This is a genomic window from Pollutimonas subterranea, from assembly GCF_002849655.1.
Lineage (GTDB): Bacteria > Pseudomonadota > Gammaproteobacteria > Burkholderiales > Burkholderiaceae_B > Pollutimonas > Pollutimonas subterranea.
This window is the reverse complement of record NZ_PDNW01000001.1, coordinates 57,283-114,953: the sequence shown is the minus strand read 5'-3', so window position 1 is coordinate 114,953 and position 57,671 is coordinate 57,283. Positions and strand designations below refer to the sequence as shown.

The 57,671-nt window shown below is 57.0% G+C and carries 51 protein-coding genes and 2 tRNA genes (2 of these 53 only partly in view); 29 read left to right on the top strand and 24 right to left on the bottom strand.

The genetic code is table 11. The features are described 5' to 3' along the window. The 3 genes from CR159_RS00530 to CR159_RS00520 form a co-directional block, all read left to right on the top strand. Positions 1-337: the 3' portion of a GNAT family N-acetyltransferase gene (locus CR159_RS00530; protein ID WP_199173189.1), read on the top strand. 284 nt of this gene lie to the left of the window's left edge; only the last 337 of its 621 coding nucleotides appear in the window; its start codon lies off the left edge, out of view; its stop codon occupies positions 335-337. Further along, entirely contained in the window at positions 327-1,499 is a 1,173-nt protein-coding gene (locus tag CR159_RS00525) for a vWA domain-containing protein (protein ID WP_102072049.1), read from the top strand. The genes CR159_RS00530 and CR159_RS00525 overlap by 11 nt, the downstream gene beginning before the upstream one ends. A gap of 83 nt (positions 1,500-1,582) precedes the next feature. Further along, positions 1,583-4,333 (top strand): M16 family metallopeptidase, encoded by a 2,751-nt coding sequence (locus tag CR159_RS00520; RefSeq protein ID WP_439650482.1) that lies wholly within the window; start codon positions 1,583-1,585, stop codon positions 4,331-4,333. Between the two features lie 28 nt (positions 4,334-4,361). Here the strand turns inward: CR159_RS00520 and dnaJ are convergent, their stop codons facing one another. From dnaJ to hrcA, 5 genes are all read right to left on the bottom strand, one after another. Then, positions 4,362-5,480 (bottom strand): molecular chaperone DnaJ, encoded by a 1,119-nt coding sequence (gene dnaJ, locus CR159_RS00515; protein ID WP_102072047.1) that lies wholly within the window; start codon positions 5,478-5,480, stop codon positions 4,362-4,364. Positions 5,481-5,584: 104 nt separating this feature from the next. Continuing rightward, positions 5,585-7,507, bottom strand: coding sequence for a molecular chaperone DnaK (dnaK, locus tag CR159_RS00510; protein WP_102072046.1), 1,923 nt, complete (start codon positions 7,505-7,507; stop codon positions 5,585-5,587). A 100-nt stretch (positions 7,508-7,607) separates the two neighbouring features. Then, complete coding sequence (gene grpE, locus CR159_RS00505) at positions 7,608-8,198, bottom strand: nucleotide exchange factor GrpE (protein ID WP_102072045.1); 591 nt, start codon at positions 8,196-8,198, stop codon at positions 7,608-7,610. 133 nt (positions 8,199-8,331) lie between these two features. Beyond that, complete coding sequence (hemH, locus tag CR159_RS00500) at positions 8,332-9,396, bottom strand: ferrochelatase (RefSeq protein ID WP_102072044.1); 1,065 nt, start codon at positions 9,394-9,396, stop codon at positions 8,332-8,334. Positions 9,397-9,461: 65 nt separating this feature from the next. Further along, complete coding sequence (gene hrcA / locus CR159_RS00495) at positions 9,462-10,472, bottom strand: heat-inducible transcriptional repressor HrcA (protein ID WP_102072043.1); 1,011 nt, start codon at positions 10,470-10,472, stop codon at positions 9,462-9,464. 116 nt (positions 10,473-10,588) lie between these two features. Between hrcA and CR159_RS00490 the strand changes: the two genes are divergently transcribed. Next, positions 10,589-11,488: an NAD kinase gene (locus CR159_RS00490; protein WP_102072042.1), complete on the top strand. Its 900-nt coding sequence runs from the start codon at positions 10,589-10,591 to the stop codon at positions 11,486-11,488. Positions 11,489-11,491: 3 nt separating this feature from the next. Beyond that, the gene (gene recN, locus CR159_RS00485) at positions 11,492-13,138 is read left to right on the top strand and encodes a DNA repair protein RecN (RefSeq protein ID WP_102072041.1); all 1,647 of its coding nucleotides are present in this window, start codon (positions 11,492-11,494) and stop codon (positions 13,136-13,138) included. A 67-nt stretch (positions 13,139-13,205) separates the two neighbouring features. On the opposite strand, the gene fur is transcribed toward recN, so the two are convergent. Continuing rightward, positions 13,206-13,631: a ferric iron uptake transcriptional regulator gene (gene fur / locus CR159_RS00480; protein ID WP_102072040.1), complete on the bottom strand. Its 426-nt coding sequence runs from the start codon at positions 13,629-13,631 to the stop codon at positions 13,206-13,208. A 210-nt stretch (positions 13,632-13,841) separates the two neighbouring features. On the opposite strand from fur, the gene CR159_RS00475 reads away from it, so the two are divergent. Both CR159_RS00475 and dapB read left to right on the top strand, forming a co-directional pair. Next, the gene (locus CR159_RS00475) at positions 13,842-14,279 is read left to right on the top strand and encodes an outer membrane protein assembly factor BamE (RefSeq protein ID WP_102072039.1); all 438 of its coding nucleotides are present in this window, start codon (positions 13,842-13,844) and stop codon (positions 14,277-14,279) included. An 8-nt stretch (positions 14,280-14,287) separates the two neighbouring features. After that, on the top strand, positions 14,288-15,079 hold the full coding sequence (dapB, locus tag CR159_RS00470; RefSeq protein ID WP_102072038.1) for a 4-hydroxy-tetrahydrodipicolinate reductase: 792 nt from the start codon (positions 14,288-14,290) through the stop codon (positions 15,077-15,079). Here the strand turns inward: dapB and murB are convergent. Continuing rightward, positions 15,072-16,094 (bottom strand): UDP-N-acetylmuramate dehydrogenase, encoded by a 1,023-nt coding sequence (gene murB / locus CR159_RS00465; protein WP_439650481.1) that lies wholly within the window; start codon positions 16,092-16,094, stop codon positions 15,072-15,074. The genes dapB and murB overlap by 8 nt on opposite strands. 263 nt (positions 16,095-16,357) lie before the next feature. Here murB and CR159_RS00460 point away from each other — a divergent pair. Both CR159_RS00460 and CR159_RS00455 read left to right on the top strand, forming a co-directional pair. Then, a tRNA-Gly gene (locus tag CR159_RS00460) sits at positions 16,358-16,433 on the top strand. Between the two features lie 81 nt (positions 16,434-16,514). Further along, entirely contained in the window at positions 16,515-17,147 is a 633-nt protein-coding gene (locus tag CR159_RS00455; RefSeq protein WP_102072037.1) for a hypothetical protein, read from the top strand. A gap of 121 nt (positions 17,148-17,268) precedes the next feature. On the opposite strand, the gene CR159_RS00450 is transcribed toward CR159_RS00455, so the two are convergent. Beyond that, positions 17,269-18,165 carry a LysR family transcriptional regulator gene (locus tag CR159_RS00450; protein WP_102072036.1) on the bottom strand — a complete coding sequence of 299 codons (897 nt, stop codon included), beginning with the start codon at positions 18,163-18,165 and terminating at the stop codon, positions 17,269-17,271. Between the two features lie 107 nt (positions 18,166-18,272). On the opposite strand from CR159_RS00450, the gene CR159_RS00445 reads away from it, so the two are divergent. Then, on the top strand, positions 18,273-19,433 hold the full coding sequence (locus CR159_RS00445; protein WP_102072035.1) for an acyl-CoA dehydrogenase family protein: 1,161 nt from the start codon (positions 18,273-18,275) through the stop codon (positions 19,431-19,433). 21 nt (positions 19,434-19,454) lie between these two features. Here CR159_RS00445 and CR159_RS00440 read toward each other — a convergent pair whose 3' ends face one another. The 6 genes from CR159_RS00440 to CR159_RS00415 all read right to left on the bottom strand — a co-directional run bounded on the left by CR159_RS00440 (position 19,455) and on the right by CR159_RS00415 (position 26,511). Beyond that, positions 19,455-20,267: an IclR family transcriptional regulator gene (locus CR159_RS00440; protein ID WP_158238476.1), complete on the bottom strand. Its 813-nt coding sequence runs from the start codon at positions 20,265-20,267 to the stop codon at positions 19,455-19,457. A 1-nt stretch (position 20,268) separates the two neighbouring features. Continuing rightward, the gene (locus CR159_RS00435; protein ID WP_102072033.1) at positions 20,269-21,072 is read right to left on the bottom strand and encodes an IclR family transcriptional regulator; all 804 of its coding nucleotides are present in this window, start codon (positions 21,070-21,072) and stop codon (positions 20,269-20,271) included. A gap of 142 nt (positions 21,073-21,214) precedes the next feature. Next, positions 21,215-23,203, bottom strand: coding sequence for an acetyl-CoA carboxylase biotin carboxylase subunit (locus tag CR159_RS00430; protein WP_102072032.1), 1,989 nt, complete (start codon positions 23,201-23,203; stop codon positions 21,215-21,217). 1 nt (position 23,204) lies between these two features. Next, complete coding sequence (locus CR159_RS00425; RefSeq protein ID WP_102072031.1) at positions 23,205-24,809, bottom strand: carboxyl transferase domain-containing protein; 1,605 nt, start codon at positions 24,807-24,809, stop codon at positions 23,205-23,207. 1 nt (position 24,810) lies between these two features. Further along, complete coding sequence (locus CR159_RS00420) at positions 24,811-25,122, bottom strand: AtuA-related protein (RefSeq protein WP_102072030.1); 312 nt, start codon at positions 25,120-25,122, stop codon at positions 24,811-24,813. A 12-nt stretch (positions 25,123-25,134) separates the two neighbouring features. After that, positions 25,135-26,511 carry an acyclic terpene utilization AtuA family protein gene (locus tag CR159_RS00415; RefSeq protein WP_102072029.1) on the bottom strand — a complete coding sequence of 459 codons (1,377 nt, stop codon included), beginning with the start codon at positions 26,509-26,511 and terminating at the stop codon, positions 25,135-25,137. A 240-nt stretch (positions 26,512-26,751) separates the two neighbouring features. Between CR159_RS00415 and CR159_RS00410 the strand changes: the two genes are divergently transcribed. Then, positions 26,752-27,564, top strand: a complete 813-nt coding sequence (locus CR159_RS00410; RefSeq protein WP_102072028.1) for an SDR family oxidoreductase — start codon at positions 26,752-26,754, stop codon at positions 27,562-27,564. 5 nt (positions 27,565-27,569) lie between these two features. On the opposite strand, the gene CR159_RS00405 is transcribed toward CR159_RS00410, so the two are convergent. From CR159_RS00405 to CR159_RS00375, 7 genes are all read right to left on the bottom strand, one after another. Continuing rightward, complete coding sequence (locus CR159_RS00405; RefSeq protein WP_102072027.1) at positions 27,570-28,736, bottom strand: acyl-CoA dehydrogenase family protein; 1,167 nt, start codon at positions 28,734-28,736, stop codon at positions 27,570-27,572. Between the two features lie 75 nt (positions 28,737-28,811). Continuing rightward, a complete protein-coding gene (locus CR159_RS00400; RefSeq protein ID WP_102072026.1) occupies positions 28,812-29,612 on the bottom strand; it encodes an enoyl-CoA hydratase/isomerase family protein in 801 nt (266 codons plus the stop codon). Beyond that, positions 29,609-30,526: an alpha/beta fold hydrolase gene (locus CR159_RS00395; protein WP_158238475.1), complete on the bottom strand. Its 918-nt coding sequence runs from the start codon at positions 30,524-30,526 to the stop codon at positions 29,609-29,611. The genes CR159_RS00400 and CR159_RS00395 overlap by 4 nt, the downstream gene beginning before the upstream one ends. Before the next feature lie 21 nt (positions 30,527-30,547). After that, positions 30,548-31,537 carry a Bug family tripartite tricarboxylate transporter substrate binding protein gene (locus CR159_RS00390; protein ID WP_102072024.1) on the bottom strand — a complete coding sequence of 330 codons (990 nt, stop codon included), beginning with the start codon at positions 31,535-31,537 and terminating at the stop codon, positions 30,548-30,550. Between the two features lie 67 nt (positions 31,538-31,604). Next, positions 31,605-33,014, bottom strand: coding sequence for an MmgE/PrpD family protein (locus tag CR159_RS00385; RefSeq protein WP_102072023.1), 1,410 nt, complete (start codon positions 33,012-33,014; stop codon positions 31,605-31,607). A 45-nt stretch (positions 33,015-33,059) separates the two neighbouring features. Beyond that, a complete protein-coding gene (locus CR159_RS00380) occupies positions 33,060-34,199 on the bottom strand; it encodes an acyl-CoA dehydrogenase family protein (protein WP_102072022.1) in 1,140 nt (379 codons plus the stop codon). 16 nt (positions 34,200-34,215) lie between these two features. Beyond that, entirely contained in the window at positions 34,216-34,710 is a 495-nt protein-coding gene (locus tag CR159_RS00375) for a MaoC/PaaZ C-terminal domain-containing protein (protein WP_102072021.1), read from the bottom strand. Positions 34,711-35,305: 595 nt separating this feature from the next. Between CR159_RS00375 and CR159_RS00370 the strand changes: the two genes are divergently transcribed. From CR159_RS00370 to CR159_RS00355, 4 genes are read left to right on the top strand one after another with little or no spacing between them, the layout of a single operon-like run. Then, the gene (locus tag CR159_RS00370; RefSeq protein ID WP_102072020.1) at positions 35,306-36,526 is read left to right on the top strand and encodes a CaiB/BaiF CoA transferase family protein; all 1,221 of its coding nucleotides are present in this window, start codon (positions 35,306-35,308) and stop codon (positions 36,524-36,526) included. A 43-nt stretch (positions 36,527-36,569) separates the two neighbouring features. Then, positions 36,570-37,070 carry an FAS1-like dehydratase domain-containing protein gene (locus CR159_RS00365; protein WP_102072019.1) on the top strand — a complete coding sequence of 167 codons (501 nt, stop codon included), beginning with the start codon at positions 36,570-36,572 and terminating at the stop codon, positions 37,068-37,070. A gap of 42 nt (positions 37,071-37,112) precedes the next feature. Continuing rightward, complete coding sequence (locus CR159_RS00360) at positions 37,113-37,898, top strand: enoyl-CoA hydratase/isomerase family protein (protein WP_102072018.1); 786 nt, start codon at positions 37,113-37,115, stop codon at positions 37,896-37,898. Then, a complete protein-coding gene (locus tag CR159_RS00355; protein ID WP_233208115.1) occupies positions 37,895-38,701 on the top strand; it encodes an enoyl-CoA hydratase-related protein in 807 nt (268 codons plus the stop codon). The genes CR159_RS00360 and CR159_RS00355 overlap by 4 nt, the downstream gene beginning before the upstream one ends. A gap of 23 nt (positions 38,702-38,724) precedes the next feature. Here the strand turns inward: CR159_RS00355 and CR159_RS00350 are convergent, their stop codons facing one another. Then, positions 38,725-39,888 carry a CaiB/BaiF CoA transferase family protein gene (locus CR159_RS00350; RefSeq protein WP_102072411.1) on the bottom strand — a complete coding sequence of 388 codons (1,164 nt, stop codon included), beginning with the start codon at positions 39,886-39,888 and terminating at the stop codon, positions 38,725-38,727. Positions 39,889-39,910: 22 nt separating this feature from the next. Further along, entirely contained in the window at positions 39,911-40,876 is a 966-nt protein-coding gene (locus tag CR159_RS00345) for a Bug family tripartite tricarboxylate transporter substrate binding protein (protein WP_158238474.1), read from the bottom strand. A 441-nt stretch (positions 40,877-41,317) separates the two neighbouring features. On the opposite strand from CR159_RS00345, the gene CR159_RS00340 reads away from it, so the two are divergent. Then, positions 41,318-42,259, top strand: a complete 942-nt coding sequence (locus CR159_RS00340) for an aldo/keto reductase (protein ID WP_102072015.1) — start codon at positions 41,318-41,320, stop codon at positions 42,257-42,259. Positions 42,260-42,535: 276 nt separating this feature from the next. Beyond that, positions 42,536-42,609: transfer RNA gene (locus CR159_RS00335), tRNA-Cys, on the top strand. A gap of 84 nt (positions 42,610-42,693) precedes the next feature. On the opposite strand, the gene CR159_RS21495 is transcribed toward CR159_RS00335, so the two are convergent. Beyond that, positions 42,694-42,867 carry a hypothetical protein gene (locus tag CR159_RS21495; RefSeq protein WP_158238473.1) on the bottom strand — a complete coding sequence of 58 codons (174 nt, stop codon included), beginning with the start codon at positions 42,865-42,867 and terminating at the stop codon, positions 42,694-42,696. 712 nt (positions 42,868-43,579) lie between these two features. Here CR159_RS21495 and nusG point away from each other — a divergent pair. The 12 genes from nusG to CR159_RS00270 all read left to right on the top strand — a co-directional run. After that, positions 43,580-44,218 (top strand): transcription termination/antitermination protein NusG, encoded by a 639-nt coding sequence (nusG, locus tag CR159_RS00325; RefSeq protein WP_102072013.1) that lies wholly within the window; start codon positions 43,580-43,582, stop codon positions 44,216-44,218. A gap of 240 nt (positions 44,219-44,458) precedes the next feature. Beyond that, a complete protein-coding gene (locus tag CR159_RS00320) occupies positions 44,459-45,631 on the top strand; it encodes a polysaccharide biosynthesis/export family protein (RefSeq protein WP_233208113.1) in 1,173 nt (390 codons plus the stop codon). Between the two features lie 10 nt (positions 45,632-45,641). Continuing rightward, entirely contained in the window at positions 45,642-46,085 is a 444-nt protein-coding gene (locus CR159_RS00315; RefSeq protein ID WP_102072012.1) for a low molecular weight protein-tyrosine-phosphatase, read from the top strand. Positions 46,086-46,095: 10 nt separating this feature from the next. Then, positions 46,096-48,333, top strand: coding sequence for a polysaccharide biosynthesis tyrosine autokinase (locus CR159_RS00310; RefSeq protein WP_102072011.1), 2,238 nt, complete (start codon positions 46,096-46,098; stop codon positions 48,331-48,333). Beyond that, positions 48,330-49,805 (top strand): lipopolysaccharide biosynthesis protein, encoded by a 1,476-nt coding sequence (locus tag CR159_RS00305; protein WP_102072010.1) that lies wholly within the window; start codon positions 48,330-48,332, stop codon positions 49,803-49,805. Before CR159_RS00310 ends, CR159_RS00305 begins: the two co-directional genes overlap by 4 nt. Before the next feature lie 144 nt (positions 49,806-49,949). After that, on the top strand, positions 49,950-51,059 hold the full coding sequence (locus CR159_RS00300; RefSeq protein ID WP_102072009.1) for a glycosyltransferase: 1,110 nt from the start codon (positions 49,950-49,952) through the stop codon (positions 51,057-51,059). A gap of 99 nt (positions 51,060-51,158) precedes the next feature. Next, entirely contained in the window at positions 51,159-52,355 is a 1,197-nt protein-coding gene (locus CR159_RS00295) for a hypothetical protein (protein WP_199173187.1), read from the top strand. Then, entirely contained in the window at positions 52,352-53,488 is a 1,137-nt protein-coding gene (locus tag CR159_RS00290) for a glycosyltransferase family 4 protein (protein ID WP_102072008.1), read from the top strand. The genes CR159_RS00295 and CR159_RS00290 overlap by 4 nt, the downstream gene beginning before the upstream one ends. Before the next feature lie 16 nt (positions 53,489-53,504). Continuing rightward, entirely contained in the window at positions 53,505-54,137 is a 633-nt protein-coding gene (locus CR159_RS00285; RefSeq protein ID WP_102072007.1) for a sugar transferase, read from the top strand. Then, entirely contained in the window at positions 54,134-54,793 is a 660-nt protein-coding gene (locus CR159_RS00280; protein WP_102072006.1) for an acetyltransferase, read from the top strand. Before CR159_RS00285 ends, CR159_RS00280 begins: the two co-directional genes overlap by 4 nt. 4 nt (positions 54,794-54,797) lie before the next feature. After that, positions 54,798-55,994 (top strand): DegT/DnrJ/EryC1/StrS family aminotransferase, encoded by a 1,197-nt coding sequence (locus tag CR159_RS00275; protein WP_102072005.1) that lies wholly within the window; start codon positions 54,798-54,800, stop codon positions 55,992-55,994. Further along, on the top strand, positions 55,984-57,671 hold the 5' portion of the coding sequence (locus CR159_RS00270; RefSeq protein ID WP_102072004.1) for a polysaccharide biosynthesis protein. 352 nt of this gene lie beyond the right edge of the window; the window shows 1,688 of its 2,040 coding nt (coding positions 1-1,688); the start codon lies at positions 55,984-55,986; its stop codon lies off the right edge, out of view. Before CR159_RS00275 ends, CR159_RS00270 begins: the two co-directional genes overlap by 11 nt.

Sequence of the window (57,671 nt, the reverse complement as noted above, 5' to 3'; positions counted from 1 at the left end):
CGTCCCCGCTGTGGCACGGCTGGAGATTGGCTACACCTGGTATGCCAAACGCTGGCAGCGCACCCACGTCAATACGGCCTGCAAATTGTTGTTGCTGCGCCATGCGTTCGACCATCTGGGTGCCATGATCACCGGCTGGCGCACCGACAACTACAATTTTGCGTCGCAGCGCGCCATCGAACGATTGGGGGCACGCAGAGACGGCGTCCTGCGGCATCATGCCTTGCGTCGCGACGGCACCGTGCGCGACACGGTCATGTACAGCCTTCTGGCCGGCGAATGGCCGGAAGTCGAGAAACACCTGGAATATCAACTGAGCCGGCGCCATGCTGATTGACTTCTTCTATCACTTGCGGGCACGCAAGCTTCCGGTATCGGTGCAGGAATACCTGACCTTGCTCAGCGCCTTGCAAACCAACTTGATGCCGCCCAGCATCGACGATTTCTACCACCTGGCCCGCATGACGCTGGTTAAAGATGAAACCTTGTTCGATCGTTACGACCAGGCCTTTGGCGAGTTCTACCACAGGCTGCAGGCAGCGATACCGGCCGACAAGGAAATTCCGCTGGACTGGCTGATCAAGGAGCTTCAGAAAAACCTCAGTCCTGAAGAAAAAGCGGCCATCGAAAAACACGGTTGGGACAAGCTCATGGAGCTCTTCAAGGAGAGACTGGAAGAGCAAAAAGAGCGCCATGCCGGTGGCAACAAATGGATAGGCACTGGTGGGTCGTCAGCGTTCGGACACGGCGGCTATCATCCGGAAGGCATAAGGGTGGGCGGCCCGTCGGCGGGAAACCGGACCGCCATCAAGGTATGGGAAAAGCGCGAGTATCGCGATTACGACGATCAGCAGGAGTTGGGCACGCGCAACTTCAAGATGGCACTACGGCGCCTGCGCCGCTTTGCGCGGGAAGGCGCCGATCTGGAACTGGATCTGGACCATACGATTGCCAGCACGGCAAAGAATGCCGGCTTTCTCGACCTGCAAATGGTGCCCGAGCGGCACAACACCGTCAAAGTGGTGATGCTGCTGGACGTGGGTGGCAGCATGGATGACCATATTGCGCGTGTCGAAGAACTGTTTTCAGCTGCCCGTAGCGAATTCCGCCACCTGGATGTGTACTACTTTCACAATTGTCCGTACGAATCCCTTTGGCAGAACAATCGGCGCCGTACCGCGGAGCGCTTCGATACCTGGGATATCCTGCGCAAGTACAACGATGACTGGAGGCTTATCATTGTGGGCGATGCAACCATGAGCCCTTACGAGATCCTACAGCCCGGTGGTTCCGTCGAGCACTACAACAAAGAAACCGGCGCGGCCTGGCTGCAGCGGCTGCTCGAGAACTGGCCCAAGTCGGTGTGGCTGAATCCCGAACCCGAAGCCTATTGGCAGTATCGGCAATCCATCGCTATCATTAAGAACATCATGCACGAGCGCATGTATGGGGTAACCGTAAGTGGCCTGGAAAAAGCCATGCGCGCGCTCTCGAAATAGTACGCAGGAAAACGCCCCCGCCGAAGTCTGTTAAAAAGACCACGGTACCTTTGCCCTCTCTACTCGGATATTTGCGCATGCTACTGTCGCTTTCGGAAATCAAAGCCCGTTTGCTAGCCTTGCTGGTGTTGGCCTTCATGGCATCGCCCGCAACGGCCCTGGACCTTCCATCGGGCATGACGCAAGTCACATCCATCGAAGGCGTCACGGAATACAAGCTGGACAATGGCCTGCGGGTGCTGTTGGTACCGGAAGGATCCAAGCCCACCACCACCGTCAACATGACCTACCTGGTCGGGGCACGGCATGAAAACTATGGCCAGACCGGCATGGCGCATTTGCTCGAACACATGCTGTTCCGTGGCACGCCCACCATGCGCAATGCATTGGCCGAATTTTCCAAACGAGGACTGCAGGCCAACGGCTCGACCACCAGCGACCGCACGAATTACTACGCCAGCTTTGCTTCCAGTCCGGAAACCCTGGAGTGGTATTTGCGCTGGCAAGCCGATGCCATGGTCAACTCTCTTATTGCGAAAGAGGACTTGGACTCTGAAATGACTGTCGTGCGCAACGAAATGGAACGGGGCGAAAATAGTCCCTTCCAGGTCTTGATGCAGCAAATGCAAGCGACCTCGTTTCGCTGGCACAACTATGGCCACAGCACCATAGGCGCGCGTTCCGACGTTGAGAACGTCGACATCGGCCAATTGCAGGCCTTCTACCGAACCTACTACCAGCCGGATAATGCCGTGCTGATTGTGTCGGGTGGATTCGACCCGGCCGAAACACTGCAAACCATTGCCGAGGCATTCGGAAAAATCCCTCGTCCCGAGCGCAAGCTGCCACCCGAATACACGGTGGAACCCGTCCAGGATGGAGAGCGGCAAGTCACACTACGCCGCCAGGGCGGCAGCCCACTGGTCGCCGCCATGTACCACGGGCCTGCGGCATCCAGTCCTGACTATACGGCGCTGGACCTAGGCGTAGGCATACTCGCCGATACGCCTTCGGGCCGCCTGTACCACGCACTCGTCGGGAATAACCTCAGCACCGACATTTTCGGCTTCACCGCCGGGCTGAACCAGCCGGGCTACGTTTTCTTCGGCGCCCAACTGCAACAAGGCATGGATCAGACCAAGGCGCTGCGCACACTCGAGGATACCCTTGATTCGGTGGCGTCCAAACCTTTCGCCGATTCGGACCTGGACCGCATACGTAATAAGTGGCTGACAGATTGGGCGCAGACTTACGCGAATCCGGCGGACATGGCGTCAGCCTTATCCGAAACCGCCGCTGACGGCGACTGGCGTCTCTTTTTCCTGCAGCGCGACCAGGTAAAAAACGCGCAGCTCTCCGAGGTGCAGCGCGTTACGGCTGCCTACCTGGTTCCCAGCAACCGTACCAATGGCTTGTATATTCCCACTGAACAACCCGCTCGCGCGCCGCAAGCCGTAAAAATCGACCTCGAAGCCCTGCTGAAGGACTACAAGGGCGAAGGAACCGGCGAAGCCATTGCCGCGTTCGATCCCAGTCCCGCCAATATCGATGCAATGACCCAACGCGCGCCGCTGGTGCTGCCCAACGGTGAGGTAAAGCTGGCTCTCTTGCCTAAGCCCACGCGCGGCGACCGCGTCGAAGCCAATTTGTTGCTTCAGTTCGGCACCGCCGACGCCCTTAAAGGCAAGCGCGCGATTTCCGGCGCCACGGCCTCCCTGCTCGAACATGGCACACGCAGCATGTCGCGACAGGAAATCCAAGACAAATTCGATGCCCTGCACGCCAATGTCAGCTTCGGCGGCGAAGCCGGTGTCGTAGCGGTGGACATGTCGACGACAAAAGAACATTTGCCGGCCCTTACCGAACTGGTGTTGCATATACTTCGCGAAGCCAGCTTTCCTGAAAGCGAACTCATTGAATACCAGCGCCAGGCAAGTACCGCCATCAAGAATGCCATGTCGGAACCCAGCGCTCTTGCGTCGCGCAAGCTCGCCCGCCACGACAACCCATGGCCGCGGGACGACGTACGTTACACACCGAGCTTCGACGAAGCACAAAGTGACATTGCGGCCATTACGCAAAAAGACCTTGTCGACTTCCACTCGCATTTCTATGGCGCCGGCACCATCGAATTCGCCGCGGTAGGTGCCTTCGACCCGAAGGCCGTCAAGGCTGCCCTGGGCAAGGGCCTGGAGGGATGGACCAAGGCTCCTGCCTACGAGCGCGTGGCACACCCCTACAACCCCGTAGCGCCCGCACAATTCGATATCAACACGCCGGACAAGGCGAATGCGTTTTACCTCAGCAAAATGCCCTTGAAGCTGCAGGACACTGATCCGAGCTACCCAGCCCTGTATTTGGCCAACTATCTGTTGGGGGGTTCCGAAACATCCCGCCTGTGGACACGGGTACGGGTTCAGGAAGGCCTGTCTTACGACGTGCGCAGCGGTCTGGATGCGTCGTCCTTCGAACCGTCGGGTGGATGGACGATCTATGCCATTCATGCACCCGAGAATAGCGGCCGGCTCGAGAACGCACTGGCCGAAGAACTTCAGCGTGCACTCAAAGACGGTTTCACGCAGGAAGAAGTCCAGGAAGGGATTAACGCGCTACTCAATTACCGCAAGCTTGCCCGCACACGAGACGGCGTACTGGCCTCGGCGTGGATCAATTACATGCAACTGGACCGCAGTTTCGAATGGTCGGAAAGAATAGATAAAGCGCTTGCCGCTTTGACCGTGGAAGATGTAAATGCCGCGCTACGCGCATCGCTTGATCCTGCCGGCTTCAGCACTGCCGTGGCAGCCGACGAGAAAAAGCAGAAACCGGAATAGCGCCGCAGCGCTACTCCGGCATCCTGGATCAGGAAAAGAAACTTTTCACCCGATCGGTCCAGGATTCGCTTTTGGGCGAATGCTTTTCACCGCCCTGCGTCAATGAGGTTTCGAACTGGCGCAGGATCTTCTTTTGCTCTTCGCTCAGGCGTACCGGCGTCTCTACCGATATGTGGCAATACAAATCGCCGGGATAACTGGCTCGCAGACCCCGTATGCCCTTGCCACGCAGCCGGAAGGTCTTCCCTGTCTGGGTTCCCTCAGGTATGGTAATGGCGCCTCGTCCCGATAAGGTGGGAACTTCGAGCTCACCGCCCAGCGCAGCCGTCGTAAACGGAATAGTCAACTCGCAGTGCAGGTCCTCGCCGTCGCGCTGGAAGATTCCGTGCGGCTTCAAGTGGATTTCAACATAGAGGTCACCCGGAGGGCCTCCATTCACGCCTGGTTCGCCGTTGCCCGACGACCTGATACGCATGCCGTCGTCGATACCCGCCGGGATCTTGACCTGCAAGGTCTTATTCTTGCGCGTCCGGCCGACTCCGTCACAGGCCACGCAAGGCTCAGTAATTTCCTTGCCCCGGCCATGGCAGGTCGGGCAGGTTTGCTGCACACTGAAAAAGCCTTGCTGCATGCGCACGGTGCCACTGCCATCGCAGGTATGGCACGTCTTGGCATGAGTGCCGGGCTTTGCGCCTGAACCATGACAGACATCGCAGCTTTCCCAGCTGGGAACGCGGATTTCCGTATCGAAACCGTTGGCGGCTTGCTCCAGGCTGATGTCCAGTGTGTACTTGAGGTCCGCACCGCGATACACCTGTGCGCCGCCGCCACGACGGCCCGCACCACCGAAAATTTCGCCGAAGATATCGCCGAAGGCATCGGCAAAACCAGCCCCGCCCATGCCGCCCGCCCCCGCATTGGGATCGACGCCGGCGTGGCCGAACCGGTCGTAGGCGCCCCGCTTCTGTTCGTCGGACAGCATCTCGTAAGCCTCTTTGGCTTCCTTGAATTTTTCTTCCGACTCTTTACTATCCGGATTGCGATCCGGATGGTATTTCATAGCCAGCTTGCGATAAGCTTTTTTCAGTTCTTCGTCGGAGGCATTTTTTGCCACCCCAAGGACTTCGTAATAGTCGCGTTTTGCCATTTGAATTGCTTGCGTCTGAGACGTCTATTCGTTGTGCATGAACAAGAACGCCCGATTTCCGGCATTACACCAGAAACCGGGCTTGAAACCACTACAACCAGACTTTACTGATCGCGCTTGACTTCTTTGAAGTCGGCATCGACCACGTTGTCGTCCGCAGGTTGTGCGGCTTCTTCCGAACCTTGTGACGCAGCGGCTTGTGCCTGCATGTCAGCATACATTTTCTCGCCCAGTTTCTGCGAAACAGTGGAAAGCGCTTCCACCTTGGCATCGATAGCGGCCTTGTCGCCATCTTTCAACGTGTCCTCGAGGTCTTTGATTGCAGACTCGATGGATTCCTTTTCGGAGGCTTCAAGCTTGTCGCCGTATTCTTCCAGCGATTTACGGGTGGAGTGCACCAGTGAATCGGCCTGGTTGCGAGCCAATGCAAGCTCGGCGATACGGTGATCTTCTTCGGCGTTGGCCTCGGCATCTTTCACCATGCGTTCGATTTCCTGGTCGGTAAGACCCGAATTAGCCTTGATGGTGATCTTGTTTTCCTTGCCCGTGCCTTTGTCTTTGGCCGACACATGCAAGATACCATTCGCATCGATATCGAAAGTCACCTCGATTTGCGGCGTGCCACGGGTTGACGGCGGTATGCCTTCGAGGTTGAACTCGCCCAGGCCCTTGTTGCCGGCCGCGATCTCGCGTTCACCCTGGAATACCTTGATGGTAACGGCAGGCTGGTTGTCGTCCGCCGTGGAGAACACTTGCGAGAACCGGGTAGGAATCGTGGTGTTCTTCTGGATCATCTTGGTCATGACCCCGCCCAACGTTTCGATACCCAGCGACAACGGCGTCACGTCGAGCAGCAAAACGTCTTTGCGGTCGCCCGACAACACGGAGCCCTGGATAGCAGCGCCAGCCGCGACAGCTTCGTCGGGGTTGACGTCTTTGCGTGGTTCCTTGCCGAAAAATTCTTTCACCTTCTCCTGGACCTTGGGCATGCGCGTCATGCCGCCCACCAGAATCACGTCATCGATGTCCGACGCTTTGATACCGGCATCCTTGATGGCGGTGCGGCACGGGGCGATGGTGCGCTCGATGAGTTCCTCGACGAGTGCTTCAAGCTTGGAGCGCGTGATCTTCAGGCTGAGGTGCTTGGGACCGGAGGCATCTGCCGTGATATAGGGCAGGTTGATTTCGGTCTGTTGCGCCGAGGAAAGTTCGATCTTGGCCTTTTCAGCCGCTTCTTTCAGGCGCTGCAAAGCCAGCATGTCTTTCGCAAGATCGACTCCGCTTTCTTTCTTGAACTCGCTGATGATGTATTCGATGATGCGCTGGTCGAAGTCTTCGCCGCCCAGGAACGTATCGCCATTGGTCGACAGTACTTCGAATTGCTTCTCGCCATCGATATCGTTGATGTCGATGATGGAGATATCGAACGTACCGCCACCCAGGTCATAGACCGCGATCTTGCGGTCGCCCTTTTCCGTCTTGTCCATGCCGAATGCAAGGGCCGCAGCGGTGGGCTCGTTGATGATGCGCTTGACGTCCAGACCCGCGATACGGCCGGCATCTTTGGTGGCCTGGCGCTGGCTGTCGTTGAAATAGGCGGGAACCGTAATGACAGCCTCGGTGACTTCTTCACCAAGGTAGTCTTCCGCGGTCTTCTTCATTTTGCGCAGCACATCGGCCGATACTTGTGGCGGCGCGAGCTTCTTGCCCTGGGCTTCGACCCATGCGTCGCCATTGTCGGCCTTGACGATGTGATACGGCATGAGGTCGATGTCTTTCTGTACCGCCTTTTCTTCGAACTTGCGGCCGATGAGGCGTTTGACCGCATAGAGCGTGTTCTTCGGGTTGGTGACCGCCTGACGCTTGGCCGGCGCTCCCACCAGGATTTCCCCGTCTTGCAAGTAGGCGACAACTGAAGGCGTAGTGCGCGTGCCTTCCGCGTTTTCAATGATTTTGACCGTGCTGCCGTCCAATACAGCGACGCAGCTGTTGGTCGTGCCCAAGTCAATACCGATAATCTTGCCCATAATTTATCATCCTGCTAAAGAAATTTTTAATTTGGAAAACTGCTTGAATAGGTCACAAATGGGGATACGGCGGATAATTTCAAGCCATATCGTCCATTTTTTACGATTCTTGCGACGTTTTGCCTGCTGACACCATTACAAGGGCGGGACGCAGGACACGGTCGGCGATCGTATAGCCCTTTTGCAGCAATTGCGCGACCGTGCCTTCAGGCAGGTCGGACGGTACAGTGGAAATAGCCTGATGCTGATGAGGATCGAAGGTGGCGCCGGCATCGGGTGCCACTTCCCTGAGCAGGTTGCGTTCGAAGGCGGCGTTCAACTGGCGCAGCGTGACTTCGACGCCATCTTTCCAGGATTCCGCGGTTTGCCCGGTTTGTAACAATGCAGCCTCGAGGCTGTCGCGTACCGGTATCAAGCTCTCGGCAAATGATTCCGTACCAAATTTTCGCGCCTTGGCAACGTCGTCGGCGGCGCGTCGGCGGATGTTCTCGACATCGGCCTTGGCGCGCAGCAATTCGTCGTGATACTGAGCCACTTTCTCCTGCGCCTCGGACAATAACGTTGCCCAGTCTTCCTGAGCCTGTACTTCGGTTTCCTGGACCTGGTCCTGGCCGTTGTCGCCCTCGAGCTGTTCTGAGGTATCAACAGACGGATTGTTCTTCGGATCGAGGGACTCGTTGGGTGCCGACATAAAAAATCTCCACATACTAAATATTCAATTCAACAAAAATGGGGGCAACCGCCCCCGTTTCAAGCCCTGTAATCACGGCGTGCAGCCGGCGGGAATACCTTGATGCAGATAGCCACCTGCGGATCGACGAAAATCAAGCGATCCAGCCGCCCAGGTTGGCGCGAACCAGGTCAGCCAGGCTGGAAATCCACAGTGGGTCGTCGTTCAGGCACGATATATAGCGAAACTGTTGTCCACCCTCGCCCAGAAATGCGTCGCGGCATTGCATCTGGATTTCTTCCCGGGTCTCAAGACAATCAGCCAAAAAGCCCGGGCACATGACGTCCACATGGGTAACGCCTTGCCTGGCCCATTCGCGCAACAAGGGTTCAGTATAAGGCTCAAGCCACTTCTCGGCGCCAAACCGGCTCTGGAATGAAACATGGACCAGGCCCGCATCCGGGCCCAACCGGCGTTTGAGCAACAGCACGGTTTCCATGCAATCGCGGTGATAGGGGTCGCCCTGCTGTATCGTGCGGCGTGGAAGTCCATGGAAACTGAGCAACAAGCGTTGCGGCTTTCCGTGCAAGGCCCAATATTCCGTGGCCTGCTGGGCGAGCGCATCGATGTAACCCGGATTGTCGTAATAGCGTTTCACAAATCGCAATTCGGGCTGGTTGCGCAGCGTTGCTGCATAAGCAGCGACCGCATCGACCGCGGTCGCCGTGGTGCTTGCGGCATACTGCGGATACATGGGAACGACCAGAATGCGTTCGCAGCCCTTGGCCCGCAACGTGTTCATGGCGCTGGCGATCGACGGGTTTCCATAGCGCATGCCGAGTTCCACATGGGCGTCAACGCCCCCTTCGGACAGATGCCGTTGCACGCCCTGGGCCTGGGCCTGGCTCCAGACCAGCAATGGCGAGCCCTGCTCAAGCCAGATTTCCTTGTAGCGGGGCGCCAGCGCCTGGGGACGCCGGGTAAGAATAAAACCGCGCAGGATAATCTGCCATATCCAGGAAGGAATTTCGATGACACGGGGGTCGGAAAGGAACTCGGCAAGATAACGGCGTATGGATTTTGCCGTGGGCTCGTCGGGGGTGCCAAGGTTGATGAGAAGTATGCCTACCGGCCCTGCCTGGCGCAGTGGCGGCTCGCCATCAAGGGCATGCGGGTCGGCGGGTTCGGGCAAATAGCGCGGAGGAAACAGCTGGGTCATTATCTATAACTCGTTCGAGCGCAACAGGAAGAAAACAGAGACCGCCAGGAACTGCCGGCAAGCCTTCAGGACTGATTGTGGCTAAGCGCATTCGACAACATGCGCGCGGTAATGTCCACGATGGGTATGACGCGTTCGTATGCCATGCGCGACGGGCCTATGACGCCCAGGGTGCCCACGATCTTGCCGTCGACGCCATAAGGCGCAGTAATGACCGAGACATCATCCACCGGCATCAATTGCGAATCGCCGCCGATATAGATCTGCACACCTTGCGCCCGGCTGGACACGTCAAGCAGCTGCAAAAGATCCGTTTTCTTTTCAAACAATGAAAACATGCGTCGCAGGCGGTCCATATCGGTGGCAATCTCGGATATATCCAGCAGCTTGCTTTCGCCGGAGATGACCAGGCTTTCATCATCATCCGTGCTTGCGGTACCGGCTTCGACCGCGGCTTGCATCAGCCGCGAGATATCGGCCTGCAGCGACGACAGCTCATCGGCAATAGATAGCCGGACCTGGTCGAAAGACATGCCGGCAAAGTGTTGATTGAAGAAGTTGCTGGCTTCGAGCAGCTCCTGTTCCAGGTAATCGCGCGCCACGAACAGGATTCGGTTCTGAACGTCGCCATCGGGCGTGACAATAATAAGCAAAACCCGCTTTTCGGAAAGACGTATGAATTCGATCTGGCGGAAGACCTGGGCCCGTTTGGGCGCAAGCACCACGCCGGCAAATTGCGACAGGTTCGATAGCAAGGCCGCGGCCGCTGTGACCGCTCGGCCCGGCTCGGCCATAGGCAGAATCTGGCGGATATGGCTTGCGGGCAGCACGTCGAAACGCTGCACCGCAAGCAGGCGATCAACAAACAACCGATAGCCCTTGGGCGTGGGTATGCGGCCGGCGGAAGTATGAGGGCTATGGATAAGTCCCAGATCTTCGAGGTCGGCCATGACGTTGCGGATGGTCGCCGGCGATAAATCGAACATCTTTGACAAGGTACGGGAACCCACCGGCTGTCCGTCCGCAATATAGCGTTCTATCAGCGCTTTCAAGAGCGCGTTGGCTCGATCATCCATGACTATATTTCGGTAACGTTGTAAAAAGTGGTTTTTCTACCTACAGCCATGTAGCCGCAGGGACCATATAATCAATTAATCCCTATTATTCCATCAATCATCAAGGTGTTTACCTTATGCACTTTAAAACCGTTGCGCTCATCGGCAGATATCAAGACAGCGGGCTTGATGCGCCTTTGCGCAAACTTGCCGACACGCTGCATGCGGCCGGCTGCAAAGTGCTCATCGAAGCCGATACCGCCACAAACACCGGCATTACCGAACATACCGTCGCCGATTACCAAGCCATAGGGCAGCAAGCCGATCTGGCCGTGGTCATGGGCGGGGACGGAACCATGCTGGGCGCGGCCCGCCAATTGGCGGTCACTCAGGTGCCGCTAATCGGCATAAACCACGGCCGCCTGGGTTTTATCACCGATATTCCGTTGCACAGCGCCAACGATGCACTGGCCAGCGTCCTGAAGGGTAACTTCGAAATCGAAGAACGCATGCTTCTCGAAAGCCGTGTCGTGCGCGACGACGAAATCATGTTTTCGGGCGTGGCCGTGAATGACGTCGTGCTCAACCGTGCGGGCCGCGGCGGCATGATAGACGTTCGCGTCGAACTCGACGGTGTTTTCATGTACAGCCAGCGTGCCGACGGCCTGATCGTGGCAACGCCCACCGGCTCCACAGCTTATTCGCTGTCTGCCAATGGCCCTATCGTGCACCCGCAGCTCAATGCCATCCTTCTGGTACCGGTTGCGCCGCAAACGCTTTCGAATCGCCCTATCGTCCTGCCCGATACCGGAACGCTAAGCCTTACCATCAACGCCTTGGGCAGGGTTGAATCCGGGGCCAGTGTCCACTTCGATATGCAAACCTGGTCCGATTGCCAGCCCGGCGACCGCATCGACGTACGCCGGGCCCAACATACGGTCCGTTTCGTCCATCCTACCGGATACAGCATTTTCTCGACACTGCGTCGGAAACTGTACTGGAACCACATGCCCCAACCCTCAGACGAGGTCGAATAATACATGCTGCGTACCTTGCATATACGCGATTTTGTCATTGTGGACCAGGCCGAGATTCAGTTCGAATCCGGTTTCACCGTTTTTTCCGGTGAAACCGGTGCAGGCAAGTCCATTCTTATCGACGCCCTTTCACTGGCACTGGGTGCGCGCAGCGACATCAGTGTACTGCGCGAAGGCGCCAGCCGAACCGATATTTCGGCCGTCTTCGATCCGCCCGATTCGCTGCACGCCTGGCTGCAGGAACATGAATTCGATACCGACGATGCGTTAGTCATGCGCCGGGTCCTGGACAATCAAGGGCGCAGCCGAGCCTTCATCAACGGCTTGCCTGTCACGCTGGGGCAGCTGCGCCAACTCGGCGAACAATTGGTGGACATCCACGGCCAGCATGCCCATCAAAGCCTCTTGAGAACATCCAGTCAGCGCGACCTGCTTGATGCTCAAGGTGGCCACCTGCCTTTGTTGCGGGAAGTCCAGCAAGCCTGGCAACAATGGCAGCAAGCGCAAAAAGCGTTGACCGCGGCACAACAAAACGCCGCGGTACTCCAGGAAGAACGCGAGCGGCTCGAATGGCAATTGTCCGAGCTTGACCGCCTGGCCCTCAAGAAGGGCGAATGGGACATCATCACGAATGACCATAATCGGCTGGCCCATGGGCAAGCGCTGCTCGATGGCGCCACGCAGGCCCTTGCCGCCCTCAGCGAAGAAGACGGCTCGGCGCAGCACGCGCTCAACACCGCGTCTACCCAACTCCGACAATTACTGCGCCACGACAACCAACTGCAAGGCGTATACGACTCAATAGAATCGGCCCGTATCGCAAGCGCCGAAGCGGTCTCCGACCTGAACAGCTACCTGGACAAGCTGGAACTCGACCCGGCCGGTCTTGCGCACGCCGAGCAACGGCTGTCCGCAATCTTCGACATGGCCCGCAAATTCAAAGTCGAACCGGAAGAACTGCCTGCGCTGCAGTCAGCCTGGCAGGCCCAACTTGCCGATAGCCGCAATGCCAGCGACATCGAAGCACTGGAAAAGCAGACAGACGAATGGCGCGAACACTACGCGTCCCTGGCGGCACGACTCAGCAAGGCCCGCCACGAGACCAGCAAAATGCTCACGAAGCACGTCACCGACGCCATGCAGACCCTGGCCATGAAAGGCGGCGTGTTCGAGGTCAAGCTTACGACCTCTGAACCATCTTCACATGGTGATGAGTCTGTTGAATTTCTCGTAGCCGGCCATGCCGGCACACGGCCAAAACCTCTGGCCAAAGTGGCTTCCGGCGGCGAACTGGCACGCATCTCGCTGGCTCTCTCGGTCATCGCGAGCCAGGCGGCACGCGTGCCCACGCTTATCTTCGATGAAGTCGACACCGGAGTAGGAGGAGCCGTCGCGGATGTTGTCGGAAGGCTGCTACGAGAATTGGGCGAACGCCATCAGGTGCTTTGCGTCACCCACCTTCCGCAAGTTGCGGCACGGGGCATGCACCACTACGAAGTCAGGAAATCCACATCAGGTTCCAGCACGGTGTCGCTGATTCAAGCCCTGGACCAACCTGGCAGGGTCAACGAAGTGGCCCGGATGCTGGGTGGTTTGAAAATCACCGAAACCACGCGCAAGCACGCCAAGGAAATGCTGCTGGCCGAATAAACCGAACAGCATGGCCCCTACGGCGCGCATGCGCGGAATGTTGCCCCGGCATTAAGCGTGTTTGGCTCTATTTCGCGGGGCGAGGCGAACATTCAGGGCAAATACCGTACAGCAGCATTGTGTGGCTTTCAAGATGGAAGCCTTGGTCCTTGGCCACTTTATGCTGGCGCTTCTCGATTTCATGGTCGGTAAATTCAACCACCTTTCCGCAATTGGTGCAGATCAAGTGATCGTGATGATCGCCATCGTTGAGTTCGAACACCGCCTTGCCGCCATCGAACTGACTGCGCACCAAAATGCCTGCCTGTTCGAACTGCGTAAGAACGCGGTAGACCGTGGCAAGTCCAATATCGACATCTTCGGCGATCAAGGCGCGATAGACGTCTTCGGCACTTTGATGCCGCAGGTCGGCACGCCTGAAAATATCGAGAATCTTGAGACGCGGAAACGTCGCCTTCAAGCCCATATTCTTCAATTCACTTTGGTCATTCATAGCTAAAATGTCTCTGGCGGTAATGGTGTTGTCCGGGCGCGGGCAGGTTGCCGTACGCCCAACGCTGACTAACGCTAATATGCGTTTATTCTTAAACCTTTATGATAACGGTTTTATTCGATCCGAATATAACAGGGGCGCTTCGTGGTAACGACTGCAAAACCAATATTTTCAAAAATTCGCACCGGCGTGGCGGTAAGTGTACTGGCCATGGCTCTTTCGGCCTGCGGAACGACGAACTGGGGCTTTCCATATCGCCCCGATGTTCAGCAAGGCAACTGGATCACTTCCGAACAAGTCGCGCAGCTCCAGCAGGGCATGACTCGGGAACAGGTGCGTTTCATCCTTGGAACACCCACTTTGCAGGATATTTTCCGTAGCGACCGCTGGGACTATCCTTACTTCCTCAAGCCCGGTTACGGCGAACAAGAGGAACGCAAGTTCACCGTCTGGTTCGAAGGCGACGGCCTCGTGCGCTGGGAAGGCGACGAACAACCCGACAGACAACCGTTCCAGAAGGCCGACACGGGTCGTGACAACATCGGCGCTGAATCGGAAGGCGACGATAACGAAGCAGCCGCCAATACCGAGCCGGAGGCCGAACCCGCCCCCATTCCGGGCGCCAACAGCGTCGAACCGCTGCGCTAGGGGACACAATGCGTATTGCTATTGCAGGGGCCGACGGTCGTATGGGCCGCATGCTTATCGAGGCCATCGTCGAATGCCCCGATCTGGAATTGACCGTTGCGCTCGATCGAGCCGGTTCATCGTCCATCGGCCAGGATGCGGGTGCATTCCTGGGCCGCGACACGGGCGTGCCAATTTGCTCCGACCTCGACGCCTTGGCGCGGGCCGATTGCCTGATCGACTTCACTCGTCCCGAAGGGACACTGCTGCATTTGCAGGCCTGCGTAAAGCACGGCGTGAAATGCGTCATCGGAACCACCGGCTTCACGGACGAAGGCAAGCAGGCCATCCAGGCGGCAAGCCAAAAGATAGCGGTCGTATTCGCACCCAACATGAGCGTAGGCGTCAATGCCACGCTTAAGCTGCTCGACATGGCAGCCCGCTTGCTCAACAGCGGCTATGACGTCGAAGTGTTCGAAGCACATCATCGCAACAAGGTCGACGCGCCATCCGGAACAGCCCTGGCCATGGGCGAGACCGTAGCGTCGGCATGGGGGAAAAAACTCGACGACGTCGCCGACTGGGCGCGTCACGGCGAAACCGGCGCACGCGAAACCGGGCACATCGGCTTTTCGGTGCTGCGTGGAGGCGATATCGTAGGAGACCATACTGTGTATTTCTGCGGCGCCGGCGAACGTATTGAAATCACGCACCGGTCCAGCAGCCGTTCCACCTATGCGCAAGGCAGCCTGCGTGCGGCACGCTATCTGGCCCGCAAGCAGTTCGGACTGTTCGACATGCAGGACGTCCTGGCTAACTGACTGGCACCGGCTCCTGCTCAAGGAGCACGCCAAACCGGTTCATGACATCGGCCCGTATCGATTCAGCGAGTCGTTTGATATCGTGGGCCGTCGCTCCACCATAATTGACCAGCACCAGGGCTTGGCGTTCGTGTACCCCGACGGCGCCGACACGCCGCCCTTTCCACCCCGCGCGATCAATCAGCCATCCGGCAGCCAGCTTGTACAGCCCGCCGTCCTGAGGATAGGCGACCATCTCAGGGGCGGTGGCCTTGATGGACTCATACTGCGCCAGCGTAACAATAGGATTCTTGAAAAAGCTGCCTGCATTGCCCAGAACAGCAGGATCGGGCAGCTTCTGCCGCCGAATCTCGCACACCGCATCGAAAACCTGTCGCGGCGTGACCGAGGAAGCGGCCCTTTGTAGTGCGGGATGCCGCCGTAAATCCGGATAGTCCAGCGAAGGATGCCACTGCTTCGGCAATTGAAAACGCACTTTCAAAATCAGCCACCTGCCCGGTGCGGCTTGCTTGAAAAAGCTATTGCGATACGAGAACCGGCAATCGGCAGCGTCCATGTCGACCATCCGGGCTTCATGCATATCCCACGCTACCAAGCTGTGAAAACGTTGATCCAGTTCGACGCCATAGGCGCCGATATTCTGCACGGGCGCCGCCCCCACCGTGCCCGGTATCAGCGCAAGGTTTTCAAGCCCGTTCCAGCCGCGGTCCACACAGCCGGATACGAAGGCATGCCAGCTCTCGCCGGCATGTGCCTCGACGATTATTTCGGCGTCGGTTTCGCTATGGACGCCTACCCCCGTCGATTCGACCTTGATCACTAAGCTCTCCAGGAGAGACTCCAGGACCACATTGCTACCACCGCCCAATACGAATACTGCGGGGTACCCGCGGCATATGTCTGAAAGCTCCGGCAACTGACTTGCCGTGCGATAACGAGTCATTGCTTTCGCGCAGGACCGCAGCCCCAGCGTATTGAGGGAAACAAGGTCGATAGTAGAAATTTCCAGCAAAATTCAGCCTGAAGTAATTTGCGATTTGACAGGGCCCCATGCACCTGTGCTATTATTTTGTTCTTCGCTAAATATTACTAGATTTTTAACGAGCTTTTTGGCCTTACGCAATGAGCCCAGCCAATACCGTTTTATACGGGTGGCAAATTGCAAAAGCCAGCGAATCAAAGCGATTTGCGCAACGTAAAAAAAACGGTTAATATGCGGGACTTCTTTCAGAGCGGTTCTAAACAAACCCCGATGAAAGCAGTAAATGCAGTACCCAAGCGGGAATAGCTCAGTTGGTAGAGCGCAACCTTGCCAAGGTTGAGGTCGCGAGTTCGAGCCTCGTTTCCCGCTCCAAATTCTAAAAAGGCCCAAACTTCGGTTTGGGCCTTTTTGTGCGCGCCGACGTTTCGGTGGGACGATGTAGGAATACAAGCAATGGAAACCGCATTAATCCTATTGTTGGCCCTCGCGGCATGGCAGGTGTTGCGCGTACTTTACCAGCGCGCGCATATTGCCTTGCTGGGGCGTCATTTAGCCAGTTTGCAGCTTGAACGTCATATGGAAACACTGACGCAAGGCTACACGCGCGCCATCCAGGAAGAGGATGAAACGCGCCAAGTCCAGGTACTGAAAAGCTTCGATTTGACCGAACGCGCAGTGGCGGCACAGGTACAGTCACTGGCCGACGCCATGCAGAAAGAAAGCACACTGGCCGCCGGCATGGGTGCGCTCCCGTTTTGCGTGCCTTATGCCGAGCGTTTTCTTCCTGCGGCGTCGCGGGATTTTCGCGAGCTGCTGCAAATCCATGCAGCCGGCTTGCGCCATGCGGTGGATAACGAAGGCCGCTGGGATGCAAAACAACGCGCCTACCACCTCTCGGCAGAACTGTATCTGTTCCAGCATAGTTGCCACTGGTTCTGCAAATCGCGCGTTGTAGCCAATGCGCGATTGCTGATGCGGCATCAAGTCGATCATCAGAAAGTGCTGGATTCGGTGTCTGCCGTGACCCGCTCGTCTTATCTGCAATGGTTGCGGGGCACCGATGCGCATCAACGCGACAGCATTTGATCTCATGGCCAGTGCCATCCTGGGCCTCGTCGGGTATTTCCTGCGTAATACGGAAATGCCTATGGCGCCTTTAAAAACAAGATTGCGAATGTAAAACGCTATGGCTTCGGCATGGCCTTGATCACTTGGACCAGGCTCTGGCCCTCTTGACCATGAAGTCGATTAAAGTGCGTGTAGCGAGCGTTTGGTAACGTCCCGGCATCCGCAGCAGGTACATACGAGTTCCGAATACACTAAGGCGCCATTCGGTCAACGATGTCACCGCACGTCCCTCCGCGACATCATGTGCAACCACGTACTCGGGAACCAGCCCAACACCCAGGCCACCCAACACAGCCTCTCTCAGGAACTGAAAGTTCTCTGACGCCAAGGTCGGATGCAGCGTCAACTGGTGTGATTCTTCCCCGCGGTAGGCGGAGACCCGCAGTTCCCTTCCTACCGCTGCGGATGTAATCACCGGCATGTGTGGCAAATCGGCGGGATGTGCAGGCATAGAATGCGTACGCGCGTAGTCGACGGCGGCGCATACCACATAACGAACTCTTGCCAACTCCACCGCAACCATCTGCTCTGGTGGCTCAGACATCACTCTGATTGCTATGTCGACCTCTTCCCGCAATAGGTCATCCACCCGATTTTCAAACAAGAGGCTAAGTGATATATCAGGATACTCTCGCTTGAAGTCGATCAACCAGCTGGACATCACCAAGCCTCCAAAGCCGGTCGGCATGCTCATTCGCACAGACCCATGCAAACCTTTGCCAAGCGACGCTACTGATTCCTTGGCGGCCATCAATTCGTCACGGATGATGCAGCCGTGTTGGTAGAGGCGCAAACCGACTTCAGTAAGCTCCAGCCGACGGGTCGTGCGACGCATGAGTTGCTGACCCACCGACTTTTCCAATTGTGCGAGGTGATAGCTGACGTTGGCTCGGCTCATCTTTAATCGGCGTGCAGCCAGACTTAGATTGCCTGCGTCTACGATATCGACAAGTAAAGCTAGGGATTGCACATTCATAGATAATTTGTTCTGTTTTTTTGAACATGATGTTCAAATTATTGGCTATTGTCCAAAATGATCGATGGTTTCATAATGCCTGTCAATACAGATACAGGAACCCAACCATGTCGCTCGACCAAGAGACCTTTTATCTTCTCAAATCCACGCTCCAAAGATTCATTCAAGAGCGGCTTGTTCCCGCAGAGAACGATGTCGAAGAACACGACAAGGTGCCCGACGACATCGTCGACGACATGAAAGAGTTGGGCCTGTTCGGCCTTTCGATTCCCGAAGAATATGGAGGCATTGGCCTGAACATGGCTCAAGAATGCGAAGTGGCCTATGAGCTGGGTCGCACCGCCTTGGCATTCCGTTCGGTAGTAGGGACGAACATAGGCATAGGCTCCCAAGGCATTCTGATGGACGGGACGCCGGAACAGAAGGCTGAGTACCTGCCTCGTATCGCCAGCGGCGAGCTGATTGTGTCGTTCGCCCTGACCGAACCCGATGCGGGTTCGGATGCTGCAGCAATCAAGACACGGGCTGTCCTTGATGGTGTCGATTATCTGATTAGCGGCACCAAGCGCTTCATCACGAATGCCCCGCGCGCGGGTGCCTTCACTCTTATGGCGCGCACGGGCGGCGCCGAGGCGTCCGGCATCTCCGCTTTCGTCGTCCCGGCTGGCCTGCCCGGGCTGACGTTGGGCAAACCTGATCGCAAGATGGGTCAGCGCGGCACCAAGACTTGCGATGTCAACCTGGACAATGTACGCGTGCCGGCTGCCAACATCATCGGCGGAACGCCAGGCAAAGGCTTCAAGACGGCAATGAAAGTGCTGGACCGTGGCCGGCTTCACATTTCCGCACTGGCCTGCGGCATGGCACATCGCATTCTTGGAGAGAGCATCGCCTATGCCCAACAGCGCAAGCAATTCGGGCAAAGAATCGGAGATTTTCAATTGGTGCAAGCCATGCTGGCCGATAGCCAGGCTGAACTATTGGCCGGATGGTCTTTAGTGCAGTCCGTAGCACACCGCTATGATGCCAAAGTCAGCGGTGCCCGCGACCCCGAAGTGAGCATGCAGGCGTCCTGTGCCAAGATGTTCACTACCGAGATGGTGGGCCGTGTTGCCGACCGGGGAGTCCAGATACACGGAGGGTCCGGCTATATCAATGAATATAAGGTCGAGCGCTTTTACCGTGATGTACGCTTGCTGCGCCTCTACGAAGGCACGACCCAGATCCAGCAACTGGTCATCGGCAAACAGCTCATGCAATCGGCATGAGCGCGATTTCCCAGGCCTTCCTTAAGCCGGCAGGCGCTCAAGGTCGCGGGAAATTTCCGCAGACAACTGTAATAGGCGTGGGCCGATCTCTTCAATTAAGGCGCGCTCTGTATCGTCCCCACCCACCGACATCGCCGCCAGCGCGTAAGACGGAACGTCTCGGTCATACAATGGTGTAGCGATCGAATTCGACTGACGCGTCACGGGCGAAGCCATGAAACAGAAGCCGCGCCCTTCCAGCTCCTGAAAGGCAGCATAGACACCCGGCATGAAGCGGTGTGCGCCTTCTGTACCGACATCTTTCAATACCTCGAATAACTCTGCTTGCAGCGCAGGTTTTTGCGCCCATAAATAGGCACGTCCCGACGCCGACCGGGCGATCGGCACCAGCGCCCCGGTTGCCAGTCCCAAATGACTGAAGCCAGTGGGAACCGCATGTTCGAGCACCAACATCTGCAGACGTTCCCTCATCATTAGACTGACATGGACGCCGAACTCTTCAGCAAACCGGGCCATCTGTGGCGATGCTGCTTGAACGACTGGCAAACCCCGTTTGACCGCTCGTCCTAATGCCAGGCAGGCAACGTCCGGCCCATAGGCGCCACTTGCATCCTGACGCAGGAAATTATTGGCGACCAGCGTGGCAATCAGCTTGGTGGCGGTGGTCCGCGGCAGTCCCAAACGCGTGGAAATTTCAGTATGCGTCAATAGCGCCTGGCGGCCGTCAAATTGATGCAGAATATCAAGCCCTCGCTGTAGCGAGTTGACCTGACTGGACGATTGCGTCTCTGGCATGAGTTTGGATGAAGTTTGTTTAGTTGTACGTCGTCTCACGTCATGTGCTCCTGCGGGCCAAATCATGCTCCAGGCGACGCTTGATTTCCAGCAGTCGTGGGGCTACTGTGCTTGCCAAGTATTCACCCGTGACCTGGTTAGCAGGAACGGCAAACCCAAGCGCATAGGCGTGAGGCTGTTCCGGAGTGTCGATAACCACCGCAATACCGTTGGTTCCGGTCTCTAATGTGCCGGAAGCAATGCAATAGTTGTGCATTTGCATTTGCCGGACACTGGCTTGAATTTCGGGCTCCAGCGTTTGCCAGTGCTCGGGATGGGCCTGCGCAATGGCCGCCAGAAGTTTGCTGCGCTCTTGCTCGGCCATTGCGCCGATCAGCGCCCTTCCCAGAGCGGACCGGGACAGACTCAAGCGCGAGCCGGGATGTACACGCAGCGCGAACAGCATCCCGCGGCCGTGACACACTTCCTGGCACACCATGCTTAAGCCATCCAACGACGCCAGAACGATCGAGCCGTTCTGCTCATCAGCCAACTCCTGCATCAATGGCCTTGCCTGCATCGTCAGCTCACAAATCGAAGCGGCCAGGTAGCCAAGCGCCAATACGGCCGGACCCAGCTTGTATTGCGCTTTTTCGGGCGAGTAGATGAGATAACCGGCATCAGTCAACGTCGCCGTGATGCGGGAAACCGTCGGCTTCGGAACGTTGGTAAGCGCCGATAATTCAGCGTTCGAGCGCCACGCATTATCAGGTTCGAACGCATGTAGAATGGTCAGTCCCCTCGCCAATACGCGCACGCCGGTTCCACTGCTGTCCGTACTTAGGCAGCTCTCAATCTGGTTCATGTAGATCCGGTAGGTCAAAAATGGAATTATAGGTCACGAAGTCAAAATGATCTGGCTACACAGCGGATTTTAAAGGGAAACCAAATACCAGAAACGTCAAGTCAAAACAAAATTAGTCCGTTCATCGTCCGTTGCCCATGCATTATTCAATGGATTCGCTCCGTGCCCTGGAATCGTCGACATCCACTTCAACCAGCAGATCTCCAACATTGACATTGGCACCGACCGAATAGTGAATTGCGGTCACCAACCCGGCTGCGGACGCGAGTACTTGATTTTCCATCTTCATGGCCTCCACGACAGCCAAGACATCGCCCTCCGCCACTACATTTCCAATTTCAACGGGTAGCGCGGCCACGATGCCGGGCATCGGAGCGACTGCGGCACCCGCAGCCTTGACTTCGCCGGGACGGCGGGAACGGGCCCGCTGAACCGTATAGCGGCTGCCGCTCACTTGCAACTCGATGGCCGTACCCGTATCACACGCAGCCCAAGGGCGCCCATTTATCGAGCCCCGAATGACCTCGTTCCCAGACGACGAAACGCTGACCTCGAACGCTTCTCCGTCCACGCACAAGCTGAGTTGACCATCCTGGAGGCCTGACAGGTTGGCACGGATCAATCGATCGCCCGCCCAAAAGCTCAACGTGCCCAACGGTGCCACGGTACTCAGCGACTCCCGGTCAAGCACACCCTCTTTTCCGCTGGCCGTCCACGATGAATATGATTCGCCCGATACGCTGAACAGGGAGGCCGCACAGGCGACGGCTGCCGCTATGTTTGAATCCGGCTTGTGAAGTTCTTTTGAGTCATCGAGGTATTGCGTATGAATCTGTCCGCTATGGACTTTGGGATCCTCGAGCACTCGCGTCAGAAAGCCTAGGTTGGTCGTCAGCCCTAGCAAAACAGTGCTTTTCAAGGCCTCATGCATATGCGCCAGCGCCTGAACACGATTTTCGCCCCGAACCACCAGCTTTGCCACCATGGGATCGTAGAAGGCGGGAACGCTGTCTCCGGCCGCTATGCCCGCTTCGACGCGCGCATCCTTCGGCCACTCCACGCGCGCCACGCGACCCGGCGCCGGGCGAAAACCTTCCGCCGGATCTTCCGCATAGAGTCTGCACTCGATCGCGCAACCCAGCGCCTTGATCTGCGACTGAGCCAACGGCAACGGATCGCCCGCCGCGACCCGGAACTGCCATGCCACCAAATCCAGGCCGGTGATTTCTTCAGTTACCGGATGCTCGACCTGCAAGCGCGTGTTCACTTCGAGAAAGTAAAAATTATGATCCTGATCTACGATGAACTCAAAAGTGCCGGCATTCACGTATCCGATACTGAACGCGCCCCGAACCGCCGCATCGTGGAGTTGCTTGCGGACCGCCTCAGGCAGCGCAATCGCCGGCGCCTCTTCAACCACCTTTTGATGGCGCCGCTGCAGCGTGCACTCGCGCTCATACAAATGCACCACATTGCCTTGCTGGTCCCCGAATACCTGCACTTCCACATGCCTGGGCCGTTCGACGAATCGCTCCACGATCAGCCGTCCGTCACCAAAGCTGCTGCGTGCCACCCGAATTGCCGCTACGACCGCTGGGCGCAGATCATTTAATGATAGAAGGACCTGCATGCCTTTTCCACCACCGCCGGCGCTAGGTTTGAGCAGGACCGGCAGCCCAATCTCGTGGATCATCCGTTCTATTTGCGCCGGATCTTCGCTCGCCTCCACCATACCAGGCACGGTTGGCACGCCGGCGTCTCGCATCAACGACTTCGCGCGGGATTTGTCTCCGAGCGCCGAGATCGTTTGCGCGCGCGGGCCGATGAAAACCAGGCCGGCATCCTGCACTGCCTGTGCAAAATCCGCATTCTCGGAAAGGAAGCCGTACCCCGGATGGATCGCCTCGCAGCCATGCTGGAGAGCAGCCGCGATAATCGCATCCCCTTTCAGGTAACTATCTGTGGCGGGTCCGCCTCCGACGCAAACCCTTGCAACAGCGCCCTTCAAGTGCAATGCACCCGCATCGGCCGATGAATACACCGCCACGAACTCTATTCCCAGGTCCCGGCACGTCCGGGCGATACGGCAGGCGATCTCACCGCGGTTGGCAATCAATATGCGTCTGAACATGTTACATCCTGAATACGCCGAAGCGTGTGCTTTCACTAGGCCCGTTGTGGGCCAGAGCCAATCCCAACGCGAGCCATTGGCGAGTGTTGACCGGATCGATTACGGAATCAACCCATAGCCGGGAAGCTGCGTAAACTGGAGTGCTATGACTTGCATAATGGTCTCGAATAGGCTGCTTGAAAGCTTCAACCTCTTCGACAGTGAATTCCTTGCCCTGGCGGGCAAGTTGGTCCTTACGCACAAGAGCAAGCACAGTGGCCGCCTGCTCGCCCCCCATGACCGAAGTACGTGCATTGGGCCACATTGCCATAAAACGTGGACCAAAAGCGCGACCGCACATGGCGAAATTCCCCGCCCCATAGCTGCCGCCGATAATGACGCTGAACTTGGGCACACGGGAAGTGGACACTGCGTTCACCATCTTGGCGCCATCCTTGGCGATCCCACCATGCTCGTATTCCGGCCCGACCATGAACCCACTGACGTTGTGGAGAAACAGCAACGGAATGTCGCTCTGGGTACAAAGCTCAATGAAATTGGCCGCTTTCTGGGCACTCTCTGAAAAGAGAGGACCATCGTTGATCAAGACCCCGACCGGATAGCCCTCGATCGCGCCCGTACCGCATATGAGCGTTGGTCCATAGCGTTCGCGATATAGATTGAGCTCGCTTCCGTCCATCAGGCGAGCCAGAATTTCGCGCGCCGGAATCGGCTGCTTGGGGTTGGCGGGAATCAGCCCTGGCAATTCGGCTGGGTCATAGAGTGGTGACAATGGTGTCTTGGGCGGCGGCCGGAAAGACTTAGGTCCCGGACGCGCGACAATTTCGCGAATGATCGAAAGAGCGTGTGAATCGTCGTCGGCAAAGTGGTCAGCCACGCCCGACAGGCGTGTATGGACATCCGCTCCGCCTAGCGTTTCCGCATCGACCACGACGCCGGTCGCAGCTTGCACCAATTGCGGCCCACCCAGGAAAATCGTACCGTTGCCGTTTATGATGACGGTCTCATCGCACATGGCCGGAATATAGGCACCACCCGCTGTGCAAGATCCCATAACGGCGGCGATCTGCTTGATCCCTAGCGAGGACATCTCGGCGATGTTGCGGAAGATACGCCCAAAATGATGTTCATCAGGGAAAATCTCTTCCTGCAATGGCAGAAAGGCGCCACCGGAATCAACCAGGTAGATGCATGGCAATCCGTTCTCGCGCGCAATGGCCTGAGCTCGAATTTGCTTCTTGATGGTAATGGGATAGTAAGTGCCACCCTTAACCGTCGCATCGTTCGCCATCACCATGCAAGGCCGTCCTTCGACCATGCCCACTCCGACAATCAGCCCGCCGGAAGGAACCTCGTCTTCGTAGAGCCCATGTCCAGCCAACTGCCCGACCTCCTGGAAGGGCGTGCCCGGGTCAAGAAGTTCATTGATACGCTCGCGTGGCATGAGCTTATTGCGCTCAACATGAGTCTTCGCATACTTGCCTCCCCCACCCAGGACGGAAGGCCGCTGAGCCGCTTTCACCTGCTCCCGCCAGTCTTCATAAGCCGCTACATTCCGATCGAAATCCCCGCCGGCATTGCGCAACATGGAATGAAGTATTGCCATGTCACTCCACCACGCTCAAACGCAACAGCGCGTGTCCCAGCGACTTGCCGGTCTGATCCAGGCGGAGCGTTTTCGTCGCCCCCCCTCCTAATGCCCCGTGCATTACCACCACCACCGCCTGGATGTTATCCATGGGATGGCAGTGCACTTCACCCTTTACCCAGTCGCCATAAAGCGTCTTCACCGCTTCCGGCGTTACGCTTGCGCATAGAAGTGAGTAGTCCGTGGGGGTCTTGGCCAGGAGGCCCGCCGTACAAGTGTCCCCCTTATCTCCAGACCTGACATAGGCAATTTCATGAAGTTGACGTGTCATATCGTATTCCCCTCAAGCTACTAAGATGTCGGTGGTTTGCTGAACGAATTCGCGAGGAATCAATGTTGGCCACAAAGCCACAATGGGTCGCGTCTTCATCGGAGTGCCGAATGATGTTCCACCAGGACCCATGATCCATAAGTGGGTACCGGCACGCCGAACCTTGTCAGCTTCCTCTCGCGTCCTGGTACGTACCGCGCAGCGCAACCCCACCTCGCTCATTTGGTTGGCCAGCTTCCGTTCTGGGGCGGGCGCGGCCGGACCATGCAGCATGTTCAGGCCAACGAAATCAAACTGGATTTGGTCAGCCGCCAGCCCCATCCGCTCGAATCTCTCGAGCATGGTTTCGCGAGCCTTGCAGGCACGGTCATAAGCGTTCGGCCAAGGGAAGAACGCCATGGTTTCCCCTATCCAGCCATCTTGGTACCCAACCACAAGCTTGAGCAGGTCGGGCGCGGGCTTGCCCCTGACGCCGGACACCCGTACACGATCGGCGCCGACGGCATCCAAGCGCAAAGAGGTGAAGTCCGCAACGGCGTCCGGCATAAGATAATTGCGCGGATCAGAGATTTCGTAGACCAAATGCTCTTTGACCGTAAAGAGATCGACGCACCCTCCGGTGCCGGGAAGCTTCGTGATATCGGCACTGCCATCACGGCGAAACTCGGCGATCGGAAAGCCAACATGCCCCATGCGGGGCATGTCCGCGAAGCGCGACGACATGCCACCCGTGCATCCCGCAGCACACTCCAGGATGTGGCCGACAGTCACCGACGCGGCCAGCAAGTCGGTATGAGCCGCATCTCGCCGCCATCCAAATTCGTGCGCCACTGGACCAACATACAAGGCGTTATCCGACACGCGACCTGTGATCACCACATCTGCATCACCCTTCAAGCCCTCGACAATACCGGAGCTATCGGTATAGACGTTCGCCGAAACCACACGGGAGCGTATAACAGAAAAGTTCTCATCTCCCGTATCCATGTTCGTCAACGGCACGTCGCTGGCCTCCAGCAAGTCCAGTTTGCTGAGCAGATCGTCTCCTTCCACCAACGCAATGCGCGCACCGGACAGGCCGTCCTTCCTTGCCCCTTCAACAATACGTTGCGCCGCTGCACGAATGTTGACACCCCCGCCGTTGGATATCAGGCGTGTCCCGCGCTCTCGCGCTTCAGGCAGCAGTGCACTCATGCATTGCACCGCGTCTGGTATATAGCCCGCAGCGGGATTTTTCATCTTCTGCCGCTGGAGCAATGCCATGGTCAGTTCGGCCAGATAATCGAAACACAAGTAATCCAGTTCACCTTTCTCCAGCAGCTCAGCGGCTGGATCCTGGGCGTCGCCCCAAAAACCAGACCCCGCCCCTAATCGCAGAACCTCTTTCATTCGCCATCTCCTAGCTTTATCGATACACGACGAACTGCCGAAAAAACAGCGGCATCCCGAATAGCCGTCCATTCTAAACAGTTCCGTTTTAATAAATTGAATTCCATTTTAAATTTGTAATTTGCCGATGTCAACGATATCATCATACTGATTACAACAAAGACCATTTTCAGCATCACTCATACCACTTAAATTCCAATTTTTCTATTTATATTTCGTTTTCAAACAGGATATGTTGAAATGCTTGCAACAGGAACCTTCTCGAACAAAACATTCTTCATTACCGGAGCGGGAACGGGCATCGGAAAGTCATTTGCAATACGGGCCGCTGCGCTTGGCGCGACAGTTGCCCTTGGGGGGAGAAGAGAGGCGGCGTTAAGCGAAACATCGGCGGAGATCATCGACTCGGGAGGCCGGGCTTTGATCTGTCCGGTCGACATCCGCAATCCAGAAGAGGTCGATGCCACCATCAACGACGTGGTCGACAAAACCGGCCGTATCGATGTCCTGATCAATAACGCGGCGGGAAACTTCGTCGCACGCGCCGAAGATATTTCTTCCCGCGGCTGGAATGCGGTCATCAATACCGTGCTGAATGGCACCGCCTACTGTACGCTCGCCGCCGGCAAGCACATGTTGAACCAAGGGTCTGGAAAAGTGCTGAGCATCTCTGCGGCATACGCTTGGCATGGCGGCCCAGGAACAGTTCACTCGGCAGCGGCGAAAGCAGGCGTGATCGCCATGTCGAAGACACTCGCAGTCGAATGGGGCGCACGCAATATACAAATCAACTGCCTCTGCCCGGGTTTCGTGGATACCGAGCAGTCACGCACAGCGCTTTGGCCCACCGCCGAAGGCCAGCGGCGCATTCTCGACTCCATTCCCGCAGGGCGCTTCGCTACTATCGAAGAAACCATTGAAACCGGCTTATTCCTGTGCAGCCCTGCCGCGGACTACATCAACGGCGAAGTACTGGTAATTGACGGAGGCCAGTGGCTAAACAAAGGCGTTTTCGTACTTCCCGAGCCAGGACACCGCTACCAAAAAGTTTGAATACGCTAGTACGACTTCGGCAGGCCCAGCACCTTCTCTGCGATATTGCACAGAATCAGGTGCGGGCTGATGGGTGCTATGCGCATTATCATCGCCTCTCGTAGATATCGCTCCACATGGTATTCCTTGGCATAACCGAATCCGCCATGCGTCAGGATAGCGGTTTCGGAAGATTTAACGGCGGCCTCTGCCGCCAGATACTTCGCAGCATTGGCCTGAGGGCCGCAGGGCAAGCCGTCGTCATACAGGCTGGCAGCGCGCTGCGTCATGAGTTCCGCAGCCTCGAGCTCGGCCCAGCACTGGGCAAGAGGATGCTGGATTCCTTGGTTCTGGCCGATAGGCCTTCCGAATACGACCCGCTCGCGCGCATAATTCGCCGCACGCGCCAACGCAAGTCGGCCAATACCGATCGCCTCGGCGGCAACCAGAATCCGCTCAGGATTCATACCGTGCAAGATATAGCGAAAGCCTTCTCCCTCGTCACCGATGCGGTCCTCGACAGGAACTGGCAGCCCGTCGATAAAGAGTTCGTTGGAATCGACCGCCTTGCGGCCCATTTTGTCGATCTCGCGGACCTCAACGTAACGCCGGTCCAGACGCGTATAGAAAAGGCTCAAGCCTTTGGTTGGGGATTGAACATCTTCGATCGGAGTCGTCCGCGCGAGAAGCAGCATGTGGTCTGCCACCTGTGCGGTAGAGATCCAAACCTTACGCCCACTGACCAAATAGCGATCACCTTCGCGAATCGCCCGTGTGGTCAACTTGGTGGTATTCAGGCCGGCATCAGGCTCCGTCACGGCAAAGCACGCCTTGGACTCGCCTCGGATGAGGGGCGGCAAAGCGCGGGCTTTTTGTTCCTCCGTGCCAAACACCACCACAGGGTTCAGCCCAAAAATATTCATATGCACTGAAGATGCCGCCGACATGCCACCGCCCGATTCTGCGATTGTCTGCATCATTAGTGCCGCATCCAGGATACCAAGGCCCGCCCCGCCATACGCTTCGGGCATCGCAATGCCTAACCAGCCCGCATCGGCGACTGCACGATAGAACTCCTCGGGAAAGCCGCCGTCTCGATCTTTGTCCAGCCAATATTGATCATCAAAGCGCCGGCACAGATCGAAAATGGCGGCGCGGAGTTGCTGCTGCTGTGAGCTGAGTTGGAAGTCCATGAGTATCCTATGCAGTATCCATACGCGGCGCTTGCCTTCGAACGCACCGCCGCGATCCTTATCAGGCCCGAAGAATCAGTCGATGTCGTTTACCGGCCATGAATAAAGAGGCGGTGAACCCGCCCGCAAACGCTTGACGGCCTCTTCGTGATATGTCGTCGAATATGCAATGGCCTGCCCGGCCATTTCGGTATCTACCATTGTTCCCACGTCCGCCGACATCGACCGCAACAATGCAGTCTTAATCAAGGAAAAAGCGGTTCGCGGCAAGCTCGCCATCGCCACGGCGATTTCCCAGGAACGAGCCTGCAAGTGCTCGGGCGCCGCAAGCTCGTTGACCGCTCCGTATTCCAACGCTTCGCTGCCGGTTATCGCCCGGGTCGAATACAGCATGTCTTTCGCGCGAAGCCAGCCCACCACTCGCGGTAGCGTAAACAGACCACATGCGTCCGGAATCAATCCCAGCCGAAGGAAGGACATGCAGAAACGCGCGCGCTCGGTGGCAACAACAAAATCGGCTGCCAACGCGAGGCTGCATCCAGCGCCATAGGCACACCCGTCGACAGCCACCACGACAGGCTTCGTCATCTCCAACAAACGTTGGGCACCCTTGCTCACGGGGGCAATGCGGTCCCGGCCCGCCTCGGCATCCAATGCGCCGGGGCGCATCTCGCTTATATCGCCCCCTGCGCAGAAATGCTCGCCCGTTCCCGATAGCAGTACTGCCCGGACCTCATCATCTTTGTCGGCCTGTTCTATAGCCTCCCATAGCACCGTCCGCATATCCAGGCTCAATGCATTCCGCTTTGCCGGACGGTTGAGCACGATATGGCCTACACCCTCTCTCAAGGAGTAATCAACCATGGAATCCGTCATGCGCCATTCCTGGAGTCAGTATCGTTAAGGGACCAATTGGAAAGTTGGGTACGAATAGCGGCTGCCAAGGCCAAGGGCTCATCGAGCATGACGTGATGACGGCAGTTGGCCAGCTCAATGATAGGGATGCACCCGCCAAAGCTGCGGCGCATGTAAGCGCGGGCCTCGTCGTCAACACGCTCGCTCTGCTCTCCGATAAACAGAGCAGCGTTGCAGCGCATATGTAGCAGTGCCTCGGTGAACTCCGTAGGCCGTGGATGTCCCACCGCCGCCGGGTCAAATTTCCATCGCCAGCCACCCGCCGTTTCCACCACAGAATGATAGGCGATATGGTCAAGATAGAACTGACATCCGACCTGCTGCTGCGGAACCAGGCGAAACCGGCGCAAGGCCTCGGCCCGATTCGCGTAAATATCGCCAGGCGTCTTCACCTGCACCGCGTACGGAGGACTATGCCTATCGGGCGCCTCGATCGGCGAATCGACAACAATGATGCCGGCGATACGGTCACCGTGCGCAGCGCCGGCCATGATAGTGACGAAGCCCCCCATGCTGTGCCCCACAATGAATGGTGGACGGCCCGGCGAAGCAGCATCCAGTACCGCCATAACCTGCTCAGCATAGCGCTCCCGCTCATAGCGGCCACAATGGCTGCTGTCACCCATGCCGCCCAGGTCGATGGCCAGCACATGGTATTGGTTCGCCAACAGCGGCGCAATGAAGCGCCACCATTCGGCATGAGCGGCATTACCATGCACCAACATCAAGGGGGGAAGATCAGGATCGCCCCAGACCAGGTAATGAACACGACAGCCGTCGACATCGATATATTGGGACCCACTGGGCATCTCGAGGGCTGCTCGTGCCCACTTCGGAATCGGATGCGACGCCGTCTTGCCATGTTTTTCTACCACGCCTTCCTCCCTGTGCATCACTTAGGTTGGCTCGATGCCCGCCGCCTTGACCAAACGTGCCCACCGATCGATCTCAGTCGCCTGGAATTTCGCGAGCTCTTCCGGTGAGCCAGCCACCGGCGTCCAGCCCTGTGAACCGAACTGCTTTTCCGCCTCTTGCGACTTCATGGCGCGAACGATGACTTCATTGAGACGAGCTATGATTTCCGGCGGTGTGCCATTAAGGCCAAAAGCAGCGATCCACCCCGTTACTTCATAGCCTTTCACTCCCTGTTCAGCAATCGTCGGAATGTCCGCATACTTGGCAATACGCTTGCTTGTGGACACGCCAAGTGCTTTCAGCTTGCCACCTTCCACCAAGGGCATCACTGCCGGAGCATCGCCAAACACCATGTCGATCTGTCCTCCGATCAGATCGGTAAGCGCAACAGGAAGAGTCTTGTATGGAACGTGCAAGATGTCGACGCCTGCGAGTTCACGCATGACCTCGCCGCCCGCGCGTGAAGAAGAGTTGCCGGCACCGAACGTCATGCCCCCCGGATCCTTCTTCATCATGGCAACGAGCTCCTGGACATTCTTCGCAGGATGATCCGCTCTCACCACCAGAACGACGCCGCCAATGATCAGATTGCTGATCGGCGTGAAATCCTTGACTGGATCGTACGGAAGCTGTTTGAACAGACTGACGTTGGCCGCATGCGTGGTATTCGTGCCGAGCACGAATGTATAGCCGTCGGCGGGTTGCCGTGCCGCGAACTGCATGCCGATCGAACCGCTGGCCCCGGCTTTATTGTCGATGACCACCGGCTGCTTGAGTTCGGCGGAGAGGTACGGGCTAAGAAATCGCGCAACTTGATCCGTTGTGGTGCCCGCGCCGAACGGCACAACGATGGTTATGGGTTTGGTAGGAAAGCTCTGAGCGTTCGACTGCGCAATGGCTTGTGTGCCAAGCAACGTGGCGCCCAGCAGGGCGGCGCTGGCGGCTAGAAAGGTTCTGCGGTTCGTGGTCATGTTATGTGTCTCCTCCGAGGTATTGTCATACGACTGCGTAATTGCAGCATGGTGTTTCCGCATGGCGTCATCTTCCCGCCATGATATTTGCGAGAGCGCGAGCGTCGGTGCCATCGCTCCAGATCAGTTTCCGGCATGCGTCTATATCGATCTTCGAGTCTATTTCCGTGAGCAGATTGCGCGCTTTTTCGGCAATCTGATCGACCGTCATGGGTTTGGCCGGCGTACCAAAGCTGTCTTTCACCAATGAGGTCTTAACCGAGCCGTCGGCGAATGTGATGGTGACCGCTGTCGGGAATTGCTTTGGATACATCGCCTCGAGCTCAGCGTCATACTCGAAATGTACGAGATCGGCAACTTCAAGAATGCGCGGGTCGTCGAGATGCGCTTCACTGTATGCGTCGTAACGGGATGGTCCGTAAGCCAGTGACGCACCGATCAGGTAGGGACAGCTATACTGCGCCGCCATGACCGAACGCGGTCGACGCATCATATGCTGGTCTTCGATCAGCTGCGGCCCTCGCACAACGATGCGACGGATTTGATCCGCGGGCACACTGTATCCGTCGGTCACCTCACCCAGCGCGTCGATAGTCGAGTGGAAAATCCGGCAGCATGAATACGGCTTGAGACTGATACAGTGGATCTGTAAAGGGTCTTGTGCCTGGCGAGCTATAGCTGCGCCATGAACTTCACCACCAAACATTTTGGCCAGGCCATAACGGCCGTCCAATGAGCGTCGGGGCGTACCGATTTGGGACTCCATGGCCAACTCAGCGGCTATCACGCCATTGCGCGCGGCGTATCCAGCATGCAGCCGCTTCACGGCGCCCCCGGTCGGATCCACTGAAAACTGCATTGTTCCGCTCGTTTGGGATAGCGCGTGGCCCCAAGCGCTGATGAGCTTATCCGCCTCGAGCGCCCGATCTTCCCCGTTAAGCAGCACCACACAAGCCGTGGCGGCACCGAATGAGCCAAATACCGGCGTAGGATGAAAGCCGCCTTCAATTACGTGAAGTCCGTGCGCCATGATGCCGACACGCGCCATGGTTTCGTAGCCAGCCGCGATGGCAACGAGAAGATGACGCTGGGATGCGCCAGTCTCGGCCGCGACGGCCAAAGCTGCCGGGAGCACGGTGCACGCAGGATGGCTCATCGTTTCATCGTGTGTGTCATCCAGTTCGTAGCCGTGCGCCGCCGTTCCGTGAACCAGCGCGGCGACCGACGCAGTTGCGGAAAACTCAGCACCTATGACGGGGGCAGCGCCTGTGCCGGCAAAGCGCTGCGACCAATTCGCGATATCGCGAGCCCACGGCAGGACCGACCCGCGAAGCGTCACACCAAGCGAGTCCAGCATGAGCCGTCTAACCTGTTCGATGTCCGGATCGGTCAACCCCCGGTTTACGATTTCAACTACCTGCTCCGCGAGGCTCGCGGTTAGATCACTTTCGGGAACGGACGAAGACAAAGTTGTCATGAGATCTCCTGGTGAAGGGCTATGCGTTGTGCTCGGCTGGCGAACTTAAAGACGCAGGGATTTAGCGATAATCGTCCGTTGTATCTGCGACGTACCGCCACCTATGGTGGACTGCATACCTTCGCGGAAATAGCGTTCCATGTCCGCCTCTGGGAGCATGCTATGACCGCCAAGGATCTGCATCCCGTTTCGCGTCACGGTTTGCAGCGTTTCGGAAGCAAACAACTTGGCCATGCTGACTTCGCGACTGCACACTTCCCCTCGAGTCGCCATGTCGGCTGCCCGATACACCAAGAGACGGGCCGCGTCGACGCTGGTTTGCATATCGGCCAACATATGGCGTAGCACCTGGAACTCAAAAATTGACTTATCAAACTGAATACGCTCGTGGGCGTAGCGCAAAGCGTCGGTAACGGCCTGTTGGGCATTTCCGACGTAGGCAGCCGCAACGGCAATACGCTCGAGTTCAAGGTGATCCGTAATGATCTCCCAGCCTGTGCCAGGCGCACCAAGAACATTGCCGGCTGGCACCTTGGCGTCATCCAGGAAGATCTCTGTCGTGCCCGTCGCCCGCCTGGCCATCGTCGGCAGTTTGCGGATATCAAGACCGGGGGTGTCGTTCGGAACCAAGAGGACGCTCAGTCCGCGATGCTTCTTCGCTTCTTTGTCTGTCCTTACCAACATGGCAATAACGGCATTCTTTGCCGCAGCACCGGAACACCACAACTTTTGCCCGCGTATCGTCCAATGCTCCCCGTCCGCTTCGGCACGTGTCTTGGTATTTGCCGCATCCGATCCGGCGGATGGCTCGGAAATGGAAATCGAGAAGCGGATCTCGCCCTTCATGAAAGGCGCAAGATATTTTTTGCGCTGCTCGGGCGTGCCATACTTGACGATGTTCATCGCCGTAAAGGTGGAAACCATGAACGCCGTCGCGAAATCGAAACCATAACGCGCAAGCCCTTCGCACATGAGGGCATAATCGAAAATGGTGCCGCCGTCACCGCCTTGCTCTTCCGGAATCAGCAAACGCAGCCATCCCATACGAGCGATCTTTTCGTAGGCTTCGTAGGGATACTGGCGATCGACATCACACTGTCGCACGTATTCGCGCGTTACTTCCTTTTCCATCACCCGCGCAACAGTCTCCTGCCAAAGCGCTTGTTCTTCTGTCAAGAAATTCATAAAAAGCTCCGGGAAATCAATATTTTTTCGTGTCGGCCGCAGAGTGCGGCAACGGCCCTTCTTGCGGGGGCATAGTCAAGCGCTCACGGCGAAGCAGAAGGCTGAATTCGCAACTCATTACACGTTCGTTCCGCTGATTTACAGCACTCAATAGCGCCGTGGCGACGCCATGGCTTTCACCCTTGTCGCGAAGCGCCATGACTTCGCTCTCGGCATAGAGAGTGTCACCAATGAAGGTTGGCTTCAGGAAGCGCAGCTTGTCGACGCCGTAGAAGGCTTCCACCACCTCAGAGTCAAAGCCGAGCAACGCGTTACTTACAACAAAAACGAGCCCACCCTGCACGACCCTTTGCCCGTACATCGATTTAGAACTGAATTCTGCATTGGCGTGGATTTCGAGCCAGTTTCCGGTAAGCATGCAAAAGCTGACAACATCTGTTTCAGTAATCGTGCGCCCCCGCGACCGGGAGCGTTGCCCGATAGCGAGTTCACCGTACGGCACATTCATCATGGCGAAGTCTCAATTTATGGAAGATCGCGTCCCAGCAAGGGCGAAATCAAAGTTATGCAAAATCGAATAGTAAGGAATGAATTTCGATATGTCAACATCAATTCCATTATATGCACAAACAGAACTACCCAAGCTATTACTCTATTTATAGGTTAGCTATCGCGCTAAGCGCCACAAATCTTCTTGCACCATATTTCCTGTTTCATTTAAATTTTTCGATTTTCGTTTTATGAATCGTAACGCCAACCCACCATGGGACGGCGCTCCACCTCCCCGAAGAGACGCTCTACACAGCCCTCGCTCCGCAACTGCGCACGCAATGCGGTTTCGCGCTACAGCCTTCTCATTCTCGATAAATCAAAACGAAATATACTTTTTTAAATTAAATTATGGCTCTGATCTGGCCACAAAAAGTAGCAATACAGACAGTCGACTGTCAAGAAAAAACGGCTAATTACATAATGAGTTTGAATAACAATTGTAGATTCCTTTATCTATCCTAGATCCGTGCTAGAAAACGAAATTAACATTGACATAACAGAATAGTCGAGATATTGTTCGTATTGTTTCCGCTCACACTTCTCTATGCGCCATCATGTCAAAAACGCTGTCCAATATCCGGGTCCTAGACCTGTCTCGCATTCTCGCCGGCCCGTGGGCGACTCAAAACCTCGCCGACCTCGGTGCAGAGGTAATCAAAGTTGAAAGGCCCGGCAGCGGGGATGACACCCGACACATGGGTCCTCCGTTTCTGCATACCGCCGACACCAATGAACCGGGCGACGCCGCTTACTTTATGTGCTGCAATCGCGGTAAGCAATCCGTCACCATTGACTTCAGCAGGCCGGAAGGTCAAACACTCATCCGCGCGCTCGCAGCGGACGCAGACGTGCTGGTCGAAAACTACAAGGTTGGCGCACTTAAGAAGTATGGCCTGGACTACGAGTCGTTACGCGAGGTCAATCCCCAACTCGTCTACTGCTCAGTAACCGGCTTCGGGCAGACGGGCCCTTACAAGGACCGAGCAGGTTACGACTTTCTGATTCAAGGAATGGCCGGACTAATGAGCGTCACCGGCGAACGAGACGAACTGCCTGGCGGCGGCCCGCAGCGGGTAGGTGTGGCCGTGGCCGATATCCTGACCGGCATGTACGCGACCGTAGCAATTCTGGCCGCGTTGCGCCACCGCGATCAAGGGGGCAGCGGCCAACATATCGACATAAGCCTGCTTGATTGCATGGTAGGCTCGCTGGTCAATCAGGGAATGAATTACCTCACCAGCGGGATCCCACCGGGCCGCATGGGCACCGGCCACCCCAACATCGCCCCCTATCAGGTGTATCCCGCCCAGGACGGCCACATTATCCTGACAATCGGTAACGACACGCAGTTTCAACGCTTTTGCAATGCGGTGGAGCAACCGGATTTCGCAAGCGACCCAAGGTTCAGGACCATCCGTGACCGGGTCGCGAATCGTTCTGCCATGAACGAGCGCCTCGAGGCCATTACACGCACGCGTACGGTCGAAGAATGGGTGAGCCTGCTGGAGGCAGCACAAGTACCTTGCGGGCCCATCAACACGATAGACCGCGTGTTCAACGACCCACATGTAGTCGAACGGGGAATGCGTCTGGACCTGAATCATCCCCTGTACGGGCCAATTCCGGGAATCAACAATCCAATACGCTTCTCTGAGACACCACTGAACCTCACCGAGCCGCCGCCCGCGCTAGGGCAACATACGCAACAGATCCTGTCGCGCCTCGGCGTCAGCGACGAAGACCTCAAGCAACTCCAGCAATCCGGTATCGTTTGACTACGTTATTTATCACACTCGATTAATAGAAAGAGCCATCCATATGAAATACCAACCCATCTCAAAAGACAAAAATGGTCTAGATATATTCGGTATCGGCATCTACTGGGACGATGTCGAAATCGGCTATCGCTTTCGAACGTTGGGACGCACCATCACGGAGGCCGACATCACGATGTTTGTAGGGGCCACAGGCATGGTCGAAGAAATGTTCACCAACGTAGAGTATGTCTCCGAGGTTTCGGTCATCGGGTCCCGTCCAGCCCCCGGCTCACTCGTATTCTGTATCGCTGAAGGCCTATTGATGCAGAGCACGATGCAGCGCACAGGGATGGCATTTCTCGAGGCAGATCTCAAGATCCACGGCCCCACCACAGCCGGCGATACCATCCATGTGGAATGCGAAGTGGTGGAAGCCCGGGCAACCAGCAAAGAGGGGCGAGGCCTTCTACGCACCGCCAACAAAGTCATCAACCAACGCGGCGTGGTCGTGGCGACCTACAACCCGCTACGCATGGTGAAGAGCCGCCCACAACAACAATAAAGTCCCTCGCCAGAAGAACAGACGACAATTGGAGCAAAACCCATGGGTCAAACCGATACGGTAATTTTTGATGTCGACGATGGCATTGCCACTATTACCATCAACCGTCCCAGACAACGCAATGCACTTTCCATCGAAGTCGGCAATCGCTTGCTCGATCTGTGGGAGCAAGTCGATGCGGATCATAATATTCGCGTGGCGATCCTCACCTCCTCGGACTGCGGCACGTTTTGCGCCGGCATGGACCTTAAGGAAGCATCACGGGTCAAGGCCGAATCCAATGTAGATATCCTGGACCTGTTGCGCGACCCTTTCCACCAGCGCATGCGCGCCGTGGAAAAACCCATCATTGCAGCCATGACCGGGCATTTCACCGCAGGCGGCATGGTGCTGGCGGCCAACTGCGACCTGCGTATCGGGGTCGAGGGCACACTCGGCGGCATATCCGAAGCGAAGGTGGGACGGGGAGCACCTTGGGCTGTACCCATGCTTTGGATGCTGCCCCAGCCATTCTTGATGGAACTCATGATGTCGGGCGAATTGCAGCCCATCGAACGCTTCCACGAGTTTGGCTTCATCAATCATGTTGAAGCCACGCCCAACGCGGTACGTGAACGCGCCCGCGGCCTCGCCAAAAGCATACGTGACAACGCCCCGCTGACGGTATGGGCGGCCAAGCAGAGCATAGCCGCCGCCATGAACCTCGGCTGCAAGGACGGATTCGAGGAGGCCAAACGCATTCATGAACGCGTATATAGCAGCCAAGATGCCATAGAAGGCCCGCGCGCCTTTGCAGAAAAACGCGCTCCTCGATGGAGCGGCGCGTGACGCAGGACACTGATGGCCTTGTACACACTGAAAGACGCGGTGACACGATTATCCTTTGGCTGAACCGGCCGGAAGAATTGAACCGGCTGTCAACCGAAAGCCAGTTCCTGGAATTGGCCGAGAAAATCCGGCAAGCCAATCTTGACCCCAGCGCGCGCGCATTGATCATTACCGGGAAAGGCAAGGCCTTCTGCGCAGGCGGAGACTTGCACAAGATGGCGAACCGGGAGGGATTCTCGGCTGGAACGCCTCAAGAGGTCCGAATGCGTTACAAGGAGACCATTCATCAGGTGCCCCTTGCGCTCAACGATATCGATATTCCTACAATTGCAGCCGTCAATGGTGCCGCCTACGGTGCGGGATGCGACCTTGCCTGCATGTGCGACATTCGCATCGCATCGTCAAATGCCACGTTCTGTGTAAGCTTCGCTGAACTCGGTATCGTGTCAGGCGACGGCGGCTCCTGGATCCTTCCGCGCCTCGTCGGGCGATCCACCGCGATGGCCCTGACGCTCACTGCCAGCCCCATCGACGCCGCCGATGCCATGCGCTGCGGACTGGTATCGCAGGTGGCAAAACCCGAGACACTACTAGAGAGCGCACTGGCGCTTGCAGAAAAGATCGGTCGTCATCCGAGGGACGCCATACGTATGTCCAAGCGTTTGCTACGCAGCGCAGAACGCACCAACCTTTCCGACCACCTGGACATGGCTGCGGCGCTGCAGGCTATCGCCCATGCCTCGGAAGAGCACATTACAGCCGTCAACAACCTGATCCACCGTCTTCAGAACAGGCAGCCTTAACGGGGCACCGCACCCACCACGATTTAGCCCCCGTTGCTCTCATCATCATGCCGATGCGCGGGTAGCTCGCTTGGCCACGAGCGTATTCCGCCCGGCGTCCGGGAAAATCGCGTAGGAATGCCCGCAGCGCGCAAGCGTCCTTGCGTTGGATGATCGTATTCAAATAAAGTGTTCGTGGCCTGTATGTGAGGATCATCCAGCAGCGCGTCGAACGTCAATACCTCGCTATGCGGGATATCGGCCTTGGCCAGCAAGACGAGCCAGTCCGCCGTTGATTTTCCGCCGAGAATATCCCCCACCACAGCATAAAGTTCGTCAATATTCGCGTTTCGCGCAGCGGCGTCAATGTATTTGGGCTCTCGCGTCAAGTCTTCCCGCCCGGAGACGATAAAGAAGCGCACCCACTGCGCAGTCGTATACGGCATTAAGGCAATATGTCCATCCTTCGTGCCATACGGCTTCCGATGCCCGGACATGACGCGGGGATAACCGGAAGGACCACCGTCTGATACGAACGTCTTTCCCGCCAGGTGCTCGACCGCAAGGAACGACACCATTGTTTCAAACATCGGCACTTCGATTGCCTGCCCCAGCCCCGAACGCTCTCTTTCGTATAGGGCCATCGGGATCACATATGCCGCCGTCAGACCAACGATTTTGTCGACCATAATCGTCTTCACGTATTGCGGCCCCCGCCCGCCGTTCGCTCCCTGGAAGTGCGCCATGCCGCTCTTGGCCTGAATGATATCGTCGAACGCCGGTAAGCCGGCATATGGCCCGGCTTCAGAATAGCCGTATGCGCCACAGTAAATGAGCCGCGGGTTGATCGCCTGCAGGGACTCGTAATCCAAGCCGTACCGACGCATCGACACGGGCCGGACATTGGATATGAACACGTCAGCATCAGCGATGAGCGCTTTCAGATGAGCGAGATCATCATCACACTTGATATCCAGAACCAGAAATTGCTTGTTTCGATTCAGATTCAGGAAGCAGGCACTCATTCCCACATTACGCACCGGCTCCGTATAGCGTAGGACATCGCCCGCCGGTGGCTCAATTTTGATCACCTCTGCGCCCATATCGCCAAGAATCTGAGTGGCATAGGGACCCATTCCTACTGTGGTCATGTCCACCACCCGTATTCCCGCCAGAGGGCCAAAAGGTGAAGCGCCTTGAGTTTCCATCACGCCGCCCAACCGTTCGCCACTACAACTGCGCCCCGGAACTTTTGATTACCGGCCCCCACTTCTCTCGTTCCTTACTGAGAAATTCAGCAAACTCGGCCGGGCCGCGCCCTACGGGGATCAGCTTGGCGTTGTGAAACCTTTCCTGGATCTCCGGTGAGGTAAGAATCTCGACAATGACCTTGTTGAGCTGGCCAATGATTGCGGGAGGAGTCCCGGCAGGCGCCATCACACCGCCGTAGATGTCGACCTCGTACCCTTTGACTCCCGCTTCCGACACCGTCGGAAGATCGGGAAACGCGGGTGATGGATACTGGTTGGTCGTTGCCAGCGCCTTGACTCGTCCGGCAGCGATGTACGAGGCGACCGCAGTGGCTGAACTGATGCTCATATCAATCCGCCCTCCTGCCAAGTCCGTCGCCGCCGGGGCTTCGCCCTTGTATGGCACATGCATGATGTCTACGCCGGCCATTTGCTTGAACAACTCCATGGCGAGATGCTGAGGCCCACCACTACCGGAGGAACCGAACGTCATTTTGCCCGGATTCGACTTTGCCATCTGCACCAGTTCAGCTACCGAGTTCACACCAAGATCGGCGCGCACGACCAAGAGGTGGTCATATGTCACGACGTGATTGACCGTCGCCAGATCGCGCTCTGGCTTATAGGAAAGATTGGGATCCATCAACGGCCGCAGCGTCACATTACCAGCGCCTCCAAACAGCAACGTGTATCCATCGGCCGGCTGACCGGCTACATACGCGGCGCCAATAGCGCCCGCTACACCGGGCCTGTTTTCCACAACGACTTGCTGACCCAGTTTTTCCGACATTTCACTTGCCAACACACGCGCCGTTACGTCCGTGGCGCCACCTGTGGCATAGGGCACGATCAGACGTATGGGTTTGTCGGGATATTCGCCTGCCTTGGCGGATGCTTCCGGCACCGAAGATAGGCTGAAGACTACGCCCAGCACTACTGTTCGCATAAAAAGGGCCCAATCACCGCCGATAAATCTATTAGCTTTTCCAAGCAGCCGGTCCATTGCCATGTCGCCTCCTGTTCATAGTGTTGTTTTAATATGCCAAGGATAGACAACTAAAGACCATTACGTCAACTATAATTTCGGTTTTTACATTTCCACAAAAAGGAAATTTTCCCTTATTTACATAGGGTATTTTTGATAAATAGACATATATTTTTATTTATTTTATTCTAATTTCGTTTTGATATGGCATATCTGCCAAAGATCATCGGGCATTGTGGCGTGACTCCCCGCACGGGATCCGGCCCTTGAGATGCCCCACGCCTTTGGTCAATGCACCGAATCGTTATAGGCTTAATGTTGTACTCTAGTTAGTCCTGCATCGGCCTGCGCCAGACATAGCAGGGATCATGTACAGCGAAAGCGAAGCAAGCCAAGGAAATCATGCAAAAAAGACAGTTAGGTCAATCTGGTATAAACATTGCCCCCATTGTTTTTGGCGGCAATGTCCTGGGCTGGACCGCCGACACGAAACGATCCTTCGAACTGCTGGACCACTGCGTTGAACGTGGCTTCAATACGGTCGACACGGCGGATGTGTACTCGGCGTTCGCACCCGGATATTCCGGGGGTGAGTCTGAAGATATATTGGGACTATGGCTGGCTCGGCGCGGCCGCCGAGATGACATCATCTTGATGAGCAAAGTCGGCATGCTTGAGCACCGCAAAGGTCTGTCAGCCGTCAACATCGAGGCCGCTGTTGACGACTCCCTCAGACGGCTGCGTACGGACTACCTGGATGTTTATTTCGCCCACATCGATGACCAGGACATTCCTTTAGAGGAAACCCTGGGCGCGTTCGGACGATTGGTGGAGAAGGGAAAGGTCCGTGCGCTTGGAGCCTCCAATTATTCTGCCGAGCGCACCAGGCAAGCATTGACCACCTCAGAGAAAATGGGACTGCCACGCTATGAAGTTCTACAGCCCGAGTACAACCTGTACGATCGGGCTGGTTTCGAAACTGACCTGGCAGATCTTGCAGAGGAAAATGCACTCGGCGTGGTCAGCTACTTTGCGCTGGCCAGTGGATTTCTGACGGGCAAGTATTTGCGGATTGAAGATCTCGGCGGCCGTCCCAGGGCTCAGTTCCTTAAGCGCTATTTTGATGAGCGCGGCCAACGGGTTCTGCAAGGACTACTCACCGCCTCTACAGCCTTGCAAGCCAAGCCGGCACAGGTCGCCCTGGCGTGGCTCATGGCGCGCCGCGGCGTCACAGCCCCCATCGTCAGCGCAACAAGCATCGAGCAACTTGATGAGCTGCTCGATGCGGTCAATGTTGTCATACCTGAAGCGTGGATGACCAAACTCGATGCAGCGAGCCATTAAGGAACAAGCTTAGGGGCCGAAAAGGTGGCACTTGCCGCTAATCGCAGCAGTATTACTCGTCATAGCCGCCATTGCCTGCAAGACTCCATTGAACCGGACATTTCTATTTAGCAGACAGGAGCTGCGACGATAACCTGGAATGGTGTATGTTGAGATCTCCATGTGCCGCCGACACGCCATCAAAGAATATCGTATACTCTCGGATTCAGCGGGGCATAGTTGCTGCTTTATGCAGTGCGTTGGTTACCACCGCGTATTAAAAATGTTGTTCAAAATGGCGCAATGGCAGAGTGGTCATGCAGCGGATTGCAAATCCGTCCACCCCGGTTCGATTCCGAGTTGCGCCTCCAAAACATCAGCCAGCACCAAAAAAAACCTGCACGGCAAAGGCCAGGCAGGTTTTTTATTCGCCGTACGCGGCACGGGCTTCGCAACTACATGAATTGCGAAACTCCCACCGAAATCACCCCTCCTGCCACCATCGCCAAGGCACATCCCAGCTTGACCGCACCCGTATCGACATAGTCATACAGCGCTTTCATGGCGACTACCAGCGCGAGACTGCCCAGGACAATCGCAGCGCCCTCGGGAAGAAGAAAAACAACCAAGGCTACGCCAGCGAGAAAATGGAAAATTATATGTAGCGTCCGGGCGACCATGCGATCTCTCGTTTGAAAACAAGTGGCTCGCCATCGAGCCTTGTATGCGAAATCGAGTTTGGAACTGATCATGGAATATTCCGCCGTAAGCGCTATTGGGAAAAGGGGGCAAATGGACACGTAACGCCATGAAGCGACACGGCATAATGACTACGGATCATATGGAAGCTGTAGCCAAACAGTCGGGTTTATACCAATATAGAACAACAAGAAGCTACAGTATCGGTAGATTGGCTAACCGCTGACCAGGTCATTCGACCAGTAATCATACCTTGAAATTGTCACATACAGTAGCCTAATTCAATAACAACACATACTCGCAGTTACTTTTATGGTATTCCCGCGCGTCGAAATGTAGTGTCACTAGGCCGTTTATCCTATAGATAACCAAAGGCTGCACCAATCCGAACGGGCATCCGGCACGATCTGATCAATTGTAAATTCCGCCCCCCGGTGTACCGAACTTTTCATGCAACCGTAATAAGCACGTCTTATTACCTCATATACGCCTATTTTTCAACCGCATCACGGCAATAGTGTTCCGTCGTAAACATACGCGGTTTGTTACAGGGGCTCCAAACTGCTCTGATAAAGTGCAACGTCACTAAACAGTTGTCGCTCGTGCAGCCGATGCGTAGCGCTTGAATAGGACGGATGCGAATTGCTTTGTAAACAGGACAGACATCCTACAGACGACTTCCCCCAGGCGACCGTTGCCCGAGCAACGCCACTTCAGGACCAGAGCGCCAGTTGGTATGTCGTGTATACCAAGCCCCGGCAAGAGTCAGTAGCAGAGCTCAACCTGCAACGTCAAGACTTCGAAACGTACCTGCCTCTATTCAAGGTAATCAAGAAACAGGCGCTGCGGTCGGGCAGCGATCAGAATGCGAAGCAAGAAGCTCCGCGATGTCCTCCTGAGCCTGCCGGGTCATCCATCGCCTATGAACCCATGTTTCCCCGCTATTTGTTCTTCAAGCCAGCCAACCAGAAACAATCAATCGCAGCAGCTCGATCAAGCCGTGGCGTCCATGGCCTGGTGACATTCGGCACTGAGTTGGCGGTGGTCCCACCCAATGTGGTGCAAACCATCCGGGAGCTCGAAGCACAACGCAATGACGCTGACATCGCCAGCATCAGCCCTTTCCAGCCAGGGCGCCGCGTGCGTTTGCGTGACACCGCCCTGGAAGGGATAGAAGGTGTCGTTCATGCGGTAGGAGCCAAGCGCGTTGTGCTGCTGATGCACATCCTGGGGCGACATAAAACACTCAAAGTGACACACAGCCAGTTGGAGCTTGTATAGCTCTGTACTGCTGCCTGATCGCTCCAACACTGGCCCCCTAGCAACATCGGCCAGTACAGCCTTGTGTTGTTGAGAAAGTCATGCGTATCGCCTCCCCCGGGACCGCGAGACAGGCGTGCTCTCACCGCCGTATATCGGAACAAGGGGTCGCACCTGCATGTGTTTCTTGCCTGTTATGGCAAAAAACACTGCGGTAGCCTGCCTGGCCGTTTTAAATCCATGTTTTTTAAAGTTCATTCGATGAAAGTATCGCCTTCAAGCCAGGTATCTGGTTTCCGCGCACGTTGCGCAAAGTTGGGTTCGATGATGGGGCTAACCGTCCTGCTCTCGGCATGCGCACTTTCCCCGGGCATGTATATGGGCGATCCGGTGGATGACAAAGCCGCGATAGAAGCCGACGCCGCACCGGCGGGCGCTCTCACATCGATAACCGGCGAACTCATCGTGCAACAGCGGCAGGCGCTGGCAAAAGACGTCAAGGCAGAAGTAAGGCGATTATTCGGTGCCGGGAAATCCTACACGATCGGTCCGGGAGATATCGTCAACATCGTGGTCTGGGGCCATCCTGAAATGGCACTTACGCCGGCCACGTCGAACCGCAGCACAGGCTCATCCAGCCAGGCCGACGTGGGTAATGGCTATAACGTGAATCCGGATGGCACGATCCAGTTCCCCTTCGTCGGCCCGGTCAAGATTGCCGGCCTGACGGAAAACCAGGCACGTGATCTCCTTACAAAGCGCATTTCCAAGTACATCAAGGATCCGCAACTTACGGTGCGCATGCAGGCATATCGCCATGATCGAGTCTATATAGACGGCGAAATACGTATTCCCGGATTGCAAACCATGGACGACATTCCCATGACCTTGCCCGAGGCCATCAATCGCGCCGGCGGGTTCACGCCCGAGGCGGACCGGTCAACGCTCATTCTGACCCGCAAGAACAAGTCGATAGAAATCAATCTTCCCCAGCTTACACGCCTGGGCGTCAACCCCAACCGCATCATGCTGGCGCATGGCGACCTGCTTCGTGTCGTGAGCAGGAACGAATCCAAGATCTTTGTTCTGGGCGAAGTCTCGACGCCTCGCGCGCTGCAAATGCAGGATGGCCGCCTCTCGCTGACCGAGGCGCTAGGGGAAGCCGGCGGCGCAAGCCCGCTTACTGCCGATGCGGGCCAAATATATGTCATACGCAAGGTTCCGCATGAAAAGAACGCCGAAGAGAAGGCGGAAATTTATCACCTGGATGCCGCATCGCCGTCGGCATTCATGCTGGCAAACGACTTCCAGCTGAAGGCGCGCGATGTGGTCTTCATTGACGCCGCGCCCGTTGTTCGCTGGCACCGCGTGATCGGCCACTTGATACCGAGCTATGACAGCCTGCTTATCAACACGCGAAACACCACCAAGTAGGTTGCGCTTTATGGACAACATTCTTCTCGTCTGCGTCGGCAATATTTGCCGCAGCCCCGTCGCCGAAGCCCTGCTCCAGGCGCAGCTTCCCGGCAAGAACATCTGGTCAGCAGGACTGTCGGCGCTGGTCGGCAAGCCGGCTGACCCGCTGGCCTGCGCAATCGCTGCGGAGCATGGACTGGACATATCAGCCCACCGCGCTCAGCAATTGACCAGCTGGATGTGCGCCAACGCCGACCTCGTGCTGGTCATGGAAGACGGCCACCGGCAGGAACTGGAGAGCCAGTACCCGCTGGCACGCGGAAAGATCCACTGTCTTGGCAACATTGGCCGGGACAAGGCCTTCCAGATCGCCGACCCTTACCGGCAACCAAGAACTGCATTCGAGGCCGCCCATTCGGCAATCGAGCACGGCGTCGATTTTTGGGCCAACCGCATCAGGCTACTGAGTTAAGAGATACTGAATGACCACACCTATCGACAACGCCTCCCCTGGCCTATCCGAACTCCGCGACAAGGACGACATTGACTTTCTTGGCCTGCTTGACGTGGTTCTGGAGGCTCGCTGGCTGATTATTTCCGTGGCGGCCGTCACCGTGGTTCTTGGAGGGATCTACGCTTTCCTGAGTCAACCGGTGTATCAGGCAGACAGCCTGATCCAGGTTGAACAAAGCCAGGGAACCAGCAGCAATCTATTAAGCGAAATGACCACGCTTTTCGACGTGCAATCGCCCGCATCCGCGGAGATCGAGATACTCAGGTCGCGCCTCGTGGTAGGCCAGGCCGTGGACAACCTCCAACTGTATATCAGCGCCACCCCGCACTACCTTCCCTTCGTAGGCGCATGGCTGGCAGCGCGCGCCAGCTCCTTGTCCGATCCCGGCTTCATGGGTTTTGGCGGCTATGTATCGGGAACCGAGGCAATACGCCTGGGACATCTGGATGCGCCCGCGCCGCTGGAAGGGAAAAGCCTGACGGTGCGCGCAACAGCGGAAGGCTACGAATTGCTGGATACGGAAGGACAGAAGCTGGTCGACGGCAAAGTGGGTATATCTGCCGACTTCGAGTTCGCCGGCGAAGCCGGACGCATACTGGTCAACAAACTGGACGGCAAACCCGGCGCCGAGTTCACGGTGCAGCGCCGCTCCAGGCTGGCCATGATAAACGGCTTGCAAGGCGGCCTGCTCATTACTGAAAAAGGCAAACAGTCAGGCGTGTTGTCGCTCACCCTGGCAGGCACGGATCCGGCCCGGATCACCCGCATTCTGAATGCGGTGGGATCGGCCTACGTGCGCCAGAATGTAGAGCGAAAAGCGGCCGAGGCGGAAAAGTCGCTGGCCTTCCTGGATGACTTTTTGCCGGAACTGAAAAGAAAGATGGACGAGGCGGCGGACAAATACACCCAGTTCCGCGACACGCATGAAACATTCGATCTAGGCACCGAAGGTACGCTGTCCCTGCACGCCTCGGTGGGTTTGCAGACGAAGTTGTTCGAGATGGAGCAAGAGCGGCGTGAGCTGACGGCGCGATACACCGATGCGCACCCCAACGTACGGCTCATTGATCAGCAGATTGCCGCAGTCAAGAAAGAAATTGGCCAAATCACCGGACAGATCAAGCAATTGCCCGACCTGGAACAGCAGTTGCTCAACCTCACCCGCGATGTGAAGGTAAATGGTGAACTCTATGTGAACCTGCTCAACAGCGCTCAGCAGCTGAGACTGGTCAAGGAAGGCAAAGTCGGCAATGTACGCGTCGTAGATACCGCCGTAGTACCGCAAACCCCCATCAAGCCGAACAGAACCATGATTCTGACCGTCGCCGCGCTGTTCGGCCTTCTACTGGGTGTAGGCATGGCCTTACTGCGCAACATGATGCGTCCCGGCATCAAGGATCCAAGCGATATCGAGGCGGCGCTGGGCATGCATGTGTTCGCCACCGTCCCGCATTCAATGCCTCAGTCCAATCTGCACAAGCTTGTTTCGGAGCGCGTCGCGGGCAACCATGTTCTCGCCCAGATATCGCCTAAAGACCCCGCTGTCGAAAGCCTGCGCAGCTTGAGGACCGCCCTGCAGTTCGCCATGCTGGACGCCGTTAATAACATTGTGTTGTTCACGGGACCCACTCCCAGCATCGGAAAATCTTTTACGAGCGTCAACTTTGCCACGGTACTCGGGGCAGCAAATAAACGCGTGCTGCTGATCGACGCCGACTTGCGCAAGGGCTACATCAATCAGTATTTTGGACTTGAGCGCCGCAATGGCCTCAGCGAGCTAATTGCCGGAAGCCTGTCGCTAAATGAGGTATTGCACAAGAATGTTGTACCCAACGTCGACCTGCTGACCACCGGGGTACTACCTCCAAACCCGGCGGAGCTTTTGATGTCGCCCACAATCGTGGCCATATTGCGCGACCTCTCGGCCAATTACGACGTGGTATTGCTGGACACCAGTCCCGTGCTGGCCGTTTCGGACGCCATGGCCTTGACACCCCATGCGGGAACAGTCTTCCTGCTGGCACGCGCCGGCGTCAGCACCTTGGCCGAACTGGAGGAGTCCTCCAAGCGTCTGTTGCAGGCGGGCACACACGTCAAGGGTGTCATCTTCAATGATCAGACGGTCAGTACCCGCCGCTACGGTTCCAAATACGGGAACTACCGATACACCAATTACGAGTACGAGGCCGAAGGCCCAACGTCGTGACCAGCTTGAACAGCAAAATCGGAATAGCCATTATTTGGAACTTGGCTAATATGTTGGTGAGCCGGGGGGCCTCCGTCATTTTTACGCTTTTCCTGGCAAAGTTCCTGGCCCCAGAAGCATTCGGACTGATGGCCATGATCATCATTTGCTATGCATTGGCCGACGCCCTGATGACATCGGGCTTCGGCCAATGCATTATCCGGCAGAAAGACATTACGCCGCTCGATCTCTCGACCGCATTCTTTACCAACCTCGCGCTCAGTTTTCTTACCTATCTGTTGGTGTATCTGATGGCGCCCTGGGTCGCCGGTCTCTACGAGCAACTGGAATTGACCAACCTGATACGCGTCACCGGACTAGTACTTTTCATCAATTCGCTGAAAGTAGTGCAACTGGCGCTGCTGTACCGGGACATGGACTTCAGGTCCCTGATGCGTGTTAACTCGACGGCTACCGTGTGCGCCGGCCTGGTAGCGGTCGCGCTAGCCTACGCGGGCTTTGGCGTTTGGAGTCTGGTTGCCCAATTTACCGTATCGGCGTTGGTGTCCACGGGAATGCTTTGGCTATTGAGCACATGGCGTCCCAGCCTTTCCTTCAGCGTTGCCTCGTTCAAATACATGTTCGGATTCGGCTCCAAGCTGATGCTGGAAAGCACACTGAATGTGCTCTACGAAAACTCCTACATCCTGGTGATAGGCAAGTTGTTTAGTCCGGAGACCACCGGCCTGTACTACTTTGCCAAGCGCATCCGTGACCTGATCGTTGATCAGGCCAATGGCGCTGTTCAGCAAGCGACCTATCCCGCCATGGCGCGCATCCAGGACGACAACACCGATTTGAAGAGAATGTACCGCCTCGTCATCCAGTTGGTGTTCTTCGTGGTTACGCCTGGACTCCTGGCCGTTGCCGTGCTGGCGCAGCCACTATTCGAAGTCGCCTTCAACGACCGCTGGCGACCCGCCGTGCCCTACTTGCAGTTGCTGTGCCTCGCAGGAGTTCTATTGCCTATCCATACCGTCAACGTCAACATGCTTAAAGTCAAAGGGCGCACGGACCTAATCCTGTACCTGGGTCTGGTGAAGAAAAGCCTGCACCTCGTATTGCTGGCGGCTTCGGTACCTTACGGCATCGTAGGCATACTGATTGGCCAAATCATTGCAGTCGTGCTGTCCTCGGCACCGTATATGTATTACTCGACCGCCTTGATCGACTATCGCCTGGCCGAACAAATCCAAGACCTGCTCAAGCCTCTGATCGCCGCAAGCGTTGCCGCGTTTGCCAGCTGGTCTCTATTGGACGCCCTGGACATGTCGGCCGCATGGTCGGCTCTGACCGGCGGCCTTGTCTTTTCAGTGCTCTATATCGGCATCGGCCACCTTGCCAATATCGAAGGCTATGCACTGATTAAGAAGAAACTTACAACCGTCCGGTCCAGCATATCGCGCAGGCGAGCCCCCGGAACACAGGCCTGAGCAGGCCAATGCAAGAACACCGGTTACTGAACGTGAGACGAAAAAAGGATACAAGAATGGGCAAAGCATTATTTTACGCCGTTGCCGCTTGGTGCTATCAGGGCCAGTCTAAAAAAAGACTTCATACCACTACGGGCGGTTGAATTGACCTCAAATAAGATCGCATTGTTCATCCCATCCCTGCACGGCGGTGGCGCCGAGCGCGTTATCGTGTCACTAGCCAATGGGCTTGCTCGACGGGGGATCCCAGTAGACCTCGTGTTAATCAAAGATGTCGGCTTCTATCGTTCGCAAGTTGATCCTAGGGTCAGAGTGGTCGACCTGAAGGGCAAACGCGTGTTGACCAGCTTTTTCGCGCTGGCGGAATACCTCAGACGCGAGCGACCCGCCGCAATGCTCTCTGCCATGAATTATGTCAACGTTGTTGCTGTATGGGCGCGCGTGCTATCGCGCAGCAATACGCGCTTGGTCCTTTCCGAGCATGCCAACTTGTCGCAAGCCATGGCCGATACCTCCGGCCTTATTTCAAAAGTGCTGCCTTGGCTGATGAAAATTTCGTACCGCAGTGCCGATGCAATCGTGGCGGTGTCCGATGGCGTGGCCGACGACCTTGCGGCGACACTGGGTTACGCGCGCGATGCTGTCAGTACACGTCACAATCCGATTGAGATTGACGAGCTAGCAATCAAAAGCCGCGTCGCGATTGATCACCCTTGGTTCGCTGACGGCGAGCCGCCGGTCATCATCGGTGTCGGGCGCCTTAGCAAAGAAAAGGACTTTCCCACGCTGATCAAGGCATTCAACCAGCTGCGAAAGACGACACAGTGTCGTTTGGTCATATTGGGCGAAGGCGGCGAACGACTTTTGCTGGAGTCGCTTAAAGATGCCTCACCCTATAGCGCCGACATACTGCTGGCCGGCTTTCAGGAAAACCCGTACAACTGGATGCACCATGCCTCGGTGTTCGTCCTTTCATCCCGGAGGGAAGGCTTCGGCAATGTACTTGTTGAGGCCATGGCCTGCGGCACACCCGTCGTCAGCACCGCCTGTCCCAGCGGTCCGGAAGAAATACTGGAACAAGGCCGATGGGGCCGCCTGGTCCCCGTTGGCGAGGCCGACGCACTTGCCAACGCCATTATCGGAACACTCGCCGATGCGTCGCCACCGGACGTAAAGAAACGAGCGGAAGCCTTCGGCGTCACCCATGCCGTCGACGCCTATCTGAACGTCTTGGCCCCTAACTGCTCACGTTAAGTCTGATAATTCTCATGCAAGGATCTTTATGTATGGCCTGAAACTGCCACATCGTCTGTCCATTTTGGACTTATTCCCTTGCGGGGAAAGCTAAGTCCGATGTCCTTGATCGATTCGCCAATCCAGCTCGCCAGCACATTACTGGTATTCCTGGCCGGTTTGTTTATCTCCCTCTCAGTGGGCAAGCGCCTAGGCATACCGGTTCGACGGGCCTTCGCGCTTTATATCTGGCATTCACTGTTTTGTATTGTCTATACACTTTACGCCCTCACCAACGGCGCCGACGCCCTGGTGTACTACCTGAAGGCGTCCAACGGCGAATTCATGCTTGCGGTCGGTACCGATGCCATCGTCAGTATCGCCACGATTTTCGTGACTGGCCTCAACTTGTCGTTCCTTGGCGCATGCCTGTTGTTCAACATCTTTGGCAGCATAGGCCTGCTGGCCTTCGATGCCAGTTTACGAGCCGCGACTGCGGACAAATCCCGGCTGATGCGCCGCTTTGCCACGATGGTCGTCTTCCTACCGTCCATCAGTTTCTGGACGGCGGCACTGGGCAAGGATTCGCTCGCGTTCATGTCCGCCGGCCTGGTGCTTTGGTGTGCAATGGACATGAGGCGCAGGATGCTGATAATGGCGTGCTCGATAGGCATCATGCTAGTGGTGCGCCCGCACATTGCGGGAACAATGATTATTGCGTTGACTGCTTCTATCGTCGTTCAGGGCAGGATCCCCTTGCCACAACGGTTGATGCTAGGCGGCGTGGCGCTTGCGGCGACGGCCGCCATGATTCCGTTCGCTTTGAACTATGCCGGCGTCGGCGAAGGTGCCGGCACCGATGAGCTGATGAGCTATGTGGAAAAGCGGCAATCCTACAATACGCAGGGCGGCAGCAGTATCGACATAGCCTCCATGAGCCTGCCCTTGCAGCTGTACAGCTATCTGTTCAGGCCCTTGCCGTTTGAAGCCCGGAGCGTTTTCGCCCTGGCCGCCTCGCTCGACAACGCCGTGCTGCTTTTCCTGTTCATCGCCGGCGGAATAAAGATGTTGAAACGCGGCAAGTACACGGTGGAGAGCAACCGGACCTTTTTGTGGCTGTACTCGCTATTGACCTGGATCATCCTGGCCATGACCACCGCCAACCTGGGCATTTCGGTACGGCAGAAATGGATGTTCGCCCCCATGCTGATCTTCCTGTTCATCTCCTTGCTGGGCAAGCTGCGGCGCCAGCCGGCGGTACGCCGTTCCACACGCCCATCGTCACACATTATTCCGACAAAAGAGACCGTATCGTGAAGTTCTTGTTGATAGCGGGCTTTCCCGACTCCTTGCTGCAATTTCGCGGCCCCTTGATCGAAGCGCTCCAAGCCGAGAACCTGGAGGTGCATGTCGCGGCACCGGATCTTCCGGCGGGCAGTGCCATGCGCCGGCGCTTGGAGGCAAAAGGACTGGTCATTCACGACATTCCACTGCGCCGTACCGGCATGAATCCAGCGGCCGACCTTAAATGCATGCTGCATCTATGGCGGCTGATGCGAACCGTAAAACCTGACTTCGTCATGGGCTACACGGTCAAGCCCGTCATCTACGGCTCGCTGGCAGCATGGCTCGCCCGCGTACCCCACCGGTTTGCCTTGGTTACCGGCCTCGGTTATGCATTTCAAGGCCAGCATGGCGATGGGAAAGCCCGCCGCCTGCTGCGTTCCCTGGTGCAGGGTCTCTACTCCATCGGCTTGCGCAAGGCCAAAAAGGTTTTTTTCCAGAATCCGGACGATGAAGCCCTGTTCCGGACGCTGGGGATACTGTCACCCGGCACGCCCTCCTGCGTGGTCAATGGCTCCGGCGTGAACGTCGCCGAATACCATCCCGCGGCGCTACCCCCTTCACCCCACTTCCTTTTGATCGCACGCCTTCTGGGCGACAAGGGAGTGCGTGAGTATGCAGACGCCGCGGCGCACATTCGCGCCAAGCGTCCCGACATCCAGTTCAGCCTCGTGGGATGGATAGATGAAAACCCCGACGCCATCAAGCAGGTCGAGCTTGACGTCTGGACAGGGCAAGGCACATTGAATTACCTGGGCCGGCTCGCCGACGTGCGACCCGCCATAGCGGCATGCAGTGTCTACGTCCTGCCCTCTTACCGCGAAGGCACCCCACGCACGGTGCTCGAGGCAATGGCCATGGGCCGTGCCGTCATTACGACGGATGCGCCGGGCTGCCGCGAAACGGTGGTCGACGGCGTAAATGGCTGGCTGGTGCCGGTCAGGTCAGCCAACGCCCTGGCCGGGGCCATGCAGCGATTCCTGGACGAACCGATGCTGGCCGCACGCATGGGGGCCCAGTCGCGCGAGATTGCGGAAACGAAATACGACGTGCACAAGGTCAACGCAGTGATGCTGCGCGAGATGGGTGTCGCGTGCATCAATTGAAGAAAACAGGATAGGAATGGTTAAACGTCTACTTGATATAACGGTTTCGGCAGCTGCCTTGGTGCTGCTCGCGCCCGTGATGGGCATCGTGGCATGGCAGATCTCACGAAAACTGGGTTCGCCCGTACTGTTTCGCCAGAAGAGACCTGGACTGGGTGGCCGCCCCTTCGAAATGGTCAAGTTCCGTTCCATGCGCGATGCCGTCGATGCGGACGGACGACCGCTGCCTGACGATCAACGGCTTACCGCATTCGGCAGCCTCCTGCGTTCCACCAGCCTGGATGAATTGCCCGAACTTTGGAACGTGCTTAAGGGCGACATGAGCCTGGTCGGACCCCGACCCCTGCTTATGGAATACCTGCCCTTGTACAACGCCGAGCAATACCGGCGACATGAAGTCCGCCCGGGCGTAACCGGCTGGGCCCAGGTCAATGGCCGCAACGCCCTGAGCTGGGAAGACAAGTTCAAGCTCGACGTCTGGTATGTCGAACATCAATCGCTGTGGCTGGACATAAAGATTCTATTCATGACATTGAAAAAAGTAGTCCTTCGCGACGGAATCCGCGCGGAAGGTGAGGCAACAACCTCCCGATTCACCGGATCGGAGCTTTCAACAACACAAACTGAAACGACAAGGCGCCAAGCATGAAAACTCCCTTGTATGCCGTATACGGTGCGAGCGGCTGCGGTCGCGGCATCATGCCCCTGGCCAAGGCCCAGCTCCATGAGCAAGGCATAGCCGCGGAACGGCTGGTATTTATCGACGACAACCCCGCAGCGGATCTTATCAACGGACATCGCGTACTGACCTACGGCGAATTCCTGGAGTGCGAGGCCAGCATCCACTATGCGATTCTGGCCATTGCCAACGGAAACGTGCGCGAAACACTGGCTCGCCGCTGTGCCGCCGACGAGGTCCACCCATGGAGCGTGCGCGCCGCCAATGTGATCACGATGGACGACGTCACCGTGGGAGAAGGCGCCGCTTTAAGCCCTTTTGTGACTTTGACCTCGAACATCCGCATCGGCAAGCATTTCCACGCCAATCTCTACAGCTATGTCGAGCACGACTGCATCATCGGCGACTTCGTCACCTTCGCGCCGGGAGTCAAGTGCAACGGCAACATTCATATTCATGACCATGCCTACATCGGGGCCGACGCCGTGATCAAGCAAGGCAAGCCCGATCAACCCCTGGTCATCGGTCGCGGCGCCATCGTCGGGATGGGCGCCGTCGTTACACGCAGCGTACCCCCCGGTACCACGGTCGTGGGCAACCCGGCCACGCCTCTTGTAAGGAAGTAAGAACATGTTGAATACCTCCTTTGCCGCATGGCCGTCTTTTTCCGAGGAAGAAGCCAACGCTGTGCGCGACGTCATCCTGTCAAACAAGGTGAATTACTGGACAGGCCAGGAATGCCGGAAGTTCGAACAGGAATTTGCCGAGTGGGCCGGCTGCGAGCATGCCGTCGCGGTGAGTAACGGTACGCTCGCGCTGGACGTGGCGCTCAAGGCCCTGGGCATCGGCCCCGGCGACGAAGTCGTCGTCACGCCCCGTACCTTCCTGGCATCGGTTTCCTGCATTATCAATGCCGGCGCGACACCCGTCTTCGCCGACGTCGACCGCGACTCGCAAAACATCACGGCGCAGACGATACAAGCCGTCCTGACGCCGAATACCCGCGCCGTCATCTGCGTTCACCTGGCCGGCTGGCCCTGCGACATGGACCCGATCATGGCGCTGGCGGCGGAGCACCGACTCCATGTGATCGAAGACTGCGCGCAGGCCCATGGAGCGCTGTACAAAGGCAGGCCGGTCGGATCCATCGGGCATATCGGTGCCTGGTCTTTCTGCCAGGACAAGATCATGAGCACCGGTGGTGAAGGCGGCGTGGCGACAACCCGCAACCGGGACCTGTGGTCAAGAATGTGGTCTTATAAAGATCACGGAAAGAGCTGGGAGGCTGTTTACGAGCGTGATCATCCGCCGGGATTCCGCTGGCTGCATGAAAGCTTCGGGACCAACTGGCGCATGATGGAAACCCAGGCCGCCATCGGACGCATCCAATTGCGTCGCATGCAGGACTGGCAAGCCCAACGCCTGAATAATGCGCAGCGCATCTGGGAACGCGCCGCCCGGCTTCCCGGTTTGCGCGTTCCTATTCCGCAGCATGACATGCGCCATGCGGCCTATAAATGCTATGTCTTCGTAGAGCCCACGCAGCTTGCGCCTGGCTGGAGCCGCGACCGCATACAAAGCGAAATCAGCGCCATGGGCGTGCCCTGCTTCACGGGATCCTGCTCCGAGGTATATCTGGAAAAGGCCTTCGACGATACGGGCTGGCGTCCGCCCCAGCGCCTGCCCGGTGCGCGCGAGCTGGGTGTAACGGCCTTGATGTTCCTGGTGCACCCAACACTCGCCGAATCGGAAATCGAGAAAACATGCCAGGCGCTGGAGCACGTGATGCTCCAAGCCGCCGCAACGGGTGAACGCGATGTTCCCTGAACTAAAAAGCCATATTCCTGACCTGCGTGAGCGTTTGCTCGCCTTGTCCCGCGACCAGAAGTGCTTGCTGCAGATTCTCACCGATACACTTCTCATCTGGACCGCACTATGGCTGGCTTTTTTCATACGGCTTGATGACGCATCGAAGGTAGAACCCTTGGGCGGACATGCATGGCTGTTCGCACTGGCGCCTGTGCTTGCCATACCCCTGTTCGCACGGTTCGGGCTTTATCGCGCCGTGATGCGCTACTTTGGCAACCAGGCGTTCACCACCATAGCCAAAGCCGTTACGGCCGCCACTGCCCTGCTCGCGATTGCCATTTACATCTATGGCAAGCCGCCGGCCATCATTCCACGATCCATCGTCATCATCTACTGGATGCTGTGCCTGATGTTTGTGGGCGGGTTGCGTGTCGTCATGAGGCAGTATTTCAGCAGCGACCGCATCAGCTTACGGACACGGCCGTCCGGGCGCCACGACGGCAAGCGAAAAGATGCGCGTCCGCTGGTCATTATCTATGGCGCGGGCGCCGCCGGAAATCAATTGCTGCTGGCCTTGCGTGTCGGCCGCGAGATGATCCCCGTGGCCTTCATCGACGACAATCCGGAGCTCAGCGGACGGATCATGGCAGGGCTGACGGTTCATCCCGCCGGTGAATTGGGCCAACTATTGGAGGACACCGGCGCGGACGAGGTCCTGCTGGCAATTCCGTCCGCATCCCGTATGCGGCGCAATGAAATCATCAATATGCTGGCGTCCTATCCCGTATACGTGCGGACGATTCCCGGCTTCATGGACCTGGCCAGCGGTCGAGTCCAGGTCGAGGAACTGCGCGAGGTCGACATTGATGACTTGCTCGGGCGCGATCCGGTGCAACCCCGGCCCGACCTGTTCGAGCGCTGCATCAAGGATCAGGTAGTCATGGTCACGGGGGCCGGAGGGTCGATAGGCTCGGAGCTTTGCCGCCAGATCGTGCGCAGCAGTCCCAAAGCATTGATCCTTTTCGAACATTCGGAGTTCGGCCTCTACAGCGTGCATATCGAGCTTGAAACACATTTGCGCAACTCAGGACGCAAGCTTCGCATCATTCCCATTCTCGGATCTGTGCGCAACCAGAGCCGCCTGTTCGACGTGATGAGCGCATGGAAAGTCAACACCGTCTATCATGCCGCGGCGTACAAGCATGTGCCCATGGTCGAACGAAATATCGCCGAAGGGATCGTCAACAACACCTTCGGCACCCTGTACGCCGCGCAGGCCGCGTTGCGCGCCGGAGTGCAGAATTTTGTACTGATTTCGACCGACAAGGCAGTGCGCCCGACCAACATCATGGGAAGCACCAAGCGGCTGGCCGAGCTGGTACTCCAGGCGCTCGCCAGCGAGTCCATGCCGTTTCTTTACGAGCGCAACGCTGGCGCCGGCGCCACCGTAAACAGAACCCGTTTTACGATGGTGCGCTTCGGCAATGTCCTGGGTTCGTCGGGATCGGTCATCCCTCTATTTCGCGAGCAGATCCGCAAGGGCGGCCCGGTCACCGTGACTCACCCGGACATCACGCGCTACTTCATGACCATACCCGAAGCAGCACAACTGGTGATCCAGGCCGGATCGATGGGCTCGGGTGGCGATGTGTTCGTGCTGGATATGGGCGAGCCCGTGAAAATTGCACAGCTGGC

Coding starts and splice junctions, on each gene's coding strand:
- CR159_RS00525 (WP_102072049.1), top strand. CDS start 327: ATGCTGATTGACTTCTTCTATCACTTGCGGGCACGCAAGCTTCCGGTA.
- dnaJ (WP_102072047.1), bottom strand. CDS start 5,480: ATGGCAAAACGCGACTATTACGAAGTCCTTGGGGTGGCAAAAAATGCC.
- dnaK (WP_102072046.1), bottom strand. CDS start 7,507: ATGGGCAAGATTATCGGTATTGACTTGGGCACGACCAACAGCTGCGTC.
- grpE (WP_102072045.1), bottom strand. CDS start 8,198: ATGTCGGCACCCAACGAGTCCCTCGATCCGAAGAACAATCCGTCTGTT.
- hemH (WP_102072044.1), bottom strand. CDS start 9,396: ATGACCCAGCTGTTTCCTCCGCGCTATTTGCCCGAACCCGCCGACCCG.
- hrcA (WP_102072043.1), bottom strand. CDS start 10,472: ATGGATGATCGAGCCAACGCGCTCTTGAAAGCGCTGATAGAACGCTAT.
- CR159_RS00490 (WP_102072042.1), top strand. CDS start 10,589: ATGCACTTTAAAACCGTTGCGCTCATCGGCAGATATCAAGACAGCGGG.
- recN (WP_102072041.1), top strand. CDS start 11,492: ATGCTGCGTACCTTGCATATACGCGATTTTGTCATTGTGGACCAGGCC.
- fur (WP_102072040.1), bottom strand. CDS start 13,631: ATGAATGACCAAAGTGAATTGAAGAATATGGGCTTGAAGGCGACGTTT.
- CR159_RS00475 (WP_102072039.1), top strand. CDS start 13,842: ATGGCTCTTTCGGCCTGCGGAACGACGAACTGGGGCTTTCCATATCGC.
- dapB (WP_102072038.1), top strand. CDS start 14,288: ATGCGTATTGCTATTGCAGGGGCCGACGGTCGTATGGGCCGCATGCTT.
- CR159_RS00455 (WP_102072037.1), top strand. CDS start 16,515: ATGGAAACCGCATTAATCCTATTGTTGGCCCTCGCGGCATGGCAGGTG.
- CR159_RS00450 (WP_102072036.1), bottom strand. CDS start 18,165: ATGAATGTGCAATCCCTAGCTTTACTTGTCGATATCGTAGACGCAGGC.
- CR159_RS00445 (WP_102072035.1), top strand. CDS start 18,273: ATGTCGCTCGACCAAGAGACCTTTTATCTTCTCAAATCCACGCTCCAA.
- CR159_RS00435 (WP_102072033.1), bottom strand. CDS start 21,072: ATGAACCAGATTGAGAGCTGCCTAAGTACGGACAGCAGTGGAACCGGC.
- CR159_RS00430 (WP_102072032.1), bottom strand. CDS start 23,203: ATGTTCAGACGCATATTGATTGCCAACCGCGGTGAGATCGCCTGCCGT.
- CR159_RS00425 (WP_102072031.1), bottom strand. CDS start 24,809: ATGGCAATACTTCATTCCATGTTGCGCAATGCCGGCGGGGATTTCGAT.
- CR159_RS00420 (WP_102072030.1), bottom strand. CDS start 25,122: ATGACACGTCAACTTCATGAAATTGCCTATGTCAGGTCTGGAGATAAG.
- CR159_RS00415 (WP_102072029.1), bottom strand. CDS start 26,511: ATGAAAGAGGTTCTGCGATTAGGGGCGGGGTCTGGTTTTTGGGGCGAC.
- CR159_RS00410 (WP_102072028.1), top strand. CDS start 26,752: ATGCTTGCAACAGGAACCTTCTCGAACAAAACATTCTTCATTACCGGA.
- CR159_RS00405 (WP_102072027.1), bottom strand. CDS start 28,736: ATGGACTTCCAACTCAGCTCACAGCAGCAGCAACTCCGCGCCGCCATT.
- CR159_RS00400 (WP_102072026.1), bottom strand. CDS start 29,612: ATGACGGATTCCATGGTTGATTACTCCTTGAGAGAGGGTGTAGGCCAT.
- CR159_RS00390 (WP_102072024.1), bottom strand. CDS start 31,537: ATGACCACGAACCGCAGAACCTTTCTAGCCGCCAGCGCCGCCCTGCTG.
- CR159_RS00385 (WP_102072023.1), bottom strand. CDS start 33,014: ATGACAACTTTGTCTTCGTCCGTTCCCGAAAGTGATCTAACCGCGAGC.
- CR159_RS00380 (WP_102072022.1), bottom strand. CDS start 34,199: ATGAATTTCTTGACAGAAGAACAAGCGCTTTGGCAGGAGACTGTTGCG.
- CR159_RS00375 (WP_102072021.1), bottom strand. CDS start 34,710: ATGATGAATGTGCCGTACGGTGAACTCGCTATCGGGCAACGCTCCCGG.
- CR159_RS00370 (WP_102072020.1), top strand. CDS start 35,306: ATGTCAAAAACGCTGTCCAATATCCGGGTCCTAGACCTGTCTCGCATT.
- CR159_RS00365 (WP_102072019.1), top strand. CDS start 36,570: ATGAAATACCAACCCATCTCAAAAGACAAAAATGGTCTAGATATATTC.
- CR159_RS00360 (WP_102072018.1), top strand. CDS start 37,113: ATGGGTCAAACCGATACGGTAATTTTTGATGTCGACGATGGCATTGCC.
- CR159_RS00350 (WP_102072411.1), bottom strand. CDS start 39,888: ATGGAAACTCAAGGCGCTTCACCTTTTGGCCCTCTGGCGGGAATACGG.
- CR159_RS00345 (WP_158238474.1), bottom strand. CDS start 40,876: ATGCGAACAGTAGTGCTGGGCGTAGTCTTCAGCCTATCTTCGGTGCCG.
- CR159_RS00340 (WP_102072015.1), top strand. CDS start 41,318: ATGCAAAAAAGACAGTTAGGTCAATCTGGTATAAACATTGCCCCCATT.
- CR159_RS00320 (WP_233208113.1), top strand. CDS start 44,459: ATGAAAGTATCGCCTTCAAGCCAGGTATCTGGTTTCCGCGCACGTTGC.
- CR159_RS00315 (WP_102072012.1), top strand. CDS start 45,642: ATGGACAACATTCTTCTCGTCTGCGTCGGCAATATTTGCCGCAGCCCC.
- CR159_RS00310 (WP_102072011.1), top strand. CDS start 46,096: ATGACCACACCTATCGACAACGCCTCCCCTGGCCTATCCGAACTCCGC.
- CR159_RS00295 (WP_199173187.1), top strand. CDS start 51,159: ATGTCCTTGATCGATTCGCCAATCCAGCTCGCCAGCACATTACTGGTA.
- CR159_RS00285 (WP_102072007.1), top strand. CDS start 53,505: ATGGTTAAACGTCTACTTGATATAACGGTTTCGGCAGCTGCCTTGGTG.
- CR159_RS00280 (WP_102072006.1), top strand. CDS start 54,134: ATGAAAACTCCCTTGTATGCCGTATACGGTGCGAGCGGCTGCGGTCGC.
- CR159_RS00275 (WP_102072005.1), top strand. CDS start 54,798: ATGTTGAATACCTCCTTTGCCGCATGGCCGTCTTTTTCCGAGGAAGAA.